This is a genomic window from Nocardia transvalensis (assembly GCF_015477765.1).
Classification (GTDB): domain Bacteria; phylum Actinomycetota; class Actinomycetes; order Mycobacteriales; family Mycobacteriaceae; genus Nocardia; species Nocardia transvalensis_A.
Genome location: NZ_JADLQQ010000018.1, coordinates 56632 through 113231 on the forward strand (window position 1 = coordinate 56632; position 56600 = coordinate 113231).

Here is a 56600-nt window from a genome sequence, read left to right on the forward strand (position 1 = left end):
CGGTGCCGACCACGTGGGCGATCACGTCGAACACCGTCCAGCCCGGCAGCGGGGACGGTGTGCGCCAGCGGCTTTCCTCCAGATCGGTCACCAGCCGGGCCAGCGCCTCCCACTGTGCCGACAGGGCCGTCATGAGTTCGGTGCGGTCGAGCGTCATGCGCGGGTTTCCTTCTCCTCGTTGTCCAGCCGATCCAGGCCGGCGCGAATCGCCGCGGCCGTGGCCTCGGTCTCGTGCGGTCGGCGCAGCAGAATTCCCTTGGCGAACAGGAACCGGTCGCCGTGCTGTCGCGGGACCACGTGCAGATGCACGTGGTGGACCGTCTGGAAGGCCGCCTTCCCGTCGTTGAGCACCAGGTTCGCGCCGTCGGCACCGAGATCGCTGCGGCGCAGGGCCTTGGCGATGCGGTGGCCCAGGGTGAAGATGCGGGCGCCGAGCGCGGCATCCAGATCGTCCAGATCCGTCGCGTGGACCTTCGGAACGACGAGGGTGTGCCCGCGGGTGATGGGCCGGATGTCGAGGAATGCATACAGCTCGTCGTCCTCGTAGACCTTGGTCGACGGCGCGGTTCCCGCAACGATGCGGCAGAAGAGGCAGCCACTCACCCCGCTGACATTACGGCGTACGAGCGGCGGGCGACAGGCCCGGCGATCTCTTCGGTTGGGGGACAATTCGGAGGAATTTCACCCAGCGCTGTGATGTTGATCTCGGCTACGCTCACCGGCAACCGGGTATTCTCTCCGAACCTACTACTAAGTAAGTTCCTCGAACGCCGGACCGGTCACAGCGGCCCACCATGGACGGTGGGGGCCAGCCATCCGTCACAAGTCAAAGGAAGTCGACCAGTGGAGACAACGCAAAGCGCAGACGCGGACGCGCGGCACGACGCTGAGCAGCGTGATCCCCACGGCACGCGTGTCGGGGTCGTTCGCGAGACGAACCCCGACGAGCGCCGCGTCGCGTTGGTGCCGAAGATCATCCCGACCCTGCTGCGTCAGGGGGTGCAGGTGATCGTCGAGCCGGGGGCCGGATCGGGGGCGCTGATCCCCGACGAGGCCTATACCGAGGTGGGTGCCACCCTCGGTGATCCGTGGTCGGCGGAGGTGGTGGTGAAGGTGGCTCCGCCCAACGACGCCGAGATCGCGAAGCTGTCGGCGGGGCAGACCCTCATCGGCTTCCTGGCGCCGCGCAGTGCCGACAACAAGATCGGCGAGCTGAAGGCCGCCGGGGTGCAAGCCTTTGCGGTGGAGGCGATTCCGCGCATCTCGCGGGCCCAGGTGATGGACGCACTGTCGTCGCAGGCCAACGTAGCCGGGTACAAGGCGGTGCTGTTGGCGGCCTCGGAGGCGACGCGGTTCTTCCCGATGCTCACCACCGCGGCGGGCACGGTGAAGCCCGCGACGGTGCTGGTCCTCGGCGTGGGCGTGGCGGGCCTGCAGGCCCTGGCCACCGCCAAGCGGCTGGGCGCCCGCACCACCGGCTACGACGTGCGGCCGGAGGTGGCCGATCAGGTGCGGTCGGTGGGTGCACAGTGGCTGGATCTGGGCATCGACGCCGCCGGGGAGGGCGGCTACGCGCGCGAACTCACCGAGGAGGAGAAGGCCACCCAGCAGCAGGCCCTCGAGGATGCGATCAAGGGCTTCGACGTGGTGATCACCACGGCGCTGGTGCCCGGGCGGCCCGCGCCGCGACTGGTGACGGCCGCGGCGGTGGAAGGGATGAAGCCCGGCAGCGTCATCGTCGACCTGGCGGGTGAGACCGGCGGCAACTGCGAGCTGACCGAACCGGGCAAAACCGTTGTCAAGCACGGCGTCACGATCGCCTCACCGCTGAACCTGCCCGCCACCATGCCCGAGCATGCGAGCGAGCTGTACTCGAAAAATATTGCGGCCCTGCTGGAATTGATGCTGACCGACGGGCGCCTCGAGCCCGACTTCGGCGATCAGGTGCTGGCCGATTCCTGCGTCACCCGCGAGAAGAAGGTGGATAGCTGATGTACACCGAACTGCTGGCGAATATCGCGATTCTGGTGCTGTCCGGGTTCGTCGGTTTCGCCGTTATCTCGAAGGTGCCCAATACCCTGCACACGCCGCTGATGTCGGGTACGAACGCCATTCACGGCATCGTGGTGCTGGGTGCGCTGGTGGTGCTGGGCCGCAACGAGCATCCCTCGGTGGCCGAGCAGATCATCCTGTTCGTCGCCGTGGTGTTCGGAACCCTCAACGTCATCGGCGGTTTCGTCGTGACGGACCGAATGCTGGGAATGTTCAAGGGGAAGAAGCCCGCCGCGGCCACGCAGGCGGAGAAGGCGGGTAAGTAGCCGTGGACAATCTGGTCAATATCCTCTACATCATCGCCTTTTCGCTGTTCATCTACGGCCTGATGGGCCTGACCGGCCCGAAGACAGCGGTGCGGGGCAACTGGATCGCCGCGGCCGGTATGGCGCTCGCGGTGATCGCGACCTTCATCTCCATTCGCGACACCTCGAACTGGATCGTCATCGCGGCGGGCCTGATCGTCGGTGTGGCGCTGGGTGTTCCGCCGGCGAAGTTCACCAAGATGACCGCGATGCCGCAGCTGGTGGCCGCGTTCAACGGTGTCGGCGGTGGCACGGTGGCGTTGATCTCGCTGTCGGAATTCCTGAACACCCAAGGGTTTTCCCGGATTCCGGAGCAGCCGAGCGTGCACATCGTGATCGCCTCGCTGTTCGCGGCGATCATCGGATCGGTGTCGTTCTGGGGTTCGCTGATCGCCTTCGGCAAGCTGCAGGAGATTCTGCCGGGCCGCCCGATCGGTATCGGAAAAGCGCAGCAGCCGTTGAACATTCTGCTGCTCGTCGGCGCCGTCGCCGCCGCGGTGGTGATCGGACTGGGCGCCGCGAAGGACGGCGTGCCGACCTGGTGGATGGTGCTGGTGCTGGTCCTGGCGGCCGTGCTGGGCCTGATGGTGGTGCTGCCGATCGGTGGTGCCGATATGCCGGTGGTCATCTCGCTGCTCAACGCGCTCACCGGATTGTCGGCCGCCGCGGCCGGTCTGGCGCTGAACAACACCGCCATGATCGTGGCGGGCATGATCGTCGGCGCGTCCGGCACCATCCTGACCAATCTGATGGCCAAGGCGATGAACCGGTCCATTCCGGCGATCGTGGCCGGCGGCTTCGGTGGCGGGGGAGCGATCGCCGCCACGGGAGGCGAGCAGAAGCAGGCCAAGGCCACCTCGGCCGCCGACGCCGCAATTCAGATGGCCTACGCCAACCAGGTCATCGTGGTACCCGGCTACGGTATGGCCGTCGCGCAGGCGCAGCACGCGGTCAAGGAGATGGCGACGCTGCTCGAGGCCAAGGGTGTGGAGGTCAAGTACGCCATCCATCCGGTGGCCGGTCGCATGCCCGGGCATATGAACGTGCTGCTGGCCGAGGCGGAGGTGCCCTACGACTCGCTCAAGGAAATGGACGAGATCAACGGCGAATTCTCCCGCACGGACGTGGCTTTGGTGATCGGCGCCAACGATGTCACCAATCCCGCCGCCCGCGAGGACACCTCGAGCCCCATCTACGGTATGCCGGTACTGAATGTGGACCAGGCGAAATCGGTGATCGTGCTGAAGCGTTCGATGAATTCCGGTTTCGCCGGGATCGATAACCCGCTGTTCTATTCCGATCACACGTCCATGCTGTTCGGCGATGCCAAGAAGTCGGTCGGCGCGGTGACCGAGGAACTCAAGGCGCTGTAGGGGTTTCGGCTAGGCGAACAGGACGCATGTAGGCGTCGGGGTATCCAGTGACCCGGCCGGTCCATAGGGCAGGCCGGTCACTGGATCGATGTCCAGCCAGGTGAGTGAGTTCGACTTCTGATTGGCCGCATACAACCGTCGGCCGTCGGGGCCCAGCCGCAGATCTCGCGGGAACGCGCCCCCGCACGGTGTTGTACCCAGCGGCACCAGGAGTTCACCGAGCACCGCGAAGGTCGCGATATTGTCGTGGCCGCGGTTGGCCACGTACAGGAAGCGGCCGTCGCGGGAGACCACCGGTGCGGACGGGTAGTTCCGTGCGCCCCCGCCGACCGAATCGGCCGGGATCCTCTGTCCCGCCACGAGTTCGCCGCGGTCGGCCTGCCAGCGGCAGACGGTCACCGTGGCATCGAGTTCGTTGGCCAGATACACCCGCTGCCCGTCGGGGTGGAAGGCCAGGTGTCGCGGGCCGCTGCCGGCTGCCATCGCCACCTGTGCCTGCCGCATCAATCTGCCCTCGGCCAGCCGGTAGACATAGACCGAGTCGACGCCCAGGTCGACCGCCAGCACCCAGCGGCCGGACGGGTCGAATACCACCTGGTGGGCATGCGGGCCGGTCTGCCGATCCGGATCCGGACCGGTGCCGGTGTGCTGAACGACATCGGTCACGGCGCCCAGCCTGCCGTCCGCGGCCACGGAAAGCACTGTGACACTGCCGGATTCGTAATTCGCCGTCAGTACCGAGCGGCCGTCCGGTGCGACGGCCAGGTGGGTGGGCCCACTGCCCTGTACCGCAACGGTATTCAGGACGGCAGGGCGAGCCGCTCGCAGATCGATCGCGGTGGCCGTTCCGGCGCCCGAGCCTTCGTTCACCGCGTACAGGTGGTTCCTATCCGGCGAGAAGGCGAGGAAGGAAGGGTCGGGCACCTCCACGACCTCGTCGATCGCGAGTCGACCGGTCTCGGAATCGACTGTGGCCACGCCGATTCCGCGACCGCCGGAACCGGTGGAGGTGTAGCACCCCACGTAGGCCCGCGTCCGGGTGGCCGCCCAGGCCGGGGCAGGGTGCAGTATGCCGGTGGCGGCGCCGACCCCTAGCGCGGCGGCCGATCCCACTACCCCGAGGAATTGCCGCCGTCCCAGCTGACCGTTGTCCACCAGTCTCTCCTTCCGCCCATGGGCCTGTCTCGCGCTCGGTCAGAATGGCGTACATCACACCCACTTCGCAAGGGGCGCAACTCATTTTGCATATTGCGCAACAGAAGCGGGGTTTTCGGTCTGGATAGTCGATAGCACACGGCACCGAAGATTCGGCGGGGACGCGCTGGGCGTATTACGCTGGCGGCACGAGAGGGGGCGGAAGTGACGCTTCGAGAACGGTTCGATCCTCCCGCGGGGTTCGATGACTCGCTCATCTACGGGACTCCGCACGAGACCCCCGACGGAGCCACGATCATCACCGTGACACGGCCCGGCGGTGCCTGGCGACTCGCCCCGCGGCCGCTGGGTATCTTCGTCGTCCACGGTGAGAATGTGACGTGGAAACCGGCTGTCGACGAGGGGCGTATTGCCCTGCTGGGGGTGCTGACCGGGTTGCTGGCGGCCGCCTTCACGACACTGGCGATCCTGCGCCGCCCACCGTGGCCGGATCTGTCGTGCCCCCCGCCGTCGAGGGCTGAGCCGTCACGGCGATAGTCCGGTCGGCCTATTTCGTTGTGCGCATGGGTTCCAGTTCGGGAAGGCATTCGATGAAGTCGTCGACCATGCGGTGATTCAATGCCGCGAGCAGTCGCAGGTCCTCCTGAGGCCACGCCGACAGCGCCCGTCGTATGTCGCGGCGGATGACCAGGCGGATGGCCTCGTCCACGTCACGACCGGCCGGTGTCAGCTGAACCCGCTGCGCCCGACGGTCCTGCGGATCGGCGACCCGCATGACCAGGCCGGTGCGCTCGAGCCGCTGCACCATCCGGGTCACATGCGGAGCCTCGACGCCGAGCCGGCCCGCCAGCTCGCCCAGCCGCAGCGGCCGCCCCATATCGGCCAGCACGCGGAGTAACGGAACATTTGCGCGATCCACATCCACCCCCGCCGCGGCGATGGTCAGCCCGTGGCGACGGGCCCTGGTCAGCACGTAGGAGATTCGGGTGATCGCCCGCTCCAACTGCACGATGTACTCGTCATCGGGCTCGATCTCAGGGGTTGGCCGGGAGCGCGTCATTCGGACATTCTACGGTCGCATTACTTGCAGCAGGTAAGTAACCAGAAGCGTGCTGATCACGAGCGGGTATCGACGATCTTCGCGAACCAGGCGCACAGCAGGACGGCGATCAACGGGAAGATCAGGGCCACGGTGAGTGAGGTGGGCTTGGACAGCCAGCCGATCACCGACGGACCCGCCAGGAAGCCCAGATAGCCGAGGCTGAATACCCGCGACATATCGGTGGCCGCGGTCGCGGTGCCGAGATTGCCTGCGGCGCTGAAGATCTGCGGGATGCCACCGGCCAGGCCCAGGCCGAGCAGGGCCCAGCCGAGCAGGGTCAGCGGTACCCATGCCGAGGTGATGATCAGCGTCAATCCGGCGGCACCGAGCAATGCGCCCCAACGCACCACGGCCACGGCGCCGAATCGGCCGCTCACCCGGTCGGCGCCGAATCGGCCGATCGTCATGGTGGTGGAGAACGCGCCGAAGGCCAGTGCGGCGGTGGCCTCGCTGGCGCCGAGGTGTTCGCGCAGCTGCAGAGCGCTCCAATCGTTGGCGACGCCCTCGGTCATCAACAGTGCGAAGGCGATGGCGGCCAAGGCGAATACTTTGCGCGACACATGAGCTCGCGGCGTGCGGGGCGAGGCATCCACGGCGGCCGGCACCTCCGAACGTGCCTTGACGTGCGACAGAAACCGGGGTGCACTGACGGCCACCGTCAGCAGCCCGCCGATCGCCGTCACGACGAACGTGAGGCGGATGTCCCATCCGCTGTGCAGGGCCGCCGCGCCTGCCAGCGATCCCACCAGGCCGCCGCAGGAGAACAGCGCGTGGAAGGCCCCCATGATCGGTCGGCCGTATGCACGCTCGACCTGTACGGCCTGGGCGTTCATGGACACATCCACGGCTCCGTTGCCGAAACCGTAGGCCACAAGCGCAAAGGCCAGCGCTACCGGGCCGGTCGCGAATCCCGGGCCGATCACCGCCAGCGCCAGCCAACTCGCCGCGGCCGCGACCAGGGCGCGGCTGCCGAACCGGTCGGCCAGCGGCCCAGCCGCCTGCATGCCGATGATGGCGCCCCCCGCCATGAGCAGGATCAGCATGCCCAGGGTCGCATTCGAGACCCCGGTCCGTTCGGTCACCACCGGGATGTGCACCACCCACATGGCGCTCAAGAACCCGTTGAGGCCGAACACCGCGAACACCGCGGCGCGTGCGATCCGGACCGGTGGAGCAAGCGTCGGAGCAGTCATTGATCCGACGCTACCGGCCCTTGTCGCCGGTATCTCCCCGTTTTCCTCGCCGGTCACGGCCTCGTCGACGCGACCGGTCGAGTTCCGAATCCTGTACGGTTCAACCGCTTTCGTCTTCGATTGTATTCCGGGGCACCGACAAGTTCCGGCCCCCGAATCCAGGGTTGAGAAGAATGGGGGCATCTGCGATTGTCGTGGGGTGGACCCGCTGGAAAGCCTGCTCGAGGGGCCGCGGGCGCGCGGCGCATTCGTCATGAGATCGCTGCTGGACCCGCCGTGGTCGCTGCGGATCCGCGACGAGGCGCCGCTGACGGTGGTCGCTGTGGTGCGCGGGGGCGGCTGGATCGTGCCCGATCCGGGCAGCGGCGTCGGCACGCCGGTGTCCGGGGAACTGTGCCGGGTGGGATTTCCCGGGACCGGTACGGCCGCGCCACGGCAGCTGCGCGAAGGAGATGTCGCGATCATCCGCGGGCCCGATCACTACACGGTCGCCGACGATCCGGCCAGAGAGCCACAGGTGTTCATCAATCCGGGCCAGATCACGACCACGCCCGAGGGCGAGGAACTGTGTGAGCGCTGGCGTCTCGGCGTTCGCGGCTGGGGACCGAATCCGGATGCGGCCACCCTGCTCGTCACCGGCACCTACGAGCAGGAGGGCGCGGCAAGCCGTCGGTTGCTGCGGGCATTGCCGCCGATCATCGTGTTGCGCGGGGCCGAATTGGATTCACCCGTCCTGGATCTGCTGGTAGACGAGAGCGCCCGGGACCGCCCGGCGCAGGGAGCGATGCTGGACCGGCTGCTCGACCTGCTGCTGATCGCCGCGCTGCGGGCATGGTTCGCCCGCGGCGACGCACCCGCCTGGTACCACGCCTACGCCGATCCGCTGGTGGGCAAGGCCCTTCGCCTGCTGCAGCACAATCCGGGCCACCCCTGGACGGTGGCCGCGCTGGCCGCCGAGGTCGGGGTGTCCAGGGCCGCACTGGCCCGCCGCTTCACCGACCTGGTCGGCGAGCCCCCGATGACCTTCCTCACCGACTGGCGCCTGGCGCTGGCCGCCGACCTGCTCCACGACTCCGATGCCACCGTCGAAGCCATCGCCCGCCGCGTCGGCTACGGCAGCGCCTTCGCCCTGAGCGCCGCCTTCAAACGTCGCTACGGCATCAGCCCCCGCGACCACCGCGGGACCGCGGGGCTTCGCAGTGCCTGACTAAGGTCGTGCGGGTGAGGACGCAGCAGGACTATCCGGTGCTCTGGCCGGTGCCGACACGGTGGTCGGACAACGATCACTACGGGCACGTCAACAACGTGACCTACTACTCGTACTTCGACACCGCGGTGAACGCCTGGCTGATGGCTGCCACCGGCACCGATATTCGCGAGTTGCCCGCGATCGGGGTGGTCGCGCAGACCTCCTGTCAGTTCCTGGGCTCGCTGAGTTTTCCCGACAAGCTGCAGGTCGGCTTGCGGATCGCCCGGCTGGGCCGCTCGAGTATCACCTACGACCTGGCCGTCTTCCGCGAGGACGGCGATGCCCTGGAACTGGCCGCGACCGGCACCTTCGTGCACGTCTACGTCGACAACCAAACCCGCAGATCGGTCGAGATCCCGCCCGTGATCCGCAGGGCCGCAGAGGGGTTGGTGGTCGAGCGGGCGGGCTAGGCTAGACTCTCCCCAGCAGCGTCAGCGGGTCCTCCAGCAGCGAGGACACCGTGGCGAGGAACCGGGCCGCCAGTTCGCCGTCGACCATCCGGTGGTCGAAGCTCAGGCCCAGTTCGGTGACCCAGCGCACGGCGAGCTCGTCGCGATACACCCACGGCCGCTTGCGAATCGAGCCCAGGCACAGGATCGCGGCCTCCCCGGGATTGACCAGCGGCACCCCGGTGTCGACGCCGAATACGCCCACATTGCTGATGGTGAACGTGCCGCCGCGCAGATCCGCGGGTGTGGCGGTACCGGCTCGGGCGACCTCGGCCAGCCAGCTGATCTCCCGGCACAGCTCACGCAGGCTCAGCGACTGGGCCTCCTTGATATTCGGCACCAGCAGTCCGCGCTCGGTGGCCACGGCGATGCCCATGTTCACGTAGTGCCGGGTGACGATCTCCTTGTTGTCCTCGTCCCAGAACGAGTTGATGCCCGGGAATTCCGCCATGGCCGCGAGCGTCGCCTTGGCCACCAGCGCCAAGGGGGTCAGCGACAGACCGGCGAAGGATTCGGTGGCCCGCAGATGGTCCAGCAACTCCATCGACGCGGTGAAATCGGTGGTGACGAACGCGCTGGCCTGCGGGATGGTCCGGGCGCTGGCCACCATGGCGGCGGCGGTGCGCTTGCGGACCCCGCTGACCGGCGTGCGGGTCTCGCGCGAGGTCGGCGTCGGCCGGATGACGCCGCCGTCGGGCCGCATGAGCGGCACCGGCGGTGCGGTCGGCCGCTGCGTCTCGTCCGCATCCTCCTCGGTGCGAATCCGGTTGGACGGCTGTGACACCGGGACCGCGTGCCGCACGTCCTCGACGGTGACCGCACCGCCGGGGCCGGACCCGGCGACGAAGCTGATGTCGATACCGAGCTCCCGGGCCAGCTTGCGCGCGGCCGGGGTGGCCGGGGGACGGCCGGGCATCTGCGGGTAGCCCGGCCTCGGCGAATCGGGTTCCGCCGCAGCGGCTTTCATGGCGGGCCGGGCACGCCTGGACGTGCCCTCCTCGTCGGGCCCGTAACCGACCAGCACCGAGTGGCGCTGGGCGGGCTGGTCCGCCGCCGCGGAGGTCTGCACCCGGATCAGCGGCGCACCCACCGGTATCGTGTCCCCGGGCTGGGCCAGGAGTTCGGTGATCTTCCCGGCGAACGGGCACGGCAACTCCACCTGCGCCTTGGCCGTCTCCACTTCGGCAATGGTCTGGTTGAGCTCTACCGTGTCACCCACGGCCACCGACCACGAGACGAGTTCGGCCTCGGTCAGGCCCTCCCCGAGATCGGGCAGCCGAAACTCCAGCACGTGATTCTGATCTGTCGTCACCGGATCTTCCAACGGGCACCTCTGTCTGAACGGCGGGTCAGGCGGCGAGCGTCCGATCGACCGCGTCCAGGATGCGGTCGGGGTCGGGCAGGTGGTGCCGTTCGAGCTTAGCCGGGGGATAGGGGATGTCGAAGCCACCGACTCGCAGCACCGGGGCCTCCAGATAGTAGAAACACCGTTCCGTGATGCGGGCGGCGATCTCGGCCCCCAGACCGGCGAAGACCGGCGCCTCGTGTGTCACCACCAGCCGGCCGGTCCGGCGCACCGACTCCTCGATGGTGTCGAAGTCGATCGGCGAGAGGCTGCGCAGGTCGATCACCTCGAGGGAGTGCCCCTCGCCGGCCGCGATCTCCGCCGCCGTGAGCGCGGTGCGCACCATGCCGCCGTAGGCGACCACGGTGGCATCGTCCCCGGCGCGGCAGATCCGGGCGCGGGCGAGCGGGAACGGCTCGGCCTCCAGGGCCGCGAAGTCGACATCGTCCTTGTCCCAGTAGCGGCGCTTGGGCTCGAAGAAGATCACCGGATCATCCAGCGAAACCGCTTGGCGGATCATGGAATACGCATCGGCCGGATTGCTCGGCGAGACGACCCGCAGGCCCGCGGTGTGCGCGAAGTACGCCTCCGGTGATTCGGAGTGGTGCTCCACCGACCCGATGCCGCCGCCGAACGGAATGCGAATGGTGATGGGCGCGAACACCTTTCCCTGCGTGCGGTAGTGGATCTTGGCCACCTGCGAGACGATCTGATCGAAGGCCGGATAGACGAATCCGTCGAACTGAATCTCGCACACCGGCCGATAGCCACGCAGGGCCATGCCGAAAGCCGTTCCGACGATGCCGGATTCGGCCAGCGGCGTATCGATGACGCGGTTGTTGCCGAAGTCCTTCTGCAGGGTATCGGTGACGCGGAAGACGCCACCGAGGCGTCCGATGTCCTCACCCATCAGCACGACCTTCGGATCGTCCTCCAGGGCTCGGCGCAGTCCGGTGTTGAGGGCGGCCGCGAATGTCGTGATCATGACCGGGCTCCTTCCGTGTCGGCAGTGAGATAGGCGGCGTACTGCCGGCGTTGTTCCTCGATCAGTGGGTGCGCGGTGGTGTAGACGTGGTCGAACAGAGTCATCGGATCCGGATCGGGCATCTCGATGGTGGCGCTGCGCAGCCGCCCACCGACCTCGTCGGACCGGTCCTGCACGTGTTGTTCGAACTCGCTGTCCCACAAGCCTTCCCGCTCCAGCAGCCGACGCATCCGGGCGATCGGGTCGCGGCGCTGCCACAGCTCGAGCTCGGCGGCGTCGCGGTAGCGGGTGGGATCGTCGGCGGTGGTGTGCGGGCCCATCCGATAGGTGATCGCCTCGATGAACGACGGCCCGCCGCCGGTGCGAGCGCGGGCCACGGCCTGCCGGGTCACCGCCAGCACCCCGAGCGCATCGTTGCCGTCCACCTGTACGCCCGGAATGCCGTAGCCGAAGGCGCGGCGCGCGAGCGGGGTCGCGCTCTGGACGCGCACCGGTTCGCTGATGGCCCACTGGTTGTTCTGGCAGAAGAACACGACCGGCGCACTCCACGACGCCGCGAACCCCAGTGCCTCGGCGATATCGCCCTGACTGGTGGCACCGTCGCCGAAGTAGGCGATCACCGCGATCTCGGCCCCGTCGAGATGGGCGGCGTAGGCGTAACCGGTGGCGTGCAGACCCTGGGCGCCGACCACGATCGTCGGATTGGTCATGTTGATCGCGGCGGGGTCCCAGCACGAATGGGCGGCGCCGCGCCACAGCCGGGTGATCTCGCCCGGATCGACGCCGCGGCAGTAGGCGACACCGGCCTCGCGGTAGCTGCAGAACACGTAGTCGTCGGGATACAGGGCATGTGCGGAACCGATCTGTGCCGCCTCCTGACCGAGCAGCGGTGGCCACAGGCCCAGCTGTCCTTGGCGTTGCAGGGCCGTCGCTTCGGTATCGATGCGGCGGGTGACCACCATGTCCTCGTACAACTGCCGCAATCTGTCGGGTCCGACATCGGACACCGACGCCGCGTGCTCGCGGTCGAATACGCGGCGGCCGTCGGGTTGGACCAACTGCACCGGGTAGGTGGCTTTGTCGGCCATGACCATCGCCTCCTGGTTCATCGCTGTGCCGGGGTCTCCGGACATCGCGAGGCAATCATGTGCTGTAACTCACAGGATCCACGGTTGGGCGACTTGCGCAAGTGGTGACACGGGAACTGGGCAGAATGCTCGTGGTGGATGGCGTGATTGCTGTCATACTGCGTTACATGTCCAGTGGAGAACCGGTCGGTGCCGTAGTCGACGCGACGGACGCGCGTCTGTTGCTGGAACTGGTCGCCAATCCCCGGGCCACCGGGGTGGAGCTGGCCACGCGCCTGGGGTTGTCGCGCAATACCGTGCAGGCCCGGTTGGCCCGGTGGGAGGCGGGCGGGGTGCTGGCGAGCTTCGAGCGGCGCGTCGATCCGCGGGCACTCGGCTATCCGCTGGCGGCCTTCGTGGCGGTGGTGGTCGATCAGCACAAGCTCGATTCGGTGGTCGACGAGCTGGCCCAGGTTCCGGAGGTGACCGAGGTGTGCGGCATGACCGGCCCCACCGACCTCACCGTCCGCGTGGTCGCCCGCGACGCCGACGACCTCTACCGCATTGCCGGGCAGATCCTCAAGATTCCGGGCGTGGAACGCACCAATATGGCGCTGGTGATGCGGCAGTTGGTCGGCCCGCGCACCGCGCCGCTGCTGCGCCGGCTCTCCGGTGCCAACGGCGTTCGGCCCGAGGTGGCCCGTCCCGATCGTCCGATTGGCCTGCCGCGGCCGCGCTGACGGCGCGAAATTCGGTCCAGTTTCGAGCGATTGGCCGGTGACCGGGGGCGGGAGCGTTCGCGACGATAGCGCGATGAGTGCCGTCGAGATCGAAACAAGGGTCAGCGATGAACCGCGGGTGGGGATAGGGCAGCCGATCGGGGCGGGCATCGTCGCGGCGCTGGTCGGCTTCACCAGTTCGTTCGCCGTGGTGCTCACCGGGTTGCGAGCAGTCGGCGCCACACCCGCGCAGGCGGCGTCGGGACTGCTGGCGGTGTGTGTCACCCAGGCCGTCGTGATGCTGGTACTGGCCCCGCGACTGCGGATGCCGCTGTCGATCGCATGGTCGACGCCGGGCGCCGCGCTGTTGGCGGGCACCGGGATGGTGTCGGGCGGCTGGCCCGCGGCGGTCGGCGCGTTCGTGGTGGCCGGGGCGTTGATCGTGCTCACCGGTTTCTGGCAGCGGCTGGGGCGGTTGATCGCCGCCATTCCGGTCGAGATTGCCCAGGCGATGCTCGCCGGGGTGCTGATGCCGCTGTGCCTGGCGCCGATGCACGCGGTGAAGACGAGTGCGGCCGTGGTTCTTCCGGTGCTGGTGGTGTGGCTGGTGTTGCAGCGCCTCGCCTCGCGCTGGGCCGTGCCGGCCGCCTTCGCAACCGCCGCGATCGGCGTGGCCGTCGATCTCGTGGCCACTCATCGCAGCCTCGACTGGGCCGCCATGCTGCCGCGGGTGGAATTGACCGCGCCGCATTGGAGTTGGCAGGCGCTGATCGGGGTGGCGGTGCCGCTGTACATCGTCACCATGGCGGGACAGAACATTCCCGGCGCGGCGGTCATGGGGTCGTTCGGGTACCGGGTGCCGTGGCGGGCGGCCATGACCGCGACCGGCCTGGGCACCATGATCGGGGCCCCGGCGGGCGGGCATGCGATCAACTTGGCGGCGATCAGCGCGGCGCTGTCGGCCGCCCCGTCCGCGCATCCGGATCCGCGGCGGCGCTGGATCGCGTCATTCACCGTGGGCTGGACCTACCTGGTGCTGGCCCTGGTGTCGGGCGCCTTCGTGGCGCTGGTGGCGGCCGCACCGGAGGGCGTGCTGGAAACCGTTGCCGGACTTGCCCTGATTGCCACCTTGGTCGCCGCCCTCACCGCGGCCTTCGAACACGCCGAGCACCGCGTCGCCGCGGGCGTCACCTTTCTGGTCTCGGCCTCCGGGATGGCCGTCGCCGGTGTCGGTGCGGCATTCTGGGCCCTGGTCGCGGGTCTGCTGGTGCGCTGGGTGCTCGGGTGGCGCCTGTCGTAGGGTGAGGGTGTTCGTGTCACGGGTACGGATCTACGACAGGAGCTGGCTTGACCGCGGTACTGATCTCGGCCGATGACCTTCGAAAAATGCTGTCCGACAATGGATCCCGTGTCCATCTATTGGACGTGCGCTGGGCGCTGGGCGACCCGGACGGGCCGCAGCACTATCTGAACGGTCATATCCCCGGCGCCGTATTCGTCGATCTGGAGACCGAACTGGCCGCACCGCCGTCCCCGGCGCGCGGCCGCCATCCCCTTCCCGAAGCCGCTCACCTGCAGAAATGCGCCCGGAGCTGGGGATTGCGCACGGGGGAGCCGGTCGTGGTCTACGACGCGACCGGCGGGATGGCCGCCGCCCGCGCCTGGTGGTTGCTGCGCTGGGCCGGTGTCGCGGACGTCCGGATTCTCGACGGCGGGCTGCCCGCCTGGGAGCGCGCCGGGGGAGAGCTGACCAAGGGCGGCGAGCCGGATCCGCGCCAGGGCGATATCGTGCTGGTCCCCGGGAAGATGCCGTTGATCGACGCCGATGCCGCGGCCTCGTGGGACGGCCTGCTGCTGGACGCGCGCGCCGGAGAACGCTATCGCGGGGAGTCGGAGCCGGTGGACCCGCGCGCCGGGCACATCCCCGGCGCGGTGAGCGCCCCCACATCGGAAAACCTCACTCCCGAAGGCACTTTCAAGAGCGCCGAGGAACTGCGCTCGCGCTTCACGGCGCTGGGTTCCGGCCCGATCGCGGTCTACTGCGGCTCCGGCGTCACCGCCGCCCACCAGATAGCCGCCCTGGCGGTCGCCGGCATCGAGGCCGCCCTCTACCCCGGCTCCTGGTCCCAGTGGTCCAACGACCCCAAACGCCCCGTCGCGACGGCCTGACACAGCCGCACCCCCTGTTGGCAAACGCACCCGCTGCAGGCGCTGGACGGGGTGCGGGTGACAACACGGGGTGCGGCTGGTGGGTCACGGACAGTGCCGGGCGACGCGGCTGAGGGTGTCGCGGTCGGCGCGGGTGATCGGCAAGGCGTATTCCCTTGCGACGGAGAGGTATTTGCCCGCGTAGAAGCAGCGGTAGGAGTGGGCGGGAGGGAGCCAGTCGGCGGGGGTGTGGTCGCCCTTGTCCTGGTTGGCCTGCCCGTCGACGGCCAGCAGATTGAAGTCGATGTCGTTGGCGAAGCGCATGCGTTGCGGCAGTGGCCATTTCGCGGCGCCCATATCCCACGCCGCGGCCAGCGGATAGACATGATCGATCTGCACCGCCCGGGGCTGGGCTCTGTCGAAGCCGATGCGCTTGCCGGTGTAGGGGTCGTGCAGGGTTCCGGCGATCACCACGCACTCGTGCGTGCCGGGCCGGAATCGCACCTCGCTCAGCTGCCTACCCAGCACGCTGTTGCGGGAGTCGCAGCCGTCGTGGCCGCCCGGCCCGTCATGGTCGTCGGACCACGCGGGCCCGAACACGCATCCCTGTTCGGGCCGGCACCCCCGCTCGTAGCCGCCCGGCCGCGGCCGCGAGTCCACCACCTGCACGGTGTCGAGCAGCCGTTCCACCTCGGCACGAGAGGGACTGCCCGGTGCGGGCGGGTCATCGGTGAGAATCGCACAACCCGCCACCGTCATCACGGCGACCAGCGCCGCCATCGCCCTTACATGTTTCCCCCACCGCATGCGATCAGGTGTACACGCCCCCACCGACAATCGCGGGCGCGTCGTCCCTCTCGCCGTTTTGCTGCCCGTACGTCATTCCGGCATGTTCCGACCGGAATCGGGCGGGATTACAGCCAGGCGCGGGCCAGCAGGTCGTCGGCGGGGAGTTCGGCGGCCGCGGGTGGGAAGCGGGTGGCCGCGATGGAGTCGACACGGGCGCCGTCGTGGCCGATCAGCCAGGAGCCGCCGCGATCCTCGCACTCGGCGATCTTCGCAAATGTGGTGAGCAGGAAAGTGATCGCATCGCGAGGGTCGGTGGTGCGGGCCAGCCGTTGCGATTCACCCGGCCGCGGCAAATCCAGCCATACGCCGGACTGGCCGTCCAGGCGCATGCCGACGATTTTCGCGGCGTCCACGAAGGTGAATTTTCGCCGCTCCCACGGCGTCGTCGGCGTGAAACTCTGCTCGAGTACCTGGAGCAGAATAGTCATCTTCACTGCCCTCCTGAGTGCGTCGTCGAAGCGACGCCGGTTGCACGCCCGACCGGGTGCGCGGGCGCGAAACCGTCTTGGTTGCGCGGGTGCGATCGGTTGTATTGCTGCAATACACGAGCCAACTCCGTTCGTCGGCCGTGACCTGCGGATATTCCAGTATGTTCCGAAACCGGTGCAAATGGGTATAGGCAAGTCGATCGTGTCCAGGTCAGAGTCGTTCCAGACTCCGCCGCGTGCGGCGCTGTTCAGCCCGTGCGTGCTTGGCGCCGTGCCCTGACGGCCCGCTGTTAGAGCCTCTGACCTGCGGATGTGGGTAGGTGGAACCCGTCCCGGTCGCGGTCGGCGCCCTCACTTCGGACGGCGAACGGTCGATGGGCAACCCGGAACGCTCTGACCTGCGTTGAATACCCCTCTCGCACGTTGCGCCGGTGTGGTCGATATCATCCGGCACCCAATTGGAAGGTATGTTCTAATTTGTTTTAGAAGGATAGTTCTAGAACGGACTCGGCGCAGGCCGACGACTCATGGAGACAGCGATGCGACTCTCGCTCACCGCGCACACCTCCCAACCATGGCGGATTCACGAGATCAGCCGGGATTTCGAGATCGAGGACGTCTGGGCGCTGCCGACACCCGGCGGTCCGGACGACTTTCCGCGACTGGTGCAGGAGATATCCTCCGGCGACGATTCCGGCGCCTCCGGGCTCTACCACATACTTTTCGCGATTCGCTGGAAGCTCGGGGCACTGCTCGGATGGGACCGGGACGATACCGGTATCGGCGGCCGGGTGCCGTCGCTGCGCGACCGCCTGCCGGCCGATCTTCGCGAGGGCCCCCGCGGACCGGACCTGCAGGGCAAGCCAATGCACTCCCTCTATCTCACCGAGAACGAGTGGGCGTGCGAAATCGCCAACAAGACCATGCACGGCATCATGCATATCGGCTGGGTCCGAGACGAGACCGGCACCCACCGAGGCCAAATGGCAGTACTGGTCAAGCCGAACGGCCTTTTCGGCAGCCTTTACATGACCGCAATCAAGCCATTCCGATACCTGCTGGTCTACCCACCCCTGATGCGCTCGATCGAACGCAACTGGCGCCTACACGCCAGTAGATAGTCCGGCCTCGAATCGCCACGACCGATCGTCGTACAGGTACCGGTTGACGCTGACGAACGACTTGTTTCCAGGGTGGCACGAGGGTGTCGGTGGGGGCTGATTGGATGGGGGGGATGCTGCACGGGTTGTGGACGCCGGGGTCGGGGCTGGTGCTGTGGCGCCAGCCGGGTGACTCCGTGGCGGTTCCGCCCGGTCCGCTCGGGGCGGTGGTGCAGACGGCGCGGTTTCGGCACAGGGCGCGGGTATTGGTGGCCGGTTCGGATGGGGCGGTGACCACCGAGGTTGCTGCGCATGCGCTTGCGCCCGATATGGCTGCGCAGGTGCTTCTGCAAGAGTTGCCGGTCGCTGTTGTTGCCGCCGACCTGCGGTTTCTCGGGCATGTTGCGCGCGGTCTCGAACGGTGGGTTCGGGCCGGGCGGGTCGTGCCCGATCTGCGTCGGGAGGACGGTGACTGGTGGGTGCGCTGGCGGCTGGTGGGCGGGCAGCGGCAGCGGGCCTGGCTGGCCGAACTCGCCGCGGCGCTGCCGCCGGCGCTGCGGGTGGCGGCCGGACCCACGGCGGTGCTCGAAGACCTGGTCGCCGAATTGACCGATCCCATCGCCCGCCTGCACGCACCGCCGGTGCGGTCGGCGCATCCCCTGCTGACGGCATTGGTCTCCGACGCGCCCCTGGATGCCGGATCGCACCGAGTGGCGACGAGCCTGGAGCAGTGGCGGACGAGCCTGACCGTCGGGGAACCGGAGCTGGTGCTGCGCCTGCTGGAACCCGAGGACGAGCCGGAGGAGGCGGCCGACAGCGCGGACGCGCTGTGGCGACTCGAGGTGTGCCTGCGCTCGGAAGGGGAAGCGCCGCAGCCTGTCCCTATCCACGGCGATCCGGTGCTGGTGCGCACGGCGGGGGAGAAGGTGACCGCGGCGATGGTGGCCTATCCCATTCTGCGGGAGGTGCCGCGCGATCCGCACGGTATGGATTTCCTGCTGCCCACCGCGGTGGTGCAGGACCTGGTCGCGCACGGTGCGCACGAATTACGTTCCGCGGGTGTGCAATTGCTGCTGCCGCGGGCGTGGCGGATCGTCGCCCCGAGTATGCGGGTGCATGTGCAGAGCCCGGCCGCGACCGAGACGGAGGTCGGCATGAGCGGCCTGGTCTCCTATCGCTGGGAACTGGCCCTGGGCGATATGGTGCTCACGCCCGCCGAGATGGCGCGGCTGGTTCAGGCGAAATCGGATCTGGTGCGGCTGCGCGGACAGTGGGTGCAGGCCGACCATCGGATGCTGGCCGCCGCGGCGGCCTACCTGGGCGGGCGTACCGACGAGAACGTGGGCACCCTCACCCAGCTGCTCGCCGAGGTCGGTTCGGCGGGCATCCAGCAGGTGCCCATCGAAGAGATGACCGCAACCGGTTGGGCCGCAGAGCTTTTCGAATCGACCGAGGCCGCCCGCCCCGTCGACCCACCGATCGGCTTGAAGGCGGAACTGCGCCCCTACCAGCTGCGCGGACTGTCGTGGCTGGCGACGATGAACCGGCTGAACTGCGGCGCCGTCCTCGCCGACGATATGGGCCTGGGCAAGACGATCCAGGTGCTGGCCCTGTTGGCCCACGAAAGAGAAACAGCCGGTTCCCTTGTCTCCCCGGCGAGTTCTTCACCGGGGCCCACACTGCTGGTGTGCCCCATGTCGGTCGTCGGCAACTGGCAGCGCGAGGCCGAGCGGTTCGTGCCCGACCTGCGGGTGCTGGTCCATCACGGCACCGGACGTCGCTCGGGCGCGGAACTCGATGCGGCAGTAGCGGATTCGGATCTGGTGATCACGACCTACGCGCTGCTCGCCCGCGACGCCGAGGAGCTCAAGCGCCAGCCGTGGGAGCGAATCGTCGTCGACGAGGCCCAGCACATCAAGAACGCCGGAACCCGCCAGGCCCGCGCGGCGCGGACCGTTCCGGCGCGACATCGACTGGCCCTCACCGGAACTCCGGTGGAGAACCGGCTCGAGGAACTGCGCTCCATCCTGGATTTCGTGGCACCCAAGCTGCTCGGTAAGCCTTCGGAATTTCATTCCCGGTTCGCGGTTCCGATCGAACGCGAGCGCGACGAGAACGCCATCAGCCGGTTGCGCGCGATCACCGCGCCCTTCGTGCTGCGCCGGGTCAAGACCGACCCCGCCGTCATCTCCGATCTGCCGGACAAGATCGAGATGACGGTGCGCGCCAACCTGACCGTGGAGCAGGCGGCGCTGTATCAGGCCGTGGTCGACGATATGGTGGCGCAGCTGAAGAAGAAGTCGGACGGCATCGCCCGCAAGGGTGCGGTGCTGGGCGCACTGACCAGACTCAAGCAGGTGTGCAATCACCCCGCGCATTTCCTCGGCGACGGGTCGTCGGTGCTGCGCCGCGGGCACCACCGATCGGGCAAGCTGGCCCTGGTCGAGGATGTGCTCGAGTCGGTGCTGGCCGATGGGGAGAAGGCCCTGCTGTTCACCCAGTTCCGCGAATTCGGCGAACTGATCGTGCCGTATCTGACCGAAAGGTTCGGCGGGCCGATCCCGTTCCTGCACGGCGGAGTGTCGAAGAAGGGGCGCGACGCGATGGTGGAACGGTTCCAGGGCCCCGACGGTCCGCCGGTGATGGTGTTGTCGCTCAAGGCCGGTGGCACGGGGTTGAATCTCACCGCCGCCAATCACGTTGTGCACCTGGATCGCTGGTGGAATCCGGCGGTGGAGAACCAGGCCACCGACCGCGCGTTCCGGATCGGGCAGCGCCGCGACGTGCAGGTCCGCAAGCTGGTGTGCGTCGACACCATCGAGGAACGCATCGACGACATGCTGGGCGGTAAACAGGAATTGGCGAATCTGACCATCGGCACCGGCGAGAACTGGATCACCGAGCTGAGTTCGGCGGAACTGCGCGACCTGTTCGCCCTGGGACCGGAGGCGGTCGGCGAATGAGCCCGTTCGACGACTACAGCAAATACGGCAAACGGCTGCCGGTGCGCGGTGGCGTGGAACCGCGCAGCCGCCGCGGATCGTTCGCCCGCACCTGGTGGGGGCGATCGTTCATCGAGGCGGTCGAGCGGGTCGCCGACGACGGGCGCCTGGCCCGCGGCCGCTCCTACGCCCGCTCGGGGCAGGTGGTCACCTATCACCTCGAACCCGGTGCGGTCGCCGCGGAGGTGCAGGGCAGTCAGCCGCGGCCGTTCAGCTCGGTGCTCACCATGCGGCAACTGCGCGACGAGCGGCTGGACGAACTGATCGACCTGGTGCGCGCCACCCCCGGCATGCTCGCCCAACTGGCCTCCGGCGCGCTGCCGAAGGAATTGGGCCCGCTGTTGCTGCCCACCACGGCGTCGGAGCTGGATTTCGCCTGCACCTGCCCCGACTCCGGCTGGCCCTGTAAGCACGTCGCCGCGCTCTGCTACGTCATCGCCGAACGCCTGGACGAACAGCCCTCGGTCATGCTCACCCTGCGCGGCCTGGACCTCGACACCCTCATCGGCGGCGTCGAGCGCGACAACGGCCCCACGGTCTCCGACGACCTCTACGGCGAAACCACCACCCTGCCCGCCCTCCCCACCCCCGATTTCCGCCCCGCCCTCGAGGACCTGGACCCCGTCCCGCTACGCCAGGCCCTGCGCATGACCGCCGAGGACGAGCGCACCGCCGAGGCAGGCCTACGCGACCTGCGCGAGCTGTACCGGGGTTTGGGCCAGTAGCCATCCCTTCGTTCCCCGGCAGCCATCCCCTTCGTTCCCCGGCAGCCATCCCCTTCGTTCCCCGGCCCGCTTTTCGGCCGGGACCTATGGTGAACTCATGCCCGAGCTGGCCGATGATCTGGGGGCACCGGTACCCGTGCGCCGCCCGCTGCGCCGGGTGGTCTCGCTGGTGCCCTCGCTGACCGAGGCGATCGCCGTCACCTGCCCGGAGCTGCTGGTCGGCGCGACCGAGTGGTGTACGCATCCGCGGGAGTTGGCGGTGGAGCGGGTGCGGGGTACGAAGAACCCGAATGTCCGCCGGATCGTGGAGATGGCCCCCGATCTGGTGGTGTGCAATCAGGAGGAGAATCGGCGCATCGATGTGGATCGTCTGCGCGACGCCGGAATTGCGGTGTGGGTGACCAGGGTTCGCACACTGGACGAGGCGTTCGTGTCCCTGGAGAGACTGTTCGATGTGGCTCTCGCTGTCGGCAGGCCGCCGTGGCTCACCGAGGCCGAGGACCTGTGGGCGGCGCCGCCCCCGGATACAATGCGGGCCACCGTCATTCCGATCTGGCGTAACCCGTGGATGGTGGTCGGCCGCGACACCTTCACCGGGGATCTGGCCCACCGCCTGGGATTACGACTCGTGCACGCCGATCGCCCTGAGCGCTACCCCAAGGTCTCGACGGAGGAGCTGGTGCGCGGTGTCGAACTGGCGGTGCTACCCGACGAGCCCTACGTATTCACCGAAACCGATGGTCCGGAGGCGTTTCCGGGCATTCCCGTGGCGCTGGTGGCGGGCCGCGACCTCACCTGGTACGGCCCGTCACTGGTCACCGCCCGCCCGAGGCTGACCGATCAGCTGGCCCGCGCCTTCGTCGCATGAGCCGGGACACGCGTGAACGTATAGTCCCGCAGATCGAAATGCCCGGCGCGCCACGATGCCTCGACCGTGCTCATCGGCCGCAGCGGCACATCGCCGTGCTCGTCGAAGTAGTAGCTGTTGGCCAGCACGCAGCTGTCCTGCCAGAACACCTGCCCGCCACGGCGATTCAACATCTCGCGGAAGTACCGGTCGTTGGCCTCGCGCGTCACCTCCACCCGCGCGGCCTTCTTGCGGCGAGCATGGCGCAGTAGCCGCAGAATGTGGCCGGTCTGCATCTCGATGAGCGTGAAATACGAGGAGCCGTTGTACCCGTAGGGGCCGATGATGCTGAAGTAGTTCGGGAAGCCCGGCACGCTGACACCCTCGTAGGCCTGCAGCCGGTTTTCCTCCCACCATTTCCCGATATCCAGTCCGCCGACCCCGCGCAGGGTGAACGTCGGCATATTGCCCGACTCCATCACCTTGAATCCGGTCGCCAGGATCAGAACATCCACCTCGTAGTCGGTGCCGGTGGCGGTGCGAACCCCGGTCGGGGTGATCTCGGCGATCGGGTCGGTCTCCAGCACCACATTGTCGCGATTGAACGTGGCGAGATAGTCGTTGGAGAATCCGGGCCGCTTACAACCGAGCGCGTAGCGCGGGGTGAGCTTGTCCCGAATCGCGGGGTCGTGCACCTGGCGGCGCAGATGCGCGAGGCCGCTGCGTTCGCCCAGCTTGGCCAGCGGCAGCTGGGTGTAGTAGTGCGCCGACAGCGGGAAGGCGAGTTCCACGAAGGCCTGACTCACCAGCCGCGACACCGTCTGCCCGCCGGGCAGGTGCCGCAACGCCCAGCGCAGCGGCGTCGGCAGCGTGGCATCCGGCCGCGGCAGGCACCAGATCGGCGTGCGCTGGAACACCGTCAATCGCGCCACCTCCGGCGCGATCTCCGGAATCACCTGGACCGCCGAGGCTCCCGTGCCGATGATGGCGACCCGCTTGCCGCGCAGGTCCTGGCCGTGGTCCCAGCGCGCGGTGTGCATGGTGAGCCCGGCGAACGATTCGACGCCGGGAATATCGGGCAGTTTGGGGCGGGTGAGCACGCCGGTCGCGGAGATCACGTAGCGCGCGGTGAGCTCGTCGCCGCCGGCGGTGTGCAGGCGCCAGGCCGCGGCGTCCTCGTCGAACTCCGCCCCGGTGACGGTGGTACGGAACCGAATACGCGGTCGCAGCCCGTACTTGTCCACACAGCGTTCGGCGTAGGCCTTCAGTTCGTGGCCCGGCGCATAGATGCGCGACCACGACGAACTCTGCTCGAACGAGTACTGATAGCTGAACGACGGAATGTCCACGGCGATACCGGGATAGGTGTTCCAGTGCCAGGTACCGCCGGCGCCGTCGGCATCGTCGACGAGGAGGAAATCGTCGAAACCCGCCTCCCGCAGCTTGATCGCCGCTCCGATGCCGGAGAATCCGGCGCCCACGATGATCACCTCGTGGTCGATGGTCGTCGGCTCGCTCATGATTGATCCTCGGTCTCCTACCGCGCCAGCCGCTCCAACAGGCCCGCGGCGCGGGTGTAGGTACCGGGCAGCAGCCGCTTGGACTGCCAGATGACCTTGGCCTCGATTTGCGGGACCACATACAGTGCACCGCGGTCGACGGCATCGAGGGTGGTGCGCGCGATGGCGTCGGGTGAGCGGCCGGTCCAGCGTTGCACGGTGTGCCCGATGCGGGCCGTAGACTCGTCGGGGAACGAAACATCCTGCAGGATATTGGTTTTCACCGAGGTCGGGCACAGCGTCGTGACCGTCACGCCGGTGCCGGACAGTTCGGCCGCCAGGGTCTCCGACAGCGCCAGCACCCCGGCCTTGCTCACGTTGTAGGCCGCCATGCGCGGTCCGGCCGCGAAGGCCGCCGCGGAGGCGGTGTTGACTATCGCGCCGCGTCCGGCCGCGCGCAGCCGGGGCGCGAAGACATGGCAGCCGTGGACGACACCCCACAGATTCACGTCGAGCACGGCGCGCCACTCCGGCAGCGCCGCGTCGCCGATATGCCTGCCGCCCCGCCCGATCCCGGCATTGTTGATCACGATGTCGGGCACCTTGCCGAACCACTCCTCGGCGGTGTCGGCCAGCGCGACCACCTGGTCGGCGTCGCGGACATCGCACACGATGTCGAAGCCTTTACCGCCGATCGCGGCCACGAGATCGACGGTCTCCCGGGCGCCCACGGCATCGATGTCGGCGCACACCACGCGCCCGCCCCGGCGCCCGAGCTCGACCGCGAATGCCCGCCCGATACCGCTGCCCGCACCGGTGACCACCGCATCCGCCCGCTTGGTCCGCCGTGCACCGTTGAAGGGATTGAGCCGCATGAGAACTCCCGAAGCCGTGCCGAGGGCCCGGCCGAGAGAATCATGCACTCGGTGTCGCACGCCATCATTGGCCGCGCCTGTCACCCATTAGGCCCGCAATCGGGCCGAAGTGCAACCACGTTTGGATGACAATGGCGGGTGCTTTCCTACACGTTGCGCCGATACTGGCCGCCGACGGTGAAGAAGGTGTCGGTGATCTGCTGCAGCGTGCAGACTCGGGCGGCGTCCATGAGCACGTCGAAGACGTTGTCGTCGGAGCGGGCCGCGGCCTCCAGGCGGGCCAGGGCGGCGTGGGCCTCGTCGCGATGGCGGGCCTGGAATTCGCGGGTCCGGCGCAGCTGCGACTGCTTCTCGTCCTCGGTGGCGCGGGCCAGCTCCAGCACCCGGTGTTCGTCACCGTGCGGGTTGCGGAAGGTGTTGACGCCGATGATCGGCAGGCTGCCGTCGTGTTTGCGCTGCTCGTACAGCATCGACTCATCCTGGATGCGACCGCGCTGATAGCCGGTCTCCATGGCGCCGAGCACGCCGCCGCGTTCGGAGATCCGCTCGAATTCGCACAGCACCGCCTCCTCCACCAGATCGGTGAGTTCGTCGATGATGAAACTGCCCTGCAGCGGATTCTCGTTCATCGCCAGGCCCCACTCCTTGTTGATGATCAACTGGATGGCCAGGGCGCGGCGCACCGAATCCTCGGTGGGCGTGGTGACCGCCTCGTCGTAGGCGTTGGTGTGCAGGCTGTTGCAGTTGTCGTAGATGGCGATCAACGCCTGCAGGGTGGTGCGAATATCGTTGAAGCTCATCTCCTGTGCATGCAGCGACCGCCCGGAGGTCTGAATGTGGTACTTCAACTTCTGCGAGCGATCGTTGGCCCCGTACTTGTCGCGCATGGCAATCGCCCAGATGCGCCGGGCCACCCGGCCGATGACCGAATACTCCGGATCCATGCCGTTGGAGAAGAAGAACGACAGATTCGGCGCGAAGTCGTCGATATGCATGCCGCGCGCCAGATACGCCTCCACATAGGTGAAACCGTTGGCCAGGGTGAAGGCCAGCTGACTGATCGGATTGGCCCCGGCCTCGGCGATGTGATAGCCGGAGATCGAGACCGAGTAGAAGTTGCGAACGCCGTTGCGCACGAACCATTCCTGGATGTCGGACATCATGCGCAGGCTGAATTCGGTGGAGAAGATGCAGGTGTTCTGGCCCTGATCCTCCTTGAGGATGTCGGCCTGCACCGTGCCGCGCACGGTCGCGAGGGTCTTCGCCCGGATCTCGGCGGCCTCCTCGGCGGTGGGCTCGCGGCCCTCGGATTCGGTGAAGCGCTGCAGCGCTTGGTCGATCGCGGTATTGAGGAAGAACGCCAGAATGGTCGGCGCGGGACCGTTGATGGTCATCGACACCGACGTGGTCGGCGCGGTCAGATCGAACCCGTCGTAGAGGGCCTTCATATCGTCGAGCGTGGCGATGGAAACCCCTGAGGTGCCGACCTTTCCGTAGATGTCGGGCCGCTCGGCCGGGTCGTGGCCGTAGAGGGTCACCGAATCGAAGGCCGTGGACAGCCGTTTGGCCTCCGAATGCTCCGACAGCACCTTGAACCGCCGATTGGTGCGGAACGGATCACCCTCCCCGGCGAACATGCGCGCCGGGTCCTCGTTGTCGCGCTTGAATGGAAATACGCCCGCGGTGAACGGGAACCTGCCCGGCAGATTCTCCGAGCGCAGGAAGCGCAGCAGCTCACCGTGATCGGTGAACCGGGGCAGGGCCACCCGCGGAATCGAACTGCCCGACAACGAGGTTCGGCGCAGCGCGGTGTGAATTTCCTTGTCCCGCACCCGGACCACCTGTTCCTCGCCCCGATAGGACTCGGCGACCGAGGGCCATTGCGCCAGCAGTGCGGCGTTGTCGGAACCGAGATCCGTGCGTGCGCGTTCGAGCAACTGTGCGACGGCCGAGTCTTCGGGAAGTTCCGCCGCGACCTGCTCGAAGCGCTGCACCCGTTGGGCGGCGAGCACTTGCCGTGCGGTCTCGGCGTGGTAGTCCCGCACGGTCTCGGCGATCTCGGCCAGATACCGCACCCGCCCGGGCGGAATGATCTGCGCGAACCGCGTCGAAACCTTGGTGTTCACCCGCGGCAGGACACCGGATTCGAGCGGCAGTCCCTTCTCCTCGAGCAGTCCGGCCAGATGCTGATACAGCGCGGTCACACCGTCGTCGTTGAATGTCGCTGCGCTGGTGCCGAATACGGGCATATCCTCCGGCGATGCCCCGAACGCCTCCCGATTGCGCACCAGCTGGCGTGACACATCGCGCAGGGCGTCGGCGGCACCGCGGCGCTCGAACTTGTTGATCGCCACCACATCGGCGTAATCGAGCATGTCGATCTTCTCGAGCTGGGAGGCGGCGCCGAACTCCGGCGTCATCACATACATCGAGACGTCGACGTGGTCGATGATGGCCGCATCGCCCTGGCCGATACCCGGGGTCTCCAGAATCACCAGGTCGTACCCCGCGGCCTTGCACGCCAGAATCATGGTGTCGATGTCGGTCGGCAGTTCGTGTGCGCCCCGGGTGGCCAGCGACCGGAAGTAGACGTGGTCGCTGTCGAGGGCGTTCATCCGAATGCGGTCGCCCAGTAGCGCACCGCCGCCGCGGCGCCGGGTCGGGTCCACCGCGAGGATCGCCACGCGCAGCTTGTCCTGTTGATCCGAGCGCAACCGGCGCACGAGTTCGTCGGTGAGCGAGGACTTTCCGGAGCCGCCGGTGCCGGTGATGCCCAGGACCGGCACGGGCCGGTTGGCAGCGGCCGCCACCAGCGCCTCGCGGTCGGCGGCGGGCAGCGCCTCCTGCTGCAGGCAGGTAATCGTGCGCGCCAACGCCTTTCGCTCGCCCGCCAGGACGGCCTCCACCGGTGCCGGTTCGCGCGACAGGTCCACATCGCAGGTCGCGATGAGCCGATTGATCATTCCGGGCAGGCCCAGCCGCTGCCCGTCCTCGGGGGAGAAGATCGTCACGCCGGATTCGGCCAGCCGGGCGATCTCCTCGGCCACGATCACCCCGCCGCCGCCCCCGAAGATCCGCACGTGCCCCGCCCCGGCCTCGCGCAGCGCCGCGGCCAGATATTCGAAGTATTCGACGTGGCCGCCCTGATACGAGCTCACCGCCACGCCCTGCACGTCCTCGGTGAGCACGGCATCGACGACCTCGCGCACCGACCGGTTGTGCCCGAGGTGAATCACCTCGGCGCCCTGCGACTGCAGGATCCGCCGCATGATGTTGATCGCCGCATCGTGTCCGTCGAACAGGGCCGCGGACGTCACGAAGCGGACGGGATGAACGGGCGTGTGCAGCGCGGTGCGGTCGGCCATAGGGAATCCTTCGGCGAGTCCTTCAGCGTCCAATACTAGGACGTCAAAGTAATTCTAGAGTGAGGCGAGTCACAACGCCAGGGCGTCGATTTGCCGGGCGACTTCGATTCAGCGTGACCACAACCGGCGACTTCTCGGCCGATCGGCGCTGCGATCGATGCGAATGCCGCATAAGCGGAGCCGACCTGCACGAATCGAGGAGCGACCATGAGACGGACCCTGTATCGGCTTGCCGCCGCGGCCGTCGCGGCCGGTATCTCGGCGCTTGCCGCGCCGGTCGCGCATGCCGATCCGGCGCCACTGAACGGCCTGTTCGCGCTGGCCCCGGGCGTCTGCGCGAACGGGGCGGTCACCGGCAGCTTCTTCCGGATGATCCTGCCGACCGGCGATGCTGGCGGCCCGTATCTGCAGAACAGCGATTCGCACTGCAGCGATCAGACGGTGACGCCGCTGTCCGCGGGCAGCGACGGCGGCCTGATCAGCGGCAGCTACCAGCCGCAGCCCGCGGCGGCATTCGATGCCGCGGGCAATGCCCAGTCCGGTCGGGTCACCACGCCGGTGCGTTTCTACGGAGTCGATTTCGCCACCGCCACCAATCCGACCGATCCGCAGACCGGCCAGGGCACCGGGCTGCCGCAGCTGTTCTCCGAGGGCGGTCAGCTGTCGGGCGATCTGAGCAGTCTCGGGGTCACCTGGAACAACCAGGTGTTCAATCAGGGCTCGCCCAAACCGGGCGGCGGACTGCCCGGCAAGACCAGCCCGGTGCACGGAAGTCTCGATGGCGCAGGCAATTTCGTGATCGAGTGGACGAGTCAGATCGTCGGGGGCCCGTTCAACAACTTCACCGGGCTGTGGCATCTGGCGGGGCAGTATCGCGGGACCGTTCCGGCGGCCGCGCCGGTCGCGGCCGCGCCTGCGACCCCACCGGGGCCTGCGCAGGCCGGGGGAGCGGCGGCCCAACCCGGCCCAGCGCCTGCCCAGCCCGCCCCAGCGCCTGTCCAGCCCGGTGTGCCTGCCGCTCAGCCGAATATCGCCCCGGTTCGCGCCGAGACTCCCTCGACCGCTGCCGCTCCGGCCCTCGCGACCAGGACGATCGAACTGCCCCGTAAGCACCATGCTCCCGTCTGGGTGATTCCGGCGTTGCTGCTGCTCGCGCTGGTCGCGACCGCCGTGTTCTTCAAGGCCGACGCCATCGCCGGCCGAAAGCCGTCGTGATGGTGGCCGACCAAGTGTCCGGGCTCCCGGCCTACTCGGAGTTCGTCTCCACCGTCGAGACCGCGCCGTCGCCCAAACCCCGCTGGCCCTTCGCCGTCATCACGCTGATCGGGGCGGTGCTGGTGCTGGCACCGCTCGTCACCGGCATGTTTCCGCGGGCGGTCGAAGGGGAGGCGATGATCGACTCCTTCGCGCCCTATGCGACGCAGCCGAGCATCGACGGCTACCGGACCGATCTGCAGGTGCTCGACGGTGCGCGGGCGAATGTGCTCGAGCTGCGCGGGCAGGGCCTCGAGCAGGGGTCCTACGACCGCATCGACACCTTCGTGCGTGACTATCCGGGAATCCGTGCCGATATCTCGGCGATGGTCGACTCGATCGATGCCAATCGGGGTCATTATCGCCGGCTCGCCGAGCTGCCGCCGTTCGGGATACTGCCGTGGGTGCTGGCCTTCGCAGGTGTAATTCTCATCGGCGCAGGGGTTTTTGGATTTCGGCGGGCGGCGGCCGGTCATCGGGCGGTGGTGTGGCGGTCTGTCGCGGCGGCGGTGGCCGCCGCGTTGATCGCGTTTCCCCTTGCGGGCGGGCTGTTTTCGGCAGCATCCGCGGGGCCGCCGCTCATCGATGGCTTCCGGCCCATCCTCACCCACGACGAGGTGCGCAAGGTGCAAGGCTATTTCGTCACCCTGGTGGGCGCCGACGGCGAGCTGAACAGTCGATATACCGGCGCGATCCGGGCGGCGCACCCCGATGCGGATCTGACCGGCATCACCGCATTGGAGTCTCGGTGGCAGCCCATGACGTCCCGATTCGCCGCGCTGATCGGCACCATGAACGACAACGTCGACAACTTCGATGCGGTCGTGGCGCTCGACGATGTCACAAAACCGTTGGGGTTCGGCGCATTTCGTGGTCTCGGCTGGTTCTACCTGGTGCCGGGAGTGATCGTCCTGGCCGTCGCGGCGGCGGGACTGCGCAATCGCGAGCAGGGAAAGGCCCAGAAATGACCCTGTTCTTCCGATCCTGGACCAGACGATCGGCGCTCGTGCTGGTGTCCGCGGTGCTGCTGCTGACGGGATGTTCCTCGTCGGACGACTCCGCGCCCGCGCCCGCCGCGGCGCAGCCGTTGGTCGGATTGCTCCGATTCACACCGGGTTCGGCGCACGGCGACACCGTCTCGGGAACCTGGTTCCGGATGGTGCAGCCGGGTGGCACGCCGGACAACGGGCCGTATATGCCCAACGGCGATTCGCCGGTGCAGGGTGGTTCGACGACGCTGCTGGAGCCGGGAACCGCGGGTGGGCTGCGGACCGGTGGATTCCAGAGCGAGCCGAATCCCGGTTTCGCGAACGGTAATTCGCTCGCGGCCTCGATCACCAAGCCGACCAAGTTCTTCGCCGTCGAATTCGGCATCTCCACCAACCCGGTCGACCCGCAGACCGGACGGAAGGTGCCGCCGCCCACCGTGGTGAACAACGGCGGGACATTGACCGCGGACCTGTCGTCGTGGGCGGCGTCCTGGAACGACCAGGAATTCAATCAGGGCGCCCCGAAGCCGCCGGAGAAGCAGGGGCCGCAGGTGGCCGGTGCCGAACAGGTGCAGCGGGTGTGGGACTGGGTGGCCCAGAAGTGGTTCGACCAGCCGAAACCCGATGCCGCCCAGGGACCTTCGGCCACCGGCACCTACGACCCGGCCACCCGCCGATTCACCCTGCAGTGGACCAGCCTGATCGTCGGCGGCCCGTTCAACGGGTTCACCGGCGTCTGGCACCTCGAGGGCGTGTTCGAACCCGCGTCCGCGGCCCCCGACAAGCCTGCAGCGAAGTAGTTCTCTCATCGAAGGAGTGCTCGTCCGATGTCCCCTCGCACGACCAGGCCCGGACTCGCCGGTGCCATCCGACTGGTCGCCGCCGCGACCGTGGTCGGCAGTGCCGTCGCGGTCACCGCGCTGACGGTCCAGAACGATCAGGTGTCCTCTGTCGTCGTCACGGACGGTGCGAGGGAATCAAGTACAGGCGCCGCTGGAGGGGGAGACGCGGGTGCCGCTGGAAAGGGGGAAGCGGGTGCGGGCACACCCCCGCTGGCCTCAGGCAACCCTTCGTCGACGGCTGCCCACGGCTCCTCGGGGGGTACGGGAACAGGGACCGCGCCGGGGGCTCCGGGCAACTCTTCTTCCGGCACGGCACCAGGGTCCGCCAATTCCGCGGCACCGGCCGCCCCAGCGGGCCGGGGCGGGGTCCCCTCCTCCGTTCCCATCAACCCAGGAAACTCGGGTCCGGCGGCCACGGTCCCCCTGAATCAAAGCGCCCCCGGTACTTCCGCCGCACCCGGTACATCCACCCCCGGCAACCCCGGTGCTTCCACCCCGATCAGCCCCGGCTCTTCTCCCGGGGGCTCGGTTCCTCTCGCGGACAATCCCTTTGCCACAGCCACAGCGAATACCCAGCCCGCATGCCCGCTGGGCTGGCCCGCGCCCAAACAGCAGGGTGGGCTCGCCTCTCTCATCGGCCTGGCTCCGCTGGCGGGACCGTTCTCGTCGGAAGCCTTCGCGCTCGGCTCGGTTTACCAGCCGATCCTGCAACTGGCGGGGCCCGTACTGGCCGAAATCGCCCCGGTGATCGCCCGCAATCAGCCCGCCATCGACCCGATCATCACTCAGGTGCAGGGGGCGGAAGCCGTTGTGCTGCAAGCGATCCTGCCCTACTACGGTCCGTACCGCGGTCAGCTGATCGCGGCCGAGGGTGAGCTGGCCAAGCAACTGGCCCCCATCCTCGACCGGGTGTACAACAGCGAGGCGGCCTCCTGCTTCGTCGCCTGGCAGGGCCAGCTCATCGACCAGGCCAAGGGCGGCCCGCTGCGGGTCCCCTCACTCGCGCACCCCGGCACCGTCGTGGAGCTCGATCCGAAACCCTGACGTAGGGGCCGCAGGGTTGAAGGAGCGTCGGGGGCCGGGTCGACGGAAGTGGCGTAGAGCACATCTGCGGCAACGTTATAGATTTACTTGGACATCCAACTATAGGATGCCCGTAAATCAGGCGTTTCGAACGCCGCCACCGTCGACACCGAGGACAGCACTGGCATGGTTCGCGAACTGACACATTTCATCGGCGGAAAACACGTTCCCGGGGCGTCCGGCGCCTTCGGCGATGTCTACGATCCGAGCGCCGGCACGGTGCAGGCCCGGGTGCCGCTGGCCAATAGCGGAGAGGTCGAGGCGGCGATCGCGAATGCCGCTGCGGCACAGCAGGAATGGGCGGCGGTCAACCCGCAGAAGCGGGCCCGCGTGCTGATGAAGTTCCTGACGCTGGTGCAGGACGAGATGGATTCGCTGGCGGCGCTGCTGTCCTCGGAGCACGGCAAGACCGTCCCGGACGCCAAGGGCGACATTCAGCGCGGTCTCGAGGTGGTCGAATTCGCCACGGGCATCCCGCATCTGCTCAAGGGGGAGTACACCGAATCGGCCGGTACCGGCATCGACGTGTACTCGATGCGGCAGCCGCTGGGCGTGGTTGCCGCCATCACCCCCTTCAACTTCCCGGCGATGATTCCGTTGTGGCAGGCCGGTCCCGCACTGGCCTGTGGAAATGCCGTGGTGCTCAAGCCTTCCGAACGCGATCCCTCCGTGCCGCTGCGATTGGCCGAGCTGTTCCTGCAGGCGGGCCTGCCCGCGGGCGTGTTCAACGTCGTCAACGGCGACAAGGTCGCCGTCGACGCGCTGCTCACCGATCCCCGGATCAAGGCGGTCGGCTTCGTCGGCTCGACCCCGATCGCGCAGTACATCTACGAGACCGCGACCGCACACGGCAAGCGCGCACAGTGTTTCGGCGGCGCGAAGAACCACGCCATCGTCATGCCCGACGCCGACCTGGACGACGTCGCCGACCAGTTGATCGGCGCCGGTTACGGTTCCGCCGGTGAGCGCTGCATGGCCATCTCGGTGGCGGTGCCCGTGGGCGAGGAGACCGCCGATCGCCTGGTGGCCAAACTGACCGAGCGCATCGACAAACTGAACGTCGGCCGCTCCGACGCCCCCGGCGTGGACTTCGGCCCGCTGGTCAACCGCGACGGCGTGGACCGGGTGAACAACTACATCCAGATCGGCGTCGACGAGGGCGCCGAGCTGGTGGTGGACGGACGCGGCCTGCAGGTCGAGGGCGCCGAGGACGGATTCTTCGTCGGCGCAACGCTTTTCGACCGTGTCACCCCCGAGATGCGGATCTACCGGGAGGAGATCTTCGGACCCGTCCTGTCGGTGGTGCGCGCCGCCGACTACGAGCAGGCCCTGCGCCTGCCGAACGAGCACGAATTCGGCAACGGCGTAGCCATTTTCACCCGCGACGGCGACACCGCCCGCGATTTCGCCGCCCGCGTGCAGGTCGGCATGGTCGGCATCAATGTCCCGATCCCGGTGCCGATCGCCTATCACACCTTCGGCGGCTGGAAGCGGTCCGGTTTCGGCGATCTCAACCAGCACGGCCCCGATTCGATCCGCTTCTACACCAAGACCAAGACGGTGACCCAGCGGTGGCCCTCCGGCGTCAAGGAGAGCAACCACTTCGTCATCCCGACCATGGACTGAGCCATGTTCGTACTCGACGACGACGAGAAGGCGATCACCGAAACCGCGCGCGAGTTCGCCGACGAATTCCTGGCGCCGAATGCGCTGGAATGGGATGAGCAGCAGCACTTTCCGGTCGATGTGGTCCGCAAGGCGGGCTCGCTCGGCATGGGCGGCATCTACATTCGCGAGGATGTGGGCGGGTCCGGACTGCGCCGCATCGACGCCGTGCGCATCTTCGAGCAGCTGGCCACCGGCTGCCCGGCCATCGCCGCCTACATCTCCATCCACAACATGGTGGCGTGGATGATCGACAGCTACGGCAGCGATGCGCAGCGCAGCCGGTGGCTACCGGGGCTGACCTCGATGGATCTGCTCGGTAGCTACGCCCTGACCGAACCCGGTGTGGGCTCGGACGCGGCGGCGCTGAGCACCAAGGCCGTCCGCGACGGTGAGGACTATCTGCTCACCGGGGTCAAGCAGTTCATCTCCGGCGCGGGCAGCACCGACGTGTACGTGATCATGGCCCGCACCGGTGACGCGGGAGCCCGGGGAATCTCCGCCTTCATCGTGCCCGCCGACGCCCCGGGAATCTCGGTCGGCGCCAACGAGAAGAAGATGGGGTGGAAGGCCCAGCCGACCCGCCAGGTCATCCTCGACGAGGTCCGCGTCCCGGCGGCCGATCGGCTCGGCGTGGAGGGCAACGGTTTCCGCATCGCCATGAACGGGCTCAACGGCGGGCGGCTCAATATCGCCGCCTGTTCGCTCGGAGGTGCGCAGGCCGCGCTGGACAAGACCGTCTCCTATCTGGGCCAGCGCAAGGCATTCGGCGCGCGGCTGCTCGACAACCAGGCGCTGCAATTCGAATTGGCCGATATGCGTACCTCTTTGGAGGCCTCCCGCACCCTGCTGTGGCGGGCCGCTGCGGCCCTGGACGCCGATGCCGACGACAAGGTGGAGCTGTGCGCCATGGCCAAGCGCTTCACCACCGACGCCGGCTTCGAGGTCGCCAACAAGGCCCTGCAATTGCACGGCGGCTACGGCTATCTGGCCGAGTACGGCGTGGAGAAGATCGTCCGGGATCTGCGCGTGCACCAGATCCTCGAGGGCACCAACGAGATCATGCGGGTGGTCGTCGCCCGCTCGGTGATAGGAGCAGCGTGATGGAACCCGAAGTTCTCATCGATAAGCGTGACGGGCTGGGTCTGATCACGCTCAACCGGCCCAAGGCCATCAATGCGCTGAATCACCCGATGGCGCTGGCCATTCTGGACGCACTGCGGCGGTGGGCGACCGACGACGAGGTGCGTGCGGTCATCGTCACCGGCGCCGGGGAGCGCGGCCTGTGTGCGGGCGGCGATATCGTCGCCATCTATCACGACGCGAAAGATACCGCGGGCGGCCCGGATTCGCCGACGGGCCGGTTCTGGCGCGACGAATACATTCTCAATGCCTACATCGCCCGCTACCCGAAGCCCTACATCGTCGTCATGGACGGCATCGTGATGGGCGGCGGTGTCGGCCTGTCCGGGCACGGCAGCCACCGCATCGTCACCGAGCGATCGAAGATCGGGATGCCCGAAACGGGTATCGGTTTCATCCCCGACGTCGGCGGCACCCACCTGCTGTCACGGGCGCCCGGCGAAATCGGCACCCACGTCGCGCTGACCACCGCGCGCATGACCGCCGGTGACGCCATCGCCGCCGGGTTCGCCGACTACTTCGTGCCCTCCGACCAGATTCCGGCCCTGCTGGAGGCGCTGCGCACCGCCGACCCGGAGGTCGCTATCGCCAAATTCGCGCGACCCGCACCGGCGTCGGAGCTTGCCGCACACCGCAACTGGATCGACGCCTGCTACGGCGCCGATACGGTGGAGGAGATCGTCGCGCGGCTGCAGGCCCACGAGTCGCCGGAGGCGAACAAGGCGGCCACCGAGGTGCTGGCGAAATCGCCTGTCGCCCTGAAGGTCACGCTGCGCTCGCTGCGCAACGCTCGCGACCTGGCGAGCCTCGAGGAGACCCTGAACGAGGAGTACCGCGTCTCGGTCGCCTCGCTGTCGAGCCACGACCTGGTCGAGGGCATTCGCGCCCAGGTGGTCGACAAGGACCGCAATCCGCAGTGGCGCCCCGCCACCCTCACCGGGGTGACCACCGAGCAGGTCGACGCCTACTTCACCCCATTGGGCGCGGCAGAACTGAATCTCGCTGCGCCGGAAGGACATTCCGCATGAGTACGAAGGTCGGATTCCTGGGACTCGGCCATATGGGTGGGCCGATGGCCGCCAACCTGGTCAAGGCGGGCTACGAGGTGCTCGCCTTCGACCCGGTTCCCGCCGCGCAGGAGCAGGCCCGCGCCGACGGCGCCACGGTTCTCGACACGGCCGCGGCGGCCGCCGCCGAGGCGGAGATCGTGATCACCATGTTGCCCAACGGCCGCATCGTGCTCGACGTCTACCGCGAGATCCTCGACGCCGCCAAACCCGGCACCCTGTTCGTCGACTGCTCCACCATCGACGTCGCCGACGCCAAGGAGGCCGCGAAACTGGCTGTCGCAGCGGGACATCGGGCCCTGGACGCTCCCGTCTCCGGCGGCGTGGCCGGTGCGGCGGCGGGCACGCTCACCTTCATGGTCGGCGGTGCGGCCGACGATTTCGCCGCCGCGCTGCCGCTGCTGGAGGTGATGGGCGGCAAGATCGTGCACTGCGGTGGGGCCGGTGTCGGCCAGGCCGCCAAGATCTGCAACAACATGATGCTGGGCATCTCCATGATCGGCCTGTCCGAGGCGATCGTGCTCGGGGAGAAGCTGGGGCTGACCCACGACAAGTTCTTCGACGTCGTATCCACCGCCTCCGGCCAGTGCTGGGCGCTGACCTCCTACTGTCCGGTGCCGGGTCCGGTTCCGACCAGCCCGGCCAACAACGACTACCGGCCCGGATTCGCCACCGCCCTGATGACCAAGGACCTGGGCCTGGCGGCGACCGCCCTGCGCGATAACGGCGTCGACGGCAAGATCGGCCTGCTCGCCGCCGAGATCTACAACCGCTTCAACCAGACCGAGGCCGGTAAGGACTTCTCGGCTATCGTGACCGACATCCGTCAGCGATCGGGAGAGGACGAGTTGTGACCCAGTTCGAGACCATTCTGCTGGAGCGTAAGGGGCGCGTCGCCCTCATCACGCTGAATCGGCCGAAGGCGCTGAACGCGCTGAACTCGCAGGTTCTCACCGATATCACCGCCGCCCTGGACGAACTCGAGGCCGACGAGGGCATCGGCGCGGTCGTGCTCACCGGCTCGGAGAAGGCCTTCGCCGCCGGCGCCGACATCAAGGAGATGCAGGCCAAGTCCTATATGGACATGTTCCTGACCGACCATTTCGCCGGCTGGGATCGGCTCGGCGCCTTCCGCAAGCCGATCATCGCCGCGGTCGCCGGTTACGCGCTGGGTGGCGGCTGCGAGCTGGCGATGATGTGCGACATCCTCATCGCCGCCGATACCGCCAAATTCGGACAGCCCGAGATCAAGCTCGGCGTCATTCCCGGCATGGGTGGCTCACAGCGCCTCACCCGGGCCGTCGGCAAGGCCAAGGCGATGGATCTCATCCTGACCGGCCGCAATATGGACGCCGAGGAGGCCGAGCGCGCCGGGCTGGTGGCTCGCGTGGTCCCGGCCGCCGACCTGGTGTCGACCGCCCTCGAGGTGGCCGAGACCATCGCCGGAATGTCGTTGCCCGCGGTGATGATCGCCAAGGAGGCGGTGAACCGCTCCTACGAGACCACGCTGTCGGAGGGCCTGCGCTTCGAGCGGCGCGTATTCCATTCGCTGTTCGCCACCGAGGATCAGACCGAAGGCATGACCGCCTTCATCGAGAAGCGCCCGGCCGAGTTCACCAACCGTTGACGAATCACTTGCGCGGCAACTGATTCGGCGGGGTCCCGGCCACTTCCATGGGCGTGGCCGGGTCGCCGCCGTGGGTGGTCGGTTGCGTGGTGTTCCGGTCGGCCACCAGCAGACCGGCCACGGTGGCGCCCAGCGACGCCGTCACGGCCAGCGCGGCGACCAGCTTGCGCCGTGACACCGGGGGCGCGCCGGCCGGGCGCGGCGTCGGCGCGGATCCGAACCGCACCCCGCGGACCCGCCGGGCCGAGGGCAGCTGCGTCGCCATCAATACCGCGCCGCGGGCCGAGACGAATTCCGGTTCCGGATCGTAGATATGCGGCAAATCCAGCAATTGCGAGAGGGTTTCGCGAATACCGGGGTTGCGGGTGCAGCCGCCCAGTAGCGCCAGCGTCTGCGGCGCGACACCGGTCTCCTCGATCATCTGTCGCACATACGACACCGAATGGTGAATCCCCGCGGCCACCAGATCGTCGAAATCGCTGCGGGTCAATACCATTCGCAACCCGGTCAGGGGATCGCTCGCGGTCAGGACGGGTGCGGTCGTCAGCGCCTCCTTGTAGGCGCGGCTGGTCGGCTTGTCGATATTCACCCCGCCGTGAGCCAGCCGCCAGCGCAGCAGTGCGTCGTGTCCGTCGCCCCCGAGCACCGTGCTGCGCCGGGTGGCCAGGATGGCGTCGGTGGTGCAGTCGGCCTCGGTGATGGTCAGTCCGGAGGAGCCCAGATCGTAGAGCACCACCGCGCCCTCGTCCGGCAGCTGGCCGCTGAACCGCAGATACCGCAGCTGGGCCACCGGCTCGTCGACGATGGTGAGGCGGCTGCGGCCCGCCGCGGCCCGGATGGCGTCGGCGTGCAGGGAGCAACGGCAGGTGACGGCGATGCCGGTGATGAATTCATCGCGGCGGGCCGCCGCCTCGCGCATCAGGTGAATGGCCTGGAAAACGGGCTCCTCGACCCCGCCGCCGGCCCGGCGGGGGACGGTGCAGCGGTCGATCGGGGGCAGATGTGGCTGGTCGGAGTGCGTCAGCATGGCGCGCGCACCCCCAGCGCCCGCTGATACCCCCAGGACCAGCACCATGGGTCAATGGTGAACCTTTTGTGGCGGGATGGGAAGACAGCACGGCGGTAATGTCGCTGGCCGGATGCTGAAAGGTTATGGGTCAGGCCCAGCGCGTCGGCGTGTCACCGGTGTCGAAGTCGCCGGCCGCCCGCCGGAACTCCGCCAGGAGCTGCAGCAGCAGTTGGAGCCGATCCGGCGGGAGTCCGGGCCGGGCGAAGACCTTCTCGTTCAGTTCCCGGGTGGCCTGGGCGACCAGTTCGCGCCCGGCGTCGGTGATCTCGATCAAGGTTGCTCGTCGATCGCTGGGATGTGGAACGCGTTTGACCAGCTGCGCTGCCTCGAGCCGGTCGACGGTATTGGTGACACTCGTCGGGTGAACCTGCAGGCGGGCGCTGGCCATCGCCATCGGCAGCGCACCCGTCTTACTGAAACTCAGCAGCGCCAGCAATTCGTACCGGGAGAACGTCAACCCCGAGGGCCGCAGCGCCTCGTCCACCCGCGCCATCACGATCTGCTGCGCCCGTACCAGCGAGGTGACCGCCGCCATCCCGTCCGCGACATCCCCCCACCCGTGAGCGGTCCACTGCCGGTGGGCCTCCTCGATGGGATCCAGGGGAAGCGGACGGGGTATTGCCATACGCCGAGTGTATTTCGTATTAACCCGAAATTTCCGACCCGGGCCCCATCCGAGCCGTCCCCCTTCCGATCATGCTGACGACAACCCTCGGCAGATCGGCCGCTCCCCGCAACCATGGACATCACCAGCGGGCGTGCCTGAGTGGCTAGGGAGCGGTCTGCAAAACCGTACACGCGGGTTCGAATCCCGCCGCTCGCTCTGTGTTTGTTGGCGCCGCCTTCGGCGTCGCGGGTTTGCGGCGCCCTGGTGGCTCGTCTTTCGAGGGCCGCTGCTTGCTCCTTCGTCGCGTACGCAGCGACCCTCGAAAGACGAGCCGCGCCGCAAACCGTGCGGGGTGACGTCGGTGCGGGTGGCCTCTTGTCATTCCGGCATGCTTCTGGCCGGAATCAGGACAGGCCCGAAAGGTCGCGTAGCACAACGTGGTTGCGGTCGGTGTGGGTGCCCAGGGTGTATTCCGGGAGGAGGCCGAAGTATTCGGCTCGGGTGCGGGTGCTCCAGCGGCGGGAGTTGGGGGTTCGGGTTTTGTAGAAGGTGGCCATGTAGCCGCCCTCGTAGAGGCGGAGCAGGGTGTAGCCGCCGGGGTATTCCTTGACGGCGGCGACTTCCAGGAATTCCACGGACAGGGGGATGTCGGGGCGGGTGCGGCGGTTGCGGTGGGTGTGGCCGCTGTGATGTAGGAAGACGCCGGGGGTGGATTGGTACAGCGACTGCAGTTGGTTGGCGTCGGTGCGGTTCAAGACGAAAGTCGGTCCGGCGATATTGGATACGGCCGAATCGAAGGTGATCGGGTGATGGCCGAACACCAGGGTCGGGCGGTCGGGGTCGGCGGTCAGGAGCTGTCGCAGGTGGTCGAACTGGTCCCGGTCGATGGATCCACCGACGGCATCTAGTTCGGTGGTGTCCAGGCCCAGCAATCGCAGGCCGCCGACGCGGTGCTCGGTCAGTGCTCCTCGGGGGATGAAGGATTCGCCCCAGCAATCATGGTGGTCGGCGTCGGCGACGGTCGGGCAGCTTGCATACTCCGCGCCGACGTGCGGGCGATCGTGATTGCCACGGGCGGCGAACCAGTCCCGGCCCGCCGCGCCCCAGGAATCCAAATGCCTTCGCACACCTTCGGATTGGTCAGGGGTGGCCTCGGCGGTCAGGTCACCGGCGAGGATCAGATGGTCCGCGCCGCGGTCCGGGCGGCGTAGATCGTCCAGCAGCGCCTCGAGCATGAGCTCCGGATACGGCGGCAACCCCGGCTCCTGTCGCACACCGGGCGGCAGCCCGGCCGCGATCAGTCCGCTCACCTCCTCCCCGAAATGCACGTCGTTGCCCAGGGCGAGCGTGCGCAGCAGGCGGCCCGGCGGGGGTGTCAGGGTCGTGAATGTGCCGACACATTCCGGCGATCCGGGCATTCTGGTCGCCCAATTCAATGCCGGAACGGCCCGGACGCCGTCCGACCACGCCTCGAAACGGTAGGTGCGCCCGGGTTCGAGGCCACCCACCTCGGCATAGTGGAACGGCGTGCGCTCGGTCTCGGAAGCGAAGACCACCTGCGCCGGGGCAGGCGAATCCGCCGGGGCCAGATGAACTTCCGTACCCGCCTCCACCGGCGCGAGATTCCCGGCCGCATCCGGTGCCAGCGTCGTCCAGGTGAACACGACCGAGGTGTCGGTGAGGCTGACCACCTCGAGATCCGTCGCGATCATCGAATGTGACTGTGCCCGAGCGGAACCGGCGGCTGCCATCGCCGAAAAAGGAACGGCGGCAGCGAGACCCAGCACGCTCAACATTCGCCGCCGATTCGGTCCGCAGCAACTCATGAAACCCTCCCACGTTCCGGCCGCCCATGCCGCCTGTGCACCTTACGGCGGATCGACCGGAGTGGCGCACCGGGCACGGGCTGACCGAGTAGGTTGGTTAGCCAAACCTCAGGCAGAGGATGTCCCGGCTCGAAAGGAGGGCCATGACAACGGCCCGATGGAAACTGCTGACCGGTGCGCTGGCGGCACTCACCGTGCTCGCAGCCACCACTGCCTGCACGAACTCACCCGACGACGGCAACGAGATCCTCGTCTACAACGCCCAGCACGAGTCGCTGACCAAGGAGTGGGCCACCGCCTTCACCAAGGAGACCGGCATCAAGGTGACCTTGCGCAACGGCGGCGACACCGACCTGGCCAACCAGCTGGTGGCCGAGGGCAAGGCCTCGCCCGCCGACGTCTTCCTCACCGAGAACTCCCCGGCGATGGCGCTGGTCGAAGACGCGGACATGTTCGCCGATCTGGACCCCGCCACGCTGGCCCAGGTGCCCGAGCAGTACCGCCCGTCCACCGGTAAATGGACCGGCGTCGCCGCGCGCTCGACGGTGTTCGTCTACAACAAGGCCAAGGTGCCCGCCGATCGGCTGCCAGCCTCGCTGCTGGACCTGCAGCAGCCGCAGTGGAAGGGCCGCTGGACCGCCGGCACGTCCGGCGCCGACTTCCAGGCCATCGTCGCCGCCCTGCTCGAGCAGAAGGGCGAGGACGCCACCAGGGCGTGGCTGAAGGGCATGAAGGACAACGCCCCGGCCTCGCAGAACAACACCACCGCCATGAAGAATGTGAACAACGGCCAGTTCGACGGCGCGGTGATCTACCACTACTACTGGTACCGCGACCAGGCCGCCACCAAGGAGAACAGCGGCAACACCGCGCTGCACTACTTCAGGAACCAGGATCCGGGGGCCTTCGTCTCCGTCTCCGGAGGTGGCGTGCTGAAGTCGAGCAAGAAGCAGCAGCCCGCGCAGAAGTTCGTCCAATTCATCACCGGTAGGACCGGGCAGCAGGTACTGCGTGACGGCACCTCGATGGAGTATCCGGTCGTCGCCGACGTGCCCGCCAATCCGGCGCTGCCGCCGCTGGACAGCCTGCAGGCGCCGAACATCGACCCGAGCAGGCTCGAGGCGAAGAAGGTCCACCAGCTGATGACCGAAGCGGGTCTGCTGTAGCCGTGGCGGCCGGGACGGCGGTGGCCTCCCGGGTCGGCCGACCCGGACGCGCGGTCACGGGTGTCGCGCTGCTGTTGGTGGCGGCGACGTTCGTGCCGCTGGGTTACATCGTGTCCGCCCTGTTCTCCACCGGCCTGCACGAGGCCGCCCAGCTGGTCTTCCGGCCGCGGGTGGGCGAACTGCTGCGCAACACGTCCGCCCTGGTGGCGTTCACGGTGCCGATCTGTGTGGTGCTCGGTGTCGGGCTGGCCTGGATCGTGGAGCGCACCGACGTGCCCGGCGCGAGCTGGTGGGGGCCGGTGCTGGCGGCGCCGCTCGCGGTCCCGGCCTTCGTGAACAGCTACGGCTGGGTCAGCGTCTTCCCCACGCTGCACGGGTTGCGGGCGGGCGTGCTGATCACCAGCATGTCGTATTTTCCGCTGGTGTATCTCCCGGCCGCGGCCACGCTGCGCCGGCTGGATCCGGCGGTGGAGGAGTCGGCACGGGCCCTGGGTTCGGGTCCGGTGGTGGTCTTCGCGCGAATTGTCCTGCCGCAGTTGCGGTTGGCAATTCTGGGTGGGGCGCTGCTCATCGCCCTGCACCTGCTCGCGGAATACGGTGCCTTCGTGATGGTGCGCTTCGACACCTTCACCACCGCCATTTTCGAGCAGTACCAATCGAGCTTCGCCGGTGCGGCGGGCAGCATGCTGGCCGGGGTCCTGGTGCTGTGCTGTCTGGTGCTGCTGGGTGCGGAGGCCGCGGTGCGGGGCCGTGCCCGCTACGCCCGTGTGGGCGGCGGTGCGCCGCGCTCGGTGACTCCGGTTCGGTTGGGGCGCACTGCGATTCCGGTCCTCGCGGTACTGGTTACGGTGATCGTGGCCGCGCTCGGCGTGCCGCTGTGGACTGTCCTGCGCTGGCTGCGAATCGGCGGCACGCAGGTATGGGATGCGAGTGATATCGCGCAATCGCTAGGGCAGACAGTGGCTTTGGCGGCTGCCGCCGCGGCGATCACCACCCTGTGTGCCTTCCCGGTGGCCTGGATCGCGGTGCGGTCCGCATCGCGGTTCGCGCGAGTCATCGAGGGCTGCAACTACATCACCAGTTCGCTGCCCGGCATCGTGATCGCCTTGGCAATGGTCACCGTGACCATCCATCACCTACCGGAGCTCTATCAGACCGCGGCCATGGTGCTGGCCGCATACACGCTGATGTTCCTGCCGCGAGCGCTGGTGAGCGTGCGCGCCGGATTGGCGCAGGTGCCGGTCGGGTTGGAAGAGGTGTCGCGGGCGCTGGGAAAATCGGGCGCCACCACGTTCATCCGGGTGACCCTGCGGTTGACCGCACCCGCGGCTGCGGCGGCCGCGGCCCTGGTCTTCGTGGCCGTGGCCACCGAGCTGACGGCGACGCTGTTGTTGGCCCCCAATGGAACCCGCACCCTGGCCATGCGGTTCTGGTCGCTGTCGGGCGAATTGGACTATGCGGCCGCCGCGCCCTATGCCCTGATCATGATCGTCGTGGCGATCCCGGTGACGTATCTGCTGTTCACTCAGTCCAGGAAGGCGGCCGGGCTGTGAGCCGTCTCGTCGTATCCGGCGTGTCGAAATCCTTCGGCCCTACCCGGGTCTTGGCCGGTATCGACCTGGACGTGCCCGACGGCACCGCGACCGCGGTCGTGGGCTCCTCCGGCTGCGGGAAGACCACGCTGCTGCGGGTGGTGGCGGGCTTCGAGGCGCCCGATGCCGGGTCGGTTTCTATCGGCGGGGAAATCGTTGCGCGCGAACGCTTCTGCAAGCCCGCCCACCGCCGCAACGTCGGTTATGTGGCGCAGGACGGCGCACTGTTCCCCCATCTGACGGTGGGGCAGAACATCGCGTACGGATTGGGTGGCCTGGGAGCGCGGCGGCATCGGCAGCGGGTGGCCGAACTGCTGGAGATGGTGTCGCTGGATGTGTCCTACGCCGATCGGCGACCGCACGAGCTGTCCGGTGGTCAGCAGCAGCGCGTCGCGCTGGCGCGGGCGCTGGCCCGCAAGCCCCGGGTGATGCTGCTGGATGAGCCGTTCAGCGCGCTGGATACCGGGTTGCGGGCCGCCACCCGCCAGGCCGTCGCCGAAACGCTGCGCGCGGCCGGGATGACCACCATCCTGGTCACCCACGATCAGGAGGAGGCCCTGTCGTTCGCCGAACAGGTCGCCGTCATGCGCGCGGGCCGATTCACCCAGGTCGGTTCGCCCGAGCAGGTCTACTCCGCTCCCGCCGATCTGTTCACCGCGCAATTCCTCGGCGACTGTGTGCTCGTGGACGGCGTTGTCGCCAATGGGGTGGCCGAGTGCGCCCTCGGCCACACGCCCGTGCAGGACGCCGCGCCCAGCGGTCCGGTCACCGTCATGGTGCGTCCGGAACAACTTGTGGCCCATGCCGTTTCCGGTCCCGACCGGAGCAGCGGAACCGTCCGCGCCGCCGAGTTCCGCGGTCCCGACGTGATGCTCACGATCGCCCTCGACGGCCGCCCGGACCCCATCCGCGTCCGCCGCGTCAGCATCGACGCCCCCACCGTCGGCGACCGCGTCCGCCTCGAAGTGCTCGGTACCGCGGTCGCTTTCGACTCCGACGGCTCGGTCGCCCGACTATCCGCAATCCGGCGTCGAGATCGTGCTCCCAGATCGGGGTATTCCATTCGGCCGGACCACCTTTGAGCCGCTCCGCACCCCAGATGGTCGACCTGAATCGGCACTCCGACCCCGCCGAGTGCGGTCACCAGTTCGGCGGTTTCCTCGATGGTCTCCGGCCGATCGTAATCCGACCGCTCCCGCCCGCGGACGCTGCTGCGCCCGGTGCAGATCACGGTGGCCCCGGCCTCCCCGAGCCCGGCCGCGATGCCGCGCCCCGCCCCTCGGGTGGCTCCGGCAACCAGGGCCACCCGCCCACGGAGGGCTGCACCATGCGGTGTCCGCTGCACAGGCCCAGTCTGGCACGGGATTCGGGGGTTCGGCCGCCGAAAAGATCACGCTGACCGTGCAAACCGAGGGCGTTCATTGCGAGCGGACCCGCCCGCCGCGCACCGTGAGCTCATGACCGCACACCCGAGGGAGGCATGACCATGGACGAATTCTCCACCGACGACAGCGAGTTCGCGTGTGATCGCGAGCGTCTGCGCGCGGCCTTCGACGAGATCATCGCGAATATCGAGGTGGCCGAGTCGCCGCCCGACTCCGAGCGGCACCGTCCGGCCAAATTCCTGGACACGGTGCGCAAACAGATCGAGGCCGTGCCGTTCTGGACCCGCCGTGGTTTCGACTACCGATCCGCCCGCGCCTATGTCGACGAACTCGCCGCCTACCGTCGCTACTCGAGCGGCAAGGCCCTGATCTACCTGATCCAGAAACAATGCCCCGAGGAACGACCCTGATCGGGGCTGAGCGGCCTGCTATGAAAAGAGCCCTGATCAGAGACACTGATCAGGGCCTTTCTGTGCATTCGGCGGTATTCGAAGCTGCGGCCCTAGAAATTTTCGGAGTTCTTGATGCAGTAGGCGATTTCGCTTGCCCATCCACCGGCCGCGCCCGAGGCACAGATGACGCAGCCGGCACCGGCGCTGACCGCGCACCCGATGGCGCAGGCGGCGCTGATTGCACTGATGACCCAGGTGGGCACGCCGGCCGAGGACAGGCACTTGTTCACACCGTCCCAATTCACCCCCACCCTGCGCAGGGTGCTGTCGCGTTCTTCGACGAACTTGTCGAACGCCCGCACCCCGTCGACGTCGACCTCGATGGTGCCCGAGTTCTCGTCCGCCGCATGAAGGCTCATCTGCACCGTCGACTGCGGACGCGCCGCGGTGTCGAAGAACTGCGAGATCGAGCTCCCCACCGTCGCCCCGTCGATGCGGGCCGTGACGATGAAGGACCCGTCTTTGCGTTTGACGACGCGCGATCGCGCCACATCGAAGGACTCACCCGCGCGAAGACGTGATTTGGCCGCGAACTCCGTGGCCGCCCGTGCGATCAGGATCGTTCTGAACTCCGTGTCCCGCACCGGGGCGTCGGTCCCTGCATCGCGAATAGCATCCTCCAGCCGATGCGTCCCAACCCCTGCATCCGCGGGCTGGGCCGAAGCGATCGGCTGAACTATTCCTGAGATCATGGCGCTGCTTGCCAGCAATATGAGCGCCAAAGCGCGAATCCGCATTTCTTCGTACCCTTCCATTGATCAGTCCGACAACAAGGTCCTCCTTTCGGAACAACCCCCCTCGAACTGCTGCGTCGGGCCGACGAGGGCCCGAGCTAGACGCTACGAGCGGCACCGGCAGCCGAGCGAGCGCCCGGCCGCCCCGGACGGACCGAACCCGCTGGCAGACCCCCCTTTCGGGCAGAACGCTTTCCGTCCTGACCGGACGACCTCACTTGCCGTGCAACAGATCCGACACCCCGCCCAACGACAAAAAGGCCCTGACCGGCTGATGCGCTGGTCAGGACCTTGTCTTCGGTGCCCTCGGCAGAATTCGAACCTGCGGCCTTCTGCGTAGCAGGTTCGAATCGTCGAAACCCCAGGTAGATGAGCCTTCTTCTGGTCTCGGGCTCCACGTCATTCTCCACTTACTCTCTACTTTGCTCTTTCTTGGAGGGCGATTTGTGGGCGCGTTGAACAGCGTGATTGAGCGCAGAGGCGTTGCTCGGGTGGGCCTTGAACCTGGCCATGTACGTGTCCTGGCTCATCGACGGCTTCAGGTGACCACCCTGATCGGCGACCTGGCGGGGTGTCAGCCCTGCGTTGTCCAGCTCGGTGAAGACCCAGCGACGGAACGTGGTGGTTGTGATCCAGTCCAGCCCCAATGCAGCCCGTACCCGGCGCCACTGCTTGTTGAAGTTGTCGGGGTCCCGCAGGGTGCCCGCGAGCGACGGGAACAGCACATCATCCGTCGTCTTCCCCTTGGCTGCCAGCCGTTCCCGGAGCATCGGGATGGCGAAGTCGGGTATGGCGAGCTCCCGGTTGCGGTTCTTCGGGTCGTCCTCGTAGCTGATTCGTTTGAGCCCCTTGCCCGGTATCCGGACGACCTTGCCGTCGATCCGAACGACCTTGCGTTCGAGGTCGACCCCGGACTCCTGAATACCGAGTAGCTCCGACTCCCGCAGCCCCGTGGCCGCGAACATGATGATCGGATCGACCAGGTCCGCGGACCTGCGGCACTCCGGGACAGTCGGGACTTTGTATCGAGACGGCTTCGGCTGGCCCCCCTTGCCCCGTTCAGGACAGGGGACGGTGGACTCCCGAAGGTCGCGCATAAGTTTGGCGATCTCCGGAGCCTCGATCGCACGGGGCTTGTCCGTCTTCGCCGAGGCGATCGGACTCGTCTCACGGACCGGGTTGACTTTGCCGAATCCCTGGACCAATCGGCAGGCCAACCCGAACATCCCGCGGAGAACGATCCGAGTCTTCTGAGCGTTTCCGACGCTGTGCTTCGTGCGGACCGTGTCCAGGAACTGCTCCAACCTGGGCGTGCTGTTGGCTTCCTGCAGCGTCGGTCCACCCAGGCCGGCGAGGATAAACTTCGAGACGTCGGTGTACCGAGCGATCGTGTCGGGAGTGGCTCTGGCGACGACGGCCGATCCGACCGCGACGCATACCTGCTACAGCGTTATCCTGCACGACCTCGGCTACCTTATGAACTGGTACAACATCGGGCGTGGACGAAACGACGAGCAGCATACCGGAATGCGTGGTCTCACCATCGATGTCACCGATACCCACCCTCCGGTGATCAGCCCTGTCGACGCGCTGAATCTGACCATTGGCACGAACGCGCGGAACGCCCGCCCAGAGAGCTGGTCCACGGAACCACCGACCGACGACGATCGACCAGTCGCAGCCCTTCTCGCCTGGTCTCCGAGCATCCCGCTTCCCGTCATAGCCGAATGGATCAGCAAAGTGCCAGCGTGGATCGACTGGGAGCGCGAGGGCGATCCGATGGTGTTCCACCCCGAGGACTGTGACCGGTTGCGACGTACCTTCGAAACCCTCACCGAGGGCGAAGTTGTCACTACTGCACGCATTCGCGCGTTCACTGACACCGGATGGCAACTAGCCACCGTGACCTCACGCCGCTACCCGGGAGAAATTGGTAACCGCTTGCATACTATCCGCATCGCCAAGGCGGAGGGATGATCTGGTGTTCCGCTAGCCAGGTTGTCTCATGCCGTGGCTACGCTGGTGAATTCCGGCGTCGTTCATCGGCGAACTCTGGCGGCCGCTGACCGGCGTGCAACATCAGCTTGGAACAGGATTGGATGTTCAGCGCACGAGATCAACGGAATGTTCACTCAACGACCGGGAAGCGAACAGTGTTGTGGTACAAGAGGACTCGCGCATCCCATCGACGCCAACTAAAGAACCGGCGGCGTTCGGCCCTGGGGCCGGTGGGCGCACTCCATTGACCACGCGGGCGCCGGTGTAGAGTGCGCTCGCCCACCGGCCCCAGGCGCCACGACCGAGCCATGTTCGGAGCTCGCCGAGCGTGCCACCACGTCTCCTTCCCGACTCATGGGCCTCGGACTGTAAACCTGGAGACCCTGCCAGGAAGTCGGACTCACTAGACCAATGTCTTGCGTCAACCTTCTGGCGGGCTCCGGGAGCGGTGGGTTGGCGAACATGCTGGCGGATCGGCTGGATCAACGCACGGTAATGCCGATTTTGGTGTGTCGTTTCGGCTGTCGCACAACGCGGCTGGGCAAATGGTGGCCATCGCTGTCGGCACGAGCCGCGGCGCCCAAAGGACTCGCGATGGCGGGAGTCGGGTCTAGACCGGTGTGAGTGCGGCCATGGCTTGATCGAGGAGGTCGGCGAACGGCCGGGTTTGCTCAGAGGCGATCCATACGGTCTTCGCGGCGGTGTAGCAAGAGGATGCGGCGCCGACGAGTGCTGCGGGCTGCGGGTCGAGATCGTCGTGGTTGCCGAGGCGTTCGCGGACCAGGTCGGTGAGCCGGTCCAGCACCGGCGTGACCCGTTCCAGGCTGGCGGCGGTCAGTCTGGGACTTTGTTGGACGACCTTTTCCATCGCGATGGCCCGGTCGTGGTGGGCCGGGTCTTCGAAGTAGTCGACCATGACGTCGAGCATCCGTCGCAGCGCCACCCAGATCGGCTCGTCGCCGGGACGGTCGGCCAGCGCCGCGACCAGCGCGTCACCCAGCAATTCGTACTCGCTGAGCACGAGTTCTTCCTTGGAGGAGAAGTAGCGGAAAAACGTCCGCCGCGACATCCCGGCGGCAGCGGTGATGTCGTCCAGCGTGGTCTCGTCGTAGCCCTGGGTGATGAACAAGTCCTGCGCGAGGGCCACCAGCTCGGCACGCAGCGCGCGACGGGTGCGTTCCCGGACGGACAACCGATCTGGCTGTGACATGCCTCCCAAACTAACACTTTGGCGCGCAAATGCCACTGAGTGCCATATATGCTCTATGGTGGCAATTGGCCGTTTTCATGAGCATACAATGCCGAACGGGCCTGCTAGATGAGATCGGTCGGCGATCCGCACGTAACGCGGGCAGACGCCACATCCGTAGTTCTTGTTGGTTTGCTGAATGAATCGCCTGGAGGTGGTTGTGATGCAGACTCGTTTCGACTACATCGTGATCGGTGCCGGTACAGCCGGGTGTGTGCTCGCGGCCCGGCTGTCGCAGGACAGCGCCGCCCGGGTGCTGTTGCTGGAATCCGGTCCTCCCGATACGTTGCCGGCGATCGCGCGGCCGTCCGCGTTTCCGGGTGGGTTGCTCGGCAGTGAGGTCGACTACGCGTATGAAACGGTCCCCCAGCCGGGCCTGGCGGGACGCACCGTCCCCTGGCCTCGCGGGCGCACGCTCGGGGGATCGAGCAGTATCAACGCGATGATCTACCTGCGCGGACATCCGAACGACTACGACCGGTGGGCCGAGTCCGGTTGTGTCGGCTGGGATTTCGAGTCCGTGCTGCCCTATTTCCGGCGAATGGAAACCGCGGCGGGGCGCGATCGCCGGTTTCGTGGCGACAGCGGACCCATGCTGCCTGCCCCGGCGGCGCCACCCAACCCGGTCGCGCAGGCATTCCTCGACGCGGCCGCCGCCACCGGGTATCGGCTCAGCGACGACCTCAACGGTGCCCACCCCGAGGGGGCGGGCTGGAACGATCTCGCGATCACCGGCGAACGCCGACAGAGCACCGCGGATGCCTACCTACGCCCCCTTCTCGGCCACCGCCGCAACCTCACTGTGGTCACCAATGCGTGTGCCCACAGGCTCGTGTTCGACCGCACCCGCTGTGTCGGTGTCGAATTCGAGCGTGACGGCCGACCGGAAACCGCCTATGCCGATGCCGAAGTGATCGTCAGTGCGGGAGCGGTGGACTCGCCACGGCTGCTGCTGTTGTCCGGAGTGGGCCCGGCGTCGAGCTGGAACAGGCCGGAGTCGCCGTGGTCCATGACCTACCCGGAGTCGGAGCCAACCTGCACGATCACGCACAGTGCTTCGTGGTGTGCGAGGCCCGTCGACCCATACCCGTGCAGGGCGAGGCGAGCGGCCTGCCCCAGGCGTCGATCTCGTGGCGCAGCGACCCAGGGCTGCCGGGCCCGGACATGCAGACGCTGATCAACACCGCGCGGCTTGCCGAGCTGGGCCTGCCGGTCCCCGGGAACACCTTCATGCTCCCGGTCTCCACCGTGCCCACCGCGCGCGGCTCGATCCGCCTCTCCAGCCCCGACCCGCACACCCCACCGGTGATCGATCCGAACTACCTCGGCGTCGACTCCGACATCCAACGCCTGCTGCATGGCATCCAGCGCGCCCGCGACCTCGTCGCCGCCGCGCCGCTGCAACCGTGGTTCGCCCGCGAGGTGCTGCCCGGCCCGGACATCACCAGCGAAGCCGACCTGCGCACCTACCTCGCCGACAACACGATGACGTACTGGCATCCGGTGGGCACCTGCGCGATGGGCGTGGGCCCGGATGCGGTGGTAGCACCCGATCTGCGCGTGCGCGGCCTGGACGGCCTACGAGTCGCCGACGCCTCGATCATGCCGACCATCACCAGCGCCAACCCCATGGTCCCCACCATCATGATCGGGGAGAAAGCCGCGGACCTCATCCGCGGCAACCAGCAGCAACCCAAGTCGATACTGCAGTCGGCTGCGACCCGTTGATCACCACTTCACAACTCGCCGGAGGAGGCGCGATGAACCTGACACTGGGACTGATCGGCAGCGGCCATATCGGCAGTTCCCTGGCCCGACTCGCCGTCGACGCGGGCATGAACGTCGTCCTGAGCAATTCCCGCGGCCCCGATAGCCTAACGGACAAAGTGGCCGAGCTGGGAGAGCACGCCCGCGCGGCCACCCCGGTCGAGGCCGCGCACAGCGACATCGTGGTGGCCACCATCCCCCTGGGCGCCTACACCAGCCTGCCCGCGGCGGCCCTGGCGGGCAGGACGGTGATCGACACGATGAACTACTACCCCGACCGCGACCGCCGCATCCCCGAACTGGACAGCCAAGCACTGACCTCCAGCGCGTTGGTGCAACACCACCTCGCCGACTCACGAGTGGTCAAGGCGTTCAACAACATCGACTCCCACCGCCTGGTCACACTCGCCCGGCCCGCCGGCGCCGCCGACCGTAGCGCCCTGCCCATCGCGAGCGACCAAGCCGCCGCCAAGGCCGAGGCCGCGCACCTGCTGGACCTGCTCGGCTACGACGCGGTCGACATCGGCACCCTGGCCGACAGCCGGCGCAGCGAACCCAACACGCCCCTTTACAACCCCTATCTCGGAGCACCACCCGAAGGAATGAAACAGCAAGCGGCGCAACGCTGGTTCCTCGAGTCTCCGGGAGTTCCCGTGCCCGCCGCCCGGATCACCGAACTCGCCGATGCCGCCGTCCGCGGCCCGGCCGGCGGCACCAGACCAGCCTGGGTCACCGTCGATAGCAACTGACACACCGGACATCGAAGCCTCTGGACACACCGGCACGGACCACACACTAGGTAGCAACGGCTCCGGCTGAGCACTGCCGGGGCCGAACTCGCACGCTGTTCGCATCCCATCCGGCTGGTGACCCCGTACCGGACAAGCGATGCACATTCCGTGTGTTCGGCCGAACGCACCATAATGCCGCTGGTCGGTCGGTAGTCGTAGCGGGATCGCCTGCGCTGAAGGATGTCCGGAAGTGCCGAGGAGCGTGCATTCAAGTGGGCGCACACTTCTGTCGGCTGCTGGATGTGACGTCGCAAGTTCAGTACTGCTGGTGGTTGATGCCAGTTGTGATGAATACCCACTCAGGGCGTGTTCGGCGTCTACGGTCGTGTGGCGTCCTCGACGTCGGCGTATTCGATTTCCCCGAAGAGCAAGGAGGTGTTCAGGAAGGATCCGATGACCCGTTCCCGCGCGCTGGTTACCTTGGTCGTCGACGACACACCGGCCTCGAGCTCGAGCAATTGCCGATCGATTGGCCAACCGAGCGCGGCGGCGCGCTCGGACGACGCGTCGATCGACGGAACTCGGACCACGATCGCGAACGGTCCCTCGCCACGCTCGGCCAACACGGCGCGAAGAGCGTCCGCGGCGGGCAAGTCACCATACGGTGCCGCGAACTCGAGTCCGGCATCCCACGAAATCAGCGCACGGACACCGGCGGACTCGTTGAAAACTTCGTCGAATGTTGTCTCGAACAGCTCGCTCATCTGCTTGACGTAACGCGGCAGATTTTCCGGCTCGACGAGCCAGGTAAAATGATCGATGCGGTTCTTCGCAGGCATGATTTCCCTCCATGGATCCGAAGTTCTATGTGCTGGCAGCCCGGTAATCATGATCTTGCTGTACCGAGTCCAGGGGGAGGGAGAGTTTTTCCTGGTAACGCCAGTCCTACCCTCGACTTCGACCAGAAAAACGACGAGCGGCGCGCCCCAGGATTCGCTGCGCTCCGACGGGCCCGTCGCGAACGTCACAATACGGTTGGTCTTGCGTCAAACCCTTGGCAGCATGCCAGGGTCCGCAACCTGGATGCCAGATTGGCGGCCCGACCACGGTTCAGTACGACGCGCGATAATGCCGCGACCCGCGCGGGGTCTTCTGGTCGCTGGGTGTTCGCGCGCATCGGGAGGGATGGCTACCTCACCCGATATCGACGTCGCCTTCGCTGGTGACGACTCGTGCTGCGGCTGGCCTCGGCCGCCTACCTTGCCCGCTACACCGGCACCTCCCGGAAGCACTGCACGTCGGATCTGCGCCTGCATTTCATGTGGTGCAGCGAGCATCAACTCACGCCGCTGGCGATGATCCGCAGGCAGATCGAACGCTACGTCGGCTGGATGCGCGAAGTCCGACGCTACAAACCCGCCACGGTCGCCAGGAGGATGGCGGTGGTCGCCGGGTTCTACCGCACCTGCCGTCATCGACGGCGTCCTCGAGCACTCGCCGGCCGAATACGTCCGGCGGCCAAGGGTGGCGAACGAGTCTCCGACACTAGGACTTTCGCATCTACAGGTCGAGGCGTTGCTGTCGGCGGCGCGGGACTCGGCCAATCGGTTCGACTTCGCGCTGGTGGTGATGCTGGGCCTGCTCGGGCTGCGGATCTTCGAAGCCTGCGGATGCGACATCGGCGATGTCGGAGAAGAACACGGTCACCGAGTCCTGCGCGTGGTCGGCAAGGGCAGCAAGATCGTCTTGATCCCGCTCCCGCCAGCGGTCGGGCGCGGCATCGAGCGTGCGATCGGCGACCGCGACATCGGCCCGATCCTGTTGAACTCCAGGGGACGGCGGATGGATCGGCACTGCGCCACTCCTTCGTCACCACCATGCTCGACGCCGGGGTCGATCTACGCGATGTCCAGATCGCCGCCCGCCACGCTGACCCGCGTACCACCATGCGCTATGACCGTGCCCGCACCAACCTCGACCGCCACCTCAACTACGTCCTCGCCGCCTACATGGCCTCGGGCACATGACAAGTCAACAAGCGGACATGCCGAGAAGCGCGCATCCGAGCGGGACACGCGGTTCTGCCGACTGCAGCAACGCCGCAGAAGCTCGGTCACAGGAGAGCTTCGTAGTCGGCGACTGCTTCGGGGGTGAGTCGTAGAAGGGCGTCCCACGGCGTCCGGTGCATCAATCCACTGTCGGTGGAAGCTTGTCGCGCCATGTACACGTCGAGACCTACTGATTGCTGCTATTTCCTTTTTTCGGATGGCGAAGGTGGTACCGCCGTTACCAGGAAGAACTGTCCCTTACAGGCGCTCGCGAGCCGCAGCAGACTGGTGTCCGACACCACCGGTGCCTGCACATTCTTCGACGTCTAAAAGAGGTAAGGAGAAAGGGTAGAGCTATGGCTTTCGAGATTCGCAAGGTGACCGTCCTCGGAACCGGAGTGCTGGGTTCACAGATCGCGTTCCAGGCCGCGTTCCACGGGTTCGACGTCACCGCCTACGACATCGACGAGGACGCCCTCACCGCCGCCCGCGATCGCTTCGCCGAGCTCGCGGCGATCTACCGCGACGAGGTCACCGGCGCGGCCCCCGGCGCCGCCGACAAGACGGCGTCGAGCATCGTGCTCAGCTGTGACCTCGCCCACGCGGTTGCCGACGCCGATCTGGTCATCGAGGCTGTGCCCGAAGTTTCGGCTATCAAGCAGGACATCTTCAAGCGATTGAGCGAGCTGGCACCGGAGCGGGCCATCTTCGCCACGAACACGGGACATTTGCTCCCGAGCGAATTGAAGGACTTCACCGGGCGTCCGGACAAGTTCCTCGCGCTGCACTTCGCCAACGAGATCCGCACGCGCAACACCGCCGAAGTCATGGGGACGCCCGAGACCGATCCCGCGGTGTATCGGGCGGTCGTGGACTTCGCCGCGGCGATCGGCATGGAGCCGATCGAGCTGCACAAGGAAAAGGCGGGATTCTTGCTCAACTCGATGTTCATCCCCTTCATGAACGCTGCTCTGGGCCTTGCCGTGGACGGATACGCCGAGCCGGAGATGATCGACAAGACCTGGCGGATCGGCACGCGGGCATCGATGGGCCCGTTTCAACTATTGGACATCATCGGTTTCACCACCGCCTACAACGCACTCGTTTCCGGTAACGAAGACGAGCAGCGGTTCGCGGCGTGGCTGAAGGAGAACTACATCGACCAGGGCAAGCTCGGCGTCGCCACCGGTGAGGGCTTCTACCGGTATCCCGCAAACAACACCACAGCGGCCTGACGGCCAGGATCGGTGGCCCTGTCGGCACGCCACGCTCGGTATTCAGCACCGCCCGAACAGCAGCCGACAAAAGCCGCCGGTCGTCTCGAGGCAGCGTGTTGTCGCGTCGAGTCCCGGGGAGGAGAGTTTTCCTAGGAAAACTGTTCCCGCTCTCGTCATAAGAAATGCCGATACGCTCGAGCAGTGGTCCTGCTCGCTGACCGATGAGGGTGGCTATCAATCAGAAGGCCAACCGGTCGTAGACGTATTCGTCCAGTGGCGATGAGGTAAAGATCAAGCTCAACCGTTCTCCCGTCGTCGAGACCGAACCAGAGACAGTTAGGAGCAAGACATGCTTTGGAACGATGTCTATGTAGGAGGCACTGGGCGGTTTTTGCCGCCCCTTGTCGACGCATCCTCCCTCCTCGACAATGCCGACGAACATGTCGATCCCAGCGCCCTCGAACTCTCCGACTACCAATCATTCTCGGCCTCTCCGGATCTGACAGCACCGCAGATGGCCGCTCGCGCTGCAGCCGGGGCGCTGCGCCATGCCAACTGCGACAATGCCGACGTCACCATGCTGATCTACGCATACTTCGACGAGCAAGAGCATCTCACTCCCGCATGCCATCTACAGCGCGTCCTTTCGATCCCCGACGCGATCTCGGTCGAGCTGGGGAACGCCAGCAACGGCGGTGCCGCCGCAATCGAAGTGGCCGCCGGACACGTGCGTATCGCCCCCTCGGGATCTGCCGCGCTTGTCACTGCCGCCAGTCGATTCCAGTCCCCACGCTGGCGGCGATGGCATCCCGCCTTGAGCTCGTTCCTTGCCGATGGCGCCGCGGCCGTTGTTCTGGCCAAAGATGGCGGATTTGCCCGCCTCATTTCTACCGCGCACACTTCGGCTCCCGAACTCGAACATCTGGCTACCATCACCAAGGACGGCAAGTCGAGCGGGCCGTTACTCCTCATGGAGGAAAATCTCGAACCCCACCAGGCAACTCTCGCACGGGGAATGCAAGACACCGCCTCCCAAGCCTTGGAAGAAGCCGACATCAAACCTAGCGACCTGACCCGCATGGTTGTCACCGGCTTGGGACTCGCTCCGCTGTCCGCGCTCGTTCTGGAACCATTAGGCATCCCAGTCGACCGGACCACATGGTCACTGCAACGTCAGCTCGGCCACGTCGGTTCCTGCGATCAGCTGATCGGACTCGACCACGTCATCCGCGAAGAATCGCTTCGGCCCGGAGACAC

At 67.3% G+C, this 56600-nt stretch carries 54 protein-coding genes, 1 tRNA gene and 1 pseudogene (2 of these 56 only partly in view); 34 read left to right on the forward strand and 22 right to left on the reverse strand.

The annotated features are described in order from the left end of the window. Both IU452_RS36755 and IU452_RS36760 read right to left on the reverse strand, forming a co-directional pair. On the reverse strand, positions 1-157 hold the start of the coding sequence (locus tag IU452_RS36755) for a maleylpyruvate isomerase family mycothiol-dependent enzyme (protein WP_195113884.1). The gene continues 659 nt to the left of window position 1, outside the view; the window shows 157 of its 816 coding nt (coding positions 1-157); its start codon is at positions 155-157; its stop codon lies off the left edge, out of view. Further along, positions 154-603: an HIT family protein gene (locus IU452_RS36760; RefSeq protein WP_195113885.1), complete on the reverse strand. Its 450-nt coding sequence runs from the start codon at positions 601-603 to the stop codon at positions 154-156. The genes IU452_RS36755 and IU452_RS36760 overlap by 4 nt, the downstream gene beginning before the upstream one ends. A 240-nt stretch (positions 604-843) precedes the next feature. On the opposite strand from IU452_RS36760, the gene IU452_RS36765 reads away from it, so the two are divergent. From IU452_RS36765 to IU452_RS36775, 3 genes are read left to right on the forward strand one after another with little or no spacing between them, the layout of a single operon-like run. Continuing rightward, positions 844-1992 carry a Re/Si-specific NAD(P)(+) transhydrogenase subunit alpha gene (locus IU452_RS36765; protein ID WP_195113886.1) on the forward strand — a complete coding sequence of 383 codons (1149 nt, stop codon included), beginning with the start codon at positions 844-846 and terminating at the stop codon, positions 1990-1992. Then, positions 1992-2318, forward strand: a complete 327-nt coding sequence (locus IU452_RS36770) for an NAD(P) transhydrogenase subunit alpha (protein WP_195113887.1) — start codon at positions 1992-1994, stop codon at positions 2316-2318. The genes IU452_RS36765 and IU452_RS36770 overlap by 1 nt, the downstream gene beginning before the upstream one ends. Positions 2319-2320: 2 nt before the next feature. After that, entirely contained in the window at positions 2321-3730 is a 1410-nt protein-coding gene (locus tag IU452_RS36775) for an NAD(P)(+) transhydrogenase (Re/Si-specific) subunit beta (RefSeq protein WP_195113888.1), read from the forward strand. A 9-nt stretch (positions 3731-3739) separates the two neighbouring features. Here IU452_RS36775 and IU452_RS36780 read toward each other — a convergent pair whose 3' ends face one another. Further along, positions 3740-4885, reverse strand: a complete 1146-nt coding sequence (locus tag IU452_RS36780; RefSeq protein ID WP_324193030.1) for a lactonase family protein — start codon at positions 4883-4885, stop codon at positions 3740-3742. Positions 4886-5089: 204 nt separating this feature from the next. Between IU452_RS36780 and IU452_RS36785 the strand changes: the two genes are divergently transcribed. Then, on the forward strand, positions 5090-5422 hold the full coding sequence (locus tag IU452_RS36785; RefSeq protein WP_195113889.1) for a hypothetical protein: 333 nt from the start codon (positions 5090-5092) through the stop codon (positions 5420-5422). A 10-nt stretch (positions 5423-5432) separates the two neighbouring features. Here the strand turns inward: IU452_RS36785 and IU452_RS36790 are convergent, their stop codons facing one another. Both IU452_RS36790 and IU452_RS36795 read right to left on the reverse strand, forming a co-directional pair. Beyond that, the gene (locus IU452_RS36790) at positions 5433-5945 is read right to left on the reverse strand and encodes a MarR family winged helix-turn-helix transcriptional regulator (protein ID WP_195113890.1); all 513 of its coding nucleotides are present in this window, start codon (positions 5943-5945) and stop codon (positions 5433-5435) included. 56 nt (positions 5946-6001) lie between these two features. Then, complete coding sequence (locus IU452_RS36795; protein WP_195113891.1) at positions 6002-7180, reverse strand: MFS transporter; 1179 nt, start codon at positions 7178-7180, stop codon at positions 6002-6004. Between the two features lie 199 nt (positions 7181-7379). On the opposite strand from IU452_RS36795, the gene IU452_RS36800 reads away from it, so the two are divergent. After that, a complete protein-coding gene (locus IU452_RS36800) occupies positions 7380-8387 on the forward strand; it encodes an AraC family transcriptional regulator (RefSeq protein ID WP_195113892.1) in 1008 nt (335 codons plus the stop codon). A 14-nt stretch (positions 8388-8401) separates the two neighbouring features. After that, on the forward strand, positions 8402-8839 hold the full coding sequence (locus IU452_RS36805; protein ID WP_195113893.1) for an acyl-CoA thioesterase: 438 nt from the start codon (positions 8402-8404) through the stop codon (positions 8837-8839). 1 nt (position 8840) lies between these two features. On the opposite strand, the gene IU452_RS36810 is transcribed toward IU452_RS36805, so the two are convergent. Genes IU452_RS36810 through pdhA form a run of 3 tightly spaced genes read right to left on the reverse strand, consistent with a single transcriptional unit; the run spans position 8841 to position 12296 of the window. Then, entirely contained in the window at positions 8841-10190 is a 1350-nt protein-coding gene (locus IU452_RS36810) for a dihydrolipoamide acetyltransferase family protein (protein WP_195113894.1), read from the reverse strand. 37 nt (positions 10191-10227) lie between these two features. Then, positions 10228-11208 (reverse strand): alpha-ketoacid dehydrogenase subunit beta, encoded by a 981-nt coding sequence (locus IU452_RS36815; RefSeq protein ID WP_195113895.1) that lies wholly within the window; start codon positions 11206-11208, stop codon positions 10228-10230. Beyond that, complete coding sequence (gene pdhA / locus IU452_RS36820) at positions 11205-12296, reverse strand: pyruvate dehydrogenase (acetyl-transferring) E1 component subunit alpha (RefSeq protein ID WP_195113896.1); 1092 nt, start codon at positions 12294-12296, stop codon at positions 11205-11207. Before pdhA ends, IU452_RS36815 begins: the two co-directional genes overlap by 4 nt. Positions 12297-12463: 167 nt before the next feature. Here pdhA and IU452_RS36825 point away from each other — a divergent pair, with 167 nt between their 5' ends. The 3 genes from IU452_RS36825 to IU452_RS36835 all read left to right on the forward strand — a co-directional run bounded on the left by IU452_RS36825 (position 12464) and on the right by IU452_RS36835 (position 15163). After that, a complete protein-coding gene (locus IU452_RS36825) occupies positions 12464-13015 on the forward strand; it encodes an Lrp/AsnC family transcriptional regulator (protein ID WP_195113897.1) in 552 nt (183 codons plus the stop codon). A 73-nt stretch (positions 13016-13088) separates the two neighbouring features. Beyond that, a complete protein-coding gene (locus IU452_RS36830) occupies positions 13089-14294 on the forward strand; it encodes a benzoate/H(+) symporter BenE family transporter (RefSeq protein WP_195113898.1) in 1206 nt (401 codons plus the stop codon). 86 nt (positions 14295-14380) lie between these two features. After that, positions 14381-15163, forward strand: a complete 783-nt coding sequence (locus tag IU452_RS36835) for a sulfurtransferase (protein WP_228819391.1) — start codon at positions 14381-14383, stop codon at positions 15161-15163. A gap of 84 nt (positions 15164-15247) precedes the next feature. Here the strand turns inward: IU452_RS36835 and IU452_RS36840 are convergent, their stop codons facing one another. Both IU452_RS36840 and IU452_RS36845 read right to left on the reverse strand, forming a co-directional pair. Beyond that, positions 15248-15949, reverse strand: coding sequence for a GmrSD restriction endonuclease domain-containing protein (locus tag IU452_RS36840; RefSeq protein ID WP_416382408.1), 702 nt, complete (start codon positions 15947-15949; stop codon positions 15248-15250). 107 nt (positions 15950-16056) lie between these two features. After that, positions 16057-16419 carry a hypothetical protein gene (locus IU452_RS36845; protein WP_195113899.1) on the reverse strand — a complete coding sequence of 121 codons (363 nt, stop codon included), beginning with the start codon at positions 16417-16419 and terminating at the stop codon, positions 16057-16059. A gap of 539 nt (positions 16420-16958) precedes the next feature. On the opposite strand from IU452_RS36845, the gene IU452_RS36850 reads away from it, so the two are divergent. From IU452_RS36850 to IU452_RS36865, 4 genes are all read left to right on the forward strand, one after another. After that, on the forward strand, positions 16959-17540 hold the full coding sequence (locus IU452_RS36850) for a DUF2867 domain-containing protein (protein WP_195113900.1): 582 nt from the start codon (positions 16959-16961) through the stop codon (positions 17538-17540). 113 nt (positions 17541-17653) lie between these two features. Continuing rightward, on the forward strand, positions 17654-20482 hold the full coding sequence (locus IU452_RS36855; RefSeq protein WP_195113901.1) for a DEAD/DEAH box helicase: 2829 nt from the start codon (positions 17654-17656) through the stop codon (positions 20480-20482). Then, on the forward strand, positions 20479-21246 hold the full coding sequence (locus tag IU452_RS36860) for an SWIM zinc finger family protein (protein ID WP_195113902.1): 768 nt from the start codon (positions 20479-20481) through the stop codon (positions 21244-21246). Before IU452_RS36855 ends, IU452_RS36860 begins: the two co-directional genes overlap by 4 nt. A gap of 97 nt (positions 21247-21343) precedes the next feature. Further along, a complete protein-coding gene (locus IU452_RS36865; RefSeq protein ID WP_195113903.1) occupies positions 21344-22114 on the forward strand; it encodes a helical backbone metal receptor in 771 nt (256 codons plus the stop codon). Here the strand turns inward: IU452_RS36865 and IU452_RS36870 are convergent. From IU452_RS36870 to icmF, 3 genes are all read right to left on the reverse strand, one after another. Beyond that, positions 22087-23613: a flavin-containing monooxygenase gene (locus tag IU452_RS36870; RefSeq protein ID WP_195113904.1), complete on the reverse strand. Its 1527-nt coding sequence runs from the start codon at positions 23611-23613 to the stop codon at positions 22087-22089. The genes IU452_RS36865 and IU452_RS36870 overlap by 28 nt on opposite strands. A 17-nt stretch (positions 23614-23630) precedes the next feature. After that, the gene (locus IU452_RS36875) at positions 23631-24467 is read right to left on the reverse strand and encodes an SDR family NAD(P)-dependent oxidoreductase (RefSeq protein ID WP_195113905.1); all 837 of its coding nucleotides are present in this window, start codon (positions 24465-24467) and stop codon (positions 23631-23633) included. 146 nt (positions 24468-24613) lie between these two features. After that, entirely contained in the window at positions 24614-27832 is a 3219-nt protein-coding gene (icmF, locus tag IU452_RS36880) for a fused isobutyryl-CoA mutase/GTPase IcmF (RefSeq protein ID WP_195113906.1), read from the reverse strand. Between the two features lie 207 nt (positions 27833-28039). Between icmF and IU452_RS36885 the strand changes: the two genes are divergently transcribed. From IU452_RS36885 to IU452_RS36925, 9 genes are all read left to right on the forward strand, one after another. Further along, entirely contained in the window at positions 28040-29047 is a 1008-nt protein-coding gene (locus IU452_RS36885) for a hypothetical protein (protein WP_195113907.1), read from the forward strand. A 14-nt stretch (positions 29048-29061) separates the two neighbouring features. Next, a complete protein-coding gene (locus IU452_RS36890) occupies positions 29062-30054 on the forward strand; it encodes a hypothetical protein (protein ID WP_228819367.1) in 993 nt (330 codons plus the stop codon). After that, positions 30051-30875 carry a hypothetical protein gene (locus IU452_RS36895; RefSeq protein ID WP_195113909.1) on the forward strand — a complete coding sequence of 275 codons (825 nt, stop codon included), beginning with the start codon at positions 30051-30053 and terminating at the stop codon, positions 30873-30875. Before IU452_RS36890 ends, IU452_RS36895 begins: the two co-directional genes overlap by 4 nt. Positions 30876-30902: 27 nt before the next feature. Beyond that, positions 30903-31961, forward strand: a complete 1059-nt coding sequence (locus IU452_RS36900; protein WP_195113910.1) for a hypothetical protein — start codon at positions 30903-30905, stop codon at positions 31959-31961. Between the two features lie 165 nt (positions 31962-32126). After that, positions 32127-33626, forward strand: a complete 1500-nt coding sequence (locus IU452_RS36905) for a CoA-acylating methylmalonate-semialdehyde dehydrogenase (protein WP_195113911.1) — start codon at positions 32127-32129, stop codon at positions 33624-33626. Between the two features lie 3 nt (positions 33627-33629). After that, positions 33630-34769: an acyl-CoA dehydrogenase family protein gene (locus IU452_RS36910; protein ID WP_195113912.1), complete on the forward strand. Its 1140-nt coding sequence runs from the start codon at positions 33630-33632 to the stop codon at positions 34767-34769. Beyond that, positions 34769-35836, forward strand: a complete 1068-nt coding sequence (locus tag IU452_RS36915; RefSeq protein WP_195113913.1) for an enoyl-CoA hydratase/isomerase family protein — start codon at positions 34769-34771, stop codon at positions 35834-35836. The genes IU452_RS36910 and IU452_RS36915 overlap by 1 nt, the downstream gene beginning before the upstream one ends. Beyond that, the gene (mmsB, locus tag IU452_RS36920) at positions 35833-36729 is read left to right on the forward strand and encodes a 3-hydroxyisobutyrate dehydrogenase (protein WP_195113914.1); all 897 of its coding nucleotides are present in this window, start codon (positions 35833-35835) and stop codon (positions 36727-36729) included. Before IU452_RS36915 ends, mmsB begins: the two co-directional genes overlap by 4 nt. Next, positions 36726-37502: an enoyl-CoA hydratase gene (locus IU452_RS36925; protein ID WP_195113915.1), complete on the forward strand. Its 777-nt coding sequence runs from the start codon at positions 36726-36728 to the stop codon at positions 37500-37502. Before mmsB ends, IU452_RS36925 begins: the two co-directional genes overlap by 4 nt. Positions 37503-37506: 4 nt before the next feature. On the opposite strand, the gene IU452_RS36930 is transcribed toward IU452_RS36925, so the two are convergent. Both IU452_RS36930 and IU452_RS36935 read right to left on the reverse strand, forming a co-directional pair. Next, on the reverse strand, positions 37507-38577 hold the full coding sequence (locus IU452_RS36930; RefSeq protein WP_195113916.1) for an Hsp70 family protein: 1071 nt from the start codon (positions 38575-38577) through the stop codon (positions 37507-37509). Between the two features lie 82 nt (positions 38578-38659). Next, positions 38660-39196: a MarR family winged helix-turn-helix transcriptional regulator gene (locus IU452_RS36935; protein WP_195113917.1), complete on the reverse strand. Its 537-nt coding sequence runs from the start codon at positions 39194-39196 to the stop codon at positions 38660-38662. 127 nt (positions 39197-39323) lie between these two features. Here IU452_RS36935 and IU452_RS36940 point away from each other — a divergent pair. Beyond that, positions 39324-39394 (forward strand) — tRNA-Cys (locus IU452_RS36940). A gap of 188 nt (positions 39395-39582) precedes the next feature. On the opposite strand, the gene IU452_RS36945 is transcribed toward IU452_RS36940, so the two are convergent. Further along, positions 39583-40890: a metallophosphoesterase gene (locus IU452_RS36945; RefSeq protein ID WP_228819368.1), complete on the reverse strand. Its 1308-nt coding sequence runs from the start codon at positions 40888-40890 to the stop codon at positions 39583-39585. Between the two features lie 257 nt (positions 40891-41147). Between IU452_RS36945 and IU452_RS36950 the strand changes: the two genes are divergently transcribed. Genes IU452_RS36950 through IU452_RS36960 form a run of 3 tightly spaced genes read left to right on the forward strand, consistent with a single transcriptional unit; the run spans position 41148 to position 44844 of the window. After that, on the forward strand, positions 41148-42170 hold the full coding sequence (locus IU452_RS36950) for an iron ABC transporter substrate-binding protein (RefSeq protein WP_195113919.1): 1023 nt from the start codon (positions 41148-41150) through the stop codon (positions 42168-42170). A gap of 2 nt (positions 42171-42172) precedes the next feature. Continuing rightward, a complete protein-coding gene (locus IU452_RS36955; protein ID WP_195113920.1) occupies positions 42173-43723 on the forward strand; it encodes an ABC transporter permease in 1551 nt (516 codons plus the stop codon). Further along, positions 43720-44844, forward strand: coding sequence for an ABC transporter ATP-binding protein (locus IU452_RS36960; protein ID WP_195113921.1), 1125 nt, complete (start codon positions 43720-43722; stop codon positions 44842-44844). The genes IU452_RS36955 and IU452_RS36960 overlap by 4 nt, the downstream gene beginning before the upstream one ends. Here IU452_RS36960 and IU452_RS39720 read toward each other — a convergent pair. Beyond that, positions 44774-45107, reverse strand: a pseudogene (locus tag IU452_RS39720) (short-chain dehydrogenase); the annotation flags it as partial. The gene IU452_RS36960 and the pseudogene IU452_RS39720 sit on opposite strands and share 71 nt — an antisense overlap. Before the next feature lie 135 nt (positions 45108-45242). Between IU452_RS39720 and IU452_RS36965 the strand changes: the two are divergent. Then, entirely contained in the window at positions 45243-45557 is a 315-nt protein-coding gene (locus IU452_RS36965) for a hypothetical protein (RefSeq protein WP_195113922.1), read from the forward strand. 92 nt (positions 45558-45649) lie between these two features. Here the strand turns inward: IU452_RS36965 and IU452_RS36970 are convergent, their stop codons facing one another. Continuing rightward, complete coding sequence (locus IU452_RS36970; protein ID WP_195113923.1) at positions 45650-46354, reverse strand: hypothetical protein; 705 nt, start codon at positions 46352-46354, stop codon at positions 45650-45652. Between the two features lie 389 nt (positions 46355-46743). Then, a complete protein-coding gene (locus IU452_RS36975) occupies positions 46744-47538 on the reverse strand; it encodes a tyrosine-type recombinase/integrase (RefSeq protein ID WP_195113924.1) in 795 nt (264 codons plus the stop codon). A gap of 193 nt (positions 47539-47731) precedes the next feature. On the opposite strand from IU452_RS36975, the gene IU452_RS36980 reads away from it, so the two are divergent. Then, positions 47732-48310, forward strand: a complete 579-nt coding sequence (locus tag IU452_RS36980; protein WP_195113925.1) for a hypothetical protein — start codon at positions 47732-47734, stop codon at positions 48308-48310. A gap of 631 nt (positions 48311-48941) precedes the next feature. Here IU452_RS36980 and IU452_RS36985 read toward each other — a convergent pair. Then, positions 48942-49541 (reverse strand): TetR family transcriptional regulator, encoded by a 600-nt coding sequence (locus tag IU452_RS36985; protein WP_195113926.1) that lies wholly within the window; start codon positions 49539-49541, stop codon positions 48942-48944. A 202-nt stretch (positions 49542-49743) separates the two neighbouring features. On the opposite strand from IU452_RS36985, the gene IU452_RS38735 reads away from it, so the two are divergent. Genes IU452_RS38735 through IU452_RS36995 form a run of 3 tightly spaced genes read left to right on the forward strand, consistent with a single transcriptional unit; the run spans position 49744 to position 52096 of the window. Further along, positions 49744-50757, forward strand: a complete 1014-nt coding sequence (locus tag IU452_RS38735) for a GMC family oxidoreductase (protein ID WP_228819369.1) — start codon at positions 49744-49746, stop codon at positions 50755-50757. Further along, on the forward strand, positions 50745-51308 hold the full coding sequence (locus tag IU452_RS38740) for a GMC family oxidoreductase (protein WP_228819370.1): 564 nt from the start codon (positions 50745-50747) through the stop codon (positions 51306-51308). The genes IU452_RS38735 and IU452_RS38740 overlap by 13 nt, the downstream gene beginning before the upstream one ends. Before the next feature lie 32 nt (positions 51309-51340). Further along, complete coding sequence (locus IU452_RS36995) at positions 51341-52096, forward strand: NADPH-dependent F420 reductase (RefSeq protein WP_195113927.1); 756 nt, start codon at positions 51341-51343, stop codon at positions 52094-52096. A 359-nt stretch (positions 52097-52455) separates the two neighbouring features. Here the strand turns inward: IU452_RS36995 and IU452_RS37000 are convergent, their stop codons facing one another. Both IU452_RS37000 and IU452_RS38745 read right to left on the reverse strand, forming a co-directional pair. After that, the gene (locus IU452_RS37000) at positions 52456-52917 is read right to left on the reverse strand and encodes a hypothetical protein (protein WP_195113928.1); all 462 of its coding nucleotides are present in this window, start codon (positions 52915-52917) and stop codon (positions 52456-52458) included. A gap of 721 nt (positions 52918-53638) precedes the next feature. Then, positions 53639-53932 carry a hypothetical protein gene (locus tag IU452_RS38745; protein WP_228819371.1) on the reverse strand — a complete coding sequence of 98 codons (294 nt, stop codon included), beginning with the start codon at positions 53930-53932 and terminating at the stop codon, positions 53639-53641. Between the two features lie 23 nt (positions 53933-53955). On the opposite strand from IU452_RS38745, the gene IU452_RS38750 reads away from it, so the two are divergent. From IU452_RS38750 to IU452_RS37015, 3 genes are all read left to right on the forward strand, one after another. Beyond that, the gene (locus IU452_RS38750) at positions 53956-54105 is read left to right on the forward strand and encodes a hypothetical protein (RefSeq protein ID WP_228819372.1); all 150 of its coding nucleotides are present in this window, start codon (positions 53956-53958) and stop codon (positions 54103-54105) included. Positions 54106-54482: 377 nt separating this feature from the next. Further along, entirely contained in the window at positions 54483-55361 is an 879-nt protein-coding gene (locus IU452_RS37010; protein WP_195113929.1) for a 3-hydroxyacyl-CoA dehydrogenase, read from the forward strand. A 331-nt stretch (positions 55362-55692) separates the two neighbouring features. After that, on the forward strand, positions 55693-56600 hold the 5' portion of the coding sequence (locus IU452_RS37015; protein ID WP_195113930.1) for a ketoacyl-ACP synthase III family protein. Its footprint extends 88 nt past the window's final position; only the first 908 of its 996 coding nucleotides appear in the window; its start codon is at positions 55693-55695; its stop codon lies beyond the right edge, outside the window.

Excerpts from the sequence above, each read along its gene's own strand:
- IU452_RS36870 (WP_195113904.1), bottom strand. The coding sequence starts at position 23,613 with ATGAGCGAGCCGACGACCATCGACCACGAGGTGATCATCGTGGGCGCC.
- IU452_RS36865 (WP_195113903.1), top strand. The coding sequence starts at position 21,344 with ATGCCCGAGCTGGCCGATGATCTGGGGGCACCGGTACCCGTGCGCCGC.
- IU452_RS36885 (WP_195113907.1), top strand. The coding sequence starts at position 28,040 with ATGAGACGGACCCTGTATCGGCTTGCCGCCGCGGCCGTCGCGGCCGGT.
- IU452_RS36815 (WP_195113895.1), bottom strand. The coding sequence starts at position 11,208 with ATGATCACGACATTCGCGGCCGCCCTCAACACCGGACTGCGCCGAGCC.
- IU452_RS36905 (WP_195113911.1), top strand. The coding sequence starts at position 32,127 with ATGGTTCGCGAACTGACACATTTCATCGGCGGAAAACACGTTCCCGGG.
- IU452_RS36965 (WP_195113922.1), top strand. The coding sequence starts at position 45,243 with ATGACCATGGACGAATTCTCCACCGACGACAGCGAGTTCGCGTGTGAT.
- IU452_RS36845 (WP_195113899.1), bottom strand. The coding sequence starts at position 16,419 with ATGACTATTCTGCTCCAGGTACTCGAGCAGAGTTTCACGCCGACGACG.
- IU452_RS38750 (WP_228819372.1), top strand. The coding sequence starts at position 53,956 with ATGCTCGACGCCGGGGTCGATCTACGCGATGTCCAGATCGCCGCCCGC.
- icmF (WP_195113906.1), bottom strand. The coding sequence starts at position 27,832 with ATGGCCGACCGCACCGCGCTGCACACGCCCGTTCATCCCGTCCGCTTC.
- IU452_RS36855 (WP_195113901.1), top strand. The coding sequence starts at position 17,654 with ATGCTGCACGGGTTGTGGACGCCGGGGTCGGGGCTGGTGCTGTGGCGC.
- IU452_RS36935 (WP_195113917.1), bottom strand. The coding sequence starts at position 39,196 with ATGGCAATACCCCGTCCGCTTCCCCTGGATCCCATCGAGGAGGCCCAC.
- IU452_RS36900 (WP_195113910.1), top strand. The coding sequence starts at position 30,903 with ATGTCCCCTCGCACGACCAGGCCCGGACTCGCCGGTGCCATCCGACTG.
- IU452_RS36835 (WP_228819391.1), top strand. The coding sequence starts at position 14,381 with ATGCTGTCCGACAATGGATCCCGTGTCCATCTATTGGACGTGCGCTGG.
- IU452_RS36825 (WP_195113897.1), top strand. The coding sequence starts at position 12,464 with ATGTCCAGTGGAGAACCGGTCGGTGCCGTAGTCGACGCGACGGACGCG.
- IU452_RS36850 (WP_195113900.1), top strand. The coding sequence starts at position 16,959 with ATGCGACTCTCGCTCACCGCGCACACCTCCCAACCATGGCGGATTCAC.
- IU452_RS38735 (WP_228819369.1), top strand. The coding sequence starts at position 49,744 with ATGCAGACTCGTTTCGACTACATCGTGATCGGTGCCGGTACAGCCGGG.
- IU452_RS37000 (WP_195113928.1), bottom strand. The coding sequence starts at position 52,917 with ATGCCTGCGAAGAACCGCATCGATCATTTTACCTGGCTCGTCGAGCCG.
- IU452_RS36860 (WP_195113902.1), top strand. The coding sequence starts at position 20,479 with ATGAGCCCGTTCGACGACTACAGCAAATACGGCAAACGGCTGCCGGTG.
- IU452_RS36830 (WP_195113898.1), top strand. The coding sequence starts at position 13,089 with ATGAGTGCCGTCGAGATCGAAACAAGGGTCAGCGATGAACCGCGGGTG.
- IU452_RS36950 (WP_195113919.1), top strand. The coding sequence starts at position 41,148 with ATGACAACGGCCCGATGGAAACTGCTGACCGGTGCGCTGGCGGCACTC.
- mmsB (WP_195113914.1), top strand. The coding sequence starts at position 35,833 with ATGAGTACGAAGGTCGGATTCCTGGGACTCGGCCATATGGGTGGGCCG.
- IU452_RS36840 (WP_416382408.1), bottom strand. The coding sequence starts at position 15,949 with ATGCGGTGGGGGAAACATGTAAGGGCGATGGCGGCGCTGGTCGCCGTG.
- pdhA (WP_195113896.1), bottom strand. The coding sequence starts at position 12,296 with ATGGCCGACAAAGCCACCTACCCGGTGCAGTTGGTCCAACCCGACGGC.
- IU452_RS36910 (WP_195113912.1), top strand. The coding sequence starts at position 33,630 with ATGTTCGTACTCGACGACGACGAGAAGGCGATCACCGAAACCGCGCGC.
- IU452_RS38740 (WP_228819370.1), top strand. The coding sequence starts at position 50,745 with ATGCAGACGCTGATCAACACCGCGCGGCTTGCCGAGCTGGGCCTGCCG.
- IU452_RS36915 (WP_195113913.1), top strand. The coding sequence starts at position 34,769 with ATGGAACCCGAAGTTCTCATCGATAAGCGTGACGGGCTGGGTCTGATC.
- IU452_RS36795 (WP_195113891.1), bottom strand. The coding sequence starts at position 7,180 with ATGACTGCTCCGACGCTTGCTCCACCGGTCCGGATCGCACGCGCCGCG.
- IU452_RS36930 (WP_195113916.1), bottom strand. The coding sequence starts at position 38,577 with ATGGTGCTGGTCCTGGGGGTATCAGCGGGCGCTGGGGGTGCGCGCGCC.
- IU452_RS36945 (WP_228819368.1), bottom strand. The coding sequence starts at position 40,890 with ATGATCGCGACGGATCTCGAGGTGGTCAGCCTCACCGACACCTCGGTC.
- IU452_RS36875 (WP_195113905.1), bottom strand. The coding sequence starts at position 24,467 with ATGCGGCTCAATCCCTTCAACGGTGCACGGCGGACCAAGCGGGCGGAT.
- IU452_RS36970 (WP_195113923.1), bottom strand. The coding sequence starts at position 46,354 with ATGGAAGGGTACGAAGAAATGCGGATTCGCGCTTTGGCGCTCATATTG.
- IU452_RS37010 (WP_195113929.1), top strand. The coding sequence starts at position 54,483 with ATGGCTTTCGAGATTCGCAAGGTGACCGTCCTCGGAACCGGAGTGCTG.
- IU452_RS36985 (WP_195113926.1), bottom strand. The coding sequence starts at position 49,541 with ATGTCACAGCCAGATCGGTTGTCCGTCCGGGAACGCACCCGTCGCGCG.
- IU452_RS36895 (WP_195113909.1), top strand. The coding sequence starts at position 30,051 with ATGACCCTGTTCTTCCGATCCTGGACCAGACGATCGGCGCTCGTGCTG.
- IU452_RS36790 (WP_195113890.1), bottom strand. The coding sequence starts at position 5,945 with ATGACGCGCTCCCGGCCAACCCCTGAGATCGAGCCCGATGACGAGTAC.
- IU452_RS36995 (WP_195113927.1), top strand. The coding sequence starts at position 51,341 with ATGAACCTGACACTGGGACTGATCGGCAGCGGCCATATCGGCAGTTCC.
- IU452_RS36770 (WP_195113887.1), top strand. The coding sequence starts at position 1,992 with ATGTACACCGAACTGCTGGCGAATATCGCGATTCTGGTGCTGTCCGGG.